Origin of the sequence: Pseudomonas sp. PB103 (genome assembly GCF_009764635.1) — a bacterium.
GTDB lineage: Bacteria > Pseudomonadota > Gammaproteobacteria > Pseudomonadales > Pseudomonadaceae > Aquipseudomonas.
In genome coordinates, this window is sequence record NZ_RWIL01000074.1 from 1 (window position 1) to 57,671 (window position 57,671).

At 55.3% G+C, this 57,671-nt stretch carries 48 protein-coding genes and 1 pseudogene (1 of these 49 running past the window's edge); 25 read left to right on the top strand and 24 right to left on the bottom strand.

Features of this window, described 5'->3' with window-relative positions:
* Positions 1-149 precede the first annotated feature (149 nt).
* A complete protein-coding gene (locus EJA70_RS13680; RefSeq protein ID WP_158831337.1) occupies positions 150-542 on the top strand; it encodes a hypothetical protein in 393 nt (130 codons plus the stop codon).
* Positions 543-874: 332 nt separating this feature from the next.
* Here EJA70_RS13680 and EJA70_RS13685 read toward each other — a convergent pair whose 3' ends face one another.
* The 4 genes from EJA70_RS13685 to EJA70_RS13700 all read right to left on the bottom strand — a co-directional run bounded on the left by EJA70_RS13685 (position 875) and on the right by EJA70_RS13700 (position 2,624).
* Positions 875-1,066: a hypothetical protein gene (locus EJA70_RS13685; RefSeq protein WP_158831339.1), complete on the bottom strand. Its 192-nt coding sequence runs from the start codon at positions 1,064-1,066 to the stop codon at positions 875-877.
* 220 nt (positions 1,067-1,286) lie between these two features.
* Positions 1,287-1,886 (bottom strand): hypothetical protein, encoded by a 600-nt coding sequence (locus tag EJA70_RS13690; protein ID WP_158831341.1) that lies wholly within the window; start codon positions 1,884-1,886, stop codon positions 1,287-1,289.
* The gene (locus tag EJA70_RS13695) at positions 1,883-2,203 is read right to left on the bottom strand and encodes a hypothetical protein (protein WP_158831343.1); all 321 of its coding nucleotides are present in this window, start codon (positions 2,201-2,203) and stop codon (positions 1,883-1,885) included. The genes EJA70_RS13690 and EJA70_RS13695 overlap by 4 nt, the downstream gene beginning before the upstream one ends.
* 148 nt (positions 2,204-2,351) lie before the next feature.
* A complete protein-coding gene (locus EJA70_RS13700) occupies positions 2,352-2,624 on the bottom strand; it encodes a hypothetical protein (protein WP_158831345.1) in 273 nt (90 codons plus the stop codon).
* Between the two features lie 168 nt (positions 2,625-2,792).
* Here EJA70_RS13700 and EJA70_RS13705 point away from each other — a divergent pair, with 168 nt between their 5' ends.
* Positions 2,793-3,401, top strand: coding sequence for a hypothetical protein (locus tag EJA70_RS13705; RefSeq protein WP_158831347.1), 609 nt, complete (start codon positions 2,793-2,795; stop codon positions 3,399-3,401).
* Between the two features lie 333 nt (positions 3,402-3,734).
* Here the strand turns inward: EJA70_RS13705 and EJA70_RS13710 are convergent, their stop codons facing one another.
* The 5 genes from EJA70_RS13710 to EJA70_RS13730 all read right to left on the bottom strand — a co-directional run bounded on the left by EJA70_RS13710 (position 3,735) and on the right by EJA70_RS13730 (position 11,061).
* Positions 3,735-4,586, bottom strand: a complete 852-nt coding sequence (locus tag EJA70_RS13710; protein ID WP_158831349.1) for a hypothetical protein — start codon at positions 4,584-4,586, stop codon at positions 3,735-3,737.
* A complete protein-coding gene (locus EJA70_RS13715; protein ID WP_158831351.1) occupies positions 4,574-5,812 on the bottom strand; it encodes a hypothetical protein in 1,239 nt (412 codons plus the stop codon). The genes EJA70_RS13710 and EJA70_RS13715 overlap by 13 nt, the downstream gene beginning before the upstream one ends.
* A complete protein-coding gene (locus EJA70_RS13720) occupies positions 5,809-6,450 on the bottom strand; it encodes a hypothetical protein (protein ID WP_158831353.1) in 642 nt (213 codons plus the stop codon). Before EJA70_RS13720 ends, EJA70_RS13715 begins: the two co-directional genes overlap by 4 nt.
* Positions 6,450-10,220: an ATP-binding protein gene (locus EJA70_RS13725; RefSeq protein WP_158831355.1), complete on the bottom strand. Its 3,771-nt coding sequence runs from the start codon at positions 10,218-10,220 to the stop codon at positions 6,450-6,452. Before EJA70_RS13725 ends, EJA70_RS13720 begins: the two co-directional genes overlap by 1 nt.
* 658 nt (positions 10,221-10,878) lie before the next feature.
* Positions 10,879-11,061 (bottom strand): hypothetical protein, encoded by a 183-nt coding sequence (locus EJA70_RS13730; protein ID WP_158831357.1) that lies wholly within the window; start codon positions 11,059-11,061, stop codon positions 10,879-10,881.
* Between the two features lie 193 nt (positions 11,062-11,254).
* Between EJA70_RS13730 and EJA70_RS13735 the strand changes: the two genes are divergently transcribed.
* From EJA70_RS13735 to EJA70_RS13750, 4 genes are all read left to right on the top strand, one after another.
* A complete protein-coding gene (locus EJA70_RS13735; RefSeq protein ID WP_158831359.1) occupies positions 11,255-13,318 on the top strand; it encodes an ATP-dependent endonuclease in 2,064 nt (687 codons plus the stop codon).
* Positions 13,315-15,303, top strand: coding sequence for a UvrD-helicase domain-containing protein (locus EJA70_RS13740; RefSeq protein ID WP_158831361.1), 1,989 nt, complete (start codon positions 13,315-13,317; stop codon positions 15,301-15,303). Before EJA70_RS13735 ends, EJA70_RS13740 begins: the two co-directional genes overlap by 4 nt.
* A 118-nt stretch (positions 15,304-15,421) precedes the next feature.
* Positions 15,422-16,531 (top strand): hypothetical protein, encoded by a 1,110-nt coding sequence (locus EJA70_RS13745; RefSeq protein ID WP_158831363.1) that lies wholly within the window; start codon positions 15,422-15,424, stop codon positions 16,529-16,531.
* 482 nt (positions 16,532-17,013) lie between these two features.
* Positions 17,014-18,006 carry a hypothetical protein gene (locus EJA70_RS13750; protein WP_158831365.1) on the top strand — a complete coding sequence of 331 codons (993 nt, stop codon included), beginning with the start codon at positions 17,014-17,016 and terminating at the stop codon, positions 18,004-18,006.
* Between the two features lie 145 nt (positions 18,007-18,151).
* On the opposite strand, the gene EJA70_RS13755 is transcribed toward EJA70_RS13750, so the two are convergent.
* Positions 18,152-19,105 (bottom strand): site-specific integrase, encoded by a 954-nt coding sequence (locus tag EJA70_RS13755; RefSeq protein WP_158831367.1) that lies wholly within the window; start codon positions 19,103-19,105, stop codon positions 18,152-18,154.
* A gap of 196 nt (positions 19,106-19,301) precedes the next feature.
* On the opposite strand from EJA70_RS13755, the gene EJA70_RS13760 reads away from it, so the two are divergent.
* Positions 19,302-20,369, top strand: a complete 1,068-nt coding sequence (locus EJA70_RS13760; protein ID WP_158831369.1) for a DNA-binding protein — start codon at positions 19,302-19,304, stop codon at positions 20,367-20,369.
* Positions 20,370-20,665: 296 nt separating this feature from the next.
* The gene (locus tag EJA70_RS13765; RefSeq protein ID WP_158831371.1) at positions 20,666-21,358 is read left to right on the top strand and encodes an ImmA/IrrE family metallo-endopeptidase; all 693 of its coding nucleotides are present in this window, start codon (positions 20,666-20,668) and stop codon (positions 21,356-21,358) included.
* A 121-nt stretch (positions 21,359-21,479) separates the two neighbouring features.
* Here EJA70_RS13765 and EJA70_RS13770 read toward each other — a convergent pair whose 3' ends face one another.
* Positions 21,480-22,775, bottom strand: a complete 1,296-nt coding sequence (locus EJA70_RS13770) for an ImmA/IrrE family metallo-endopeptidase (RefSeq protein ID WP_158831373.1) — start codon at positions 22,773-22,775, stop codon at positions 21,480-21,482.
* Between the two features lie 350 nt (positions 22,776-23,125).
* Here EJA70_RS13770 and EJA70_RS13775 point away from each other — a divergent pair, with 350 nt between their 5' ends.
* Entirely contained in the window at positions 23,126-27,712 is a 4,587-nt protein-coding gene (locus EJA70_RS13775) for an AAA domain-containing protein (protein WP_158831374.1), read from the top strand.
* 120 nt (positions 27,713-27,832) lie between these two features.
* Positions 27,833-28,849 carry a hypothetical protein gene (locus EJA70_RS13780; RefSeq protein WP_158831375.1) on the top strand — a complete coding sequence of 339 codons (1,017 nt, stop codon included), beginning with the start codon at positions 27,833-27,835 and terminating at the stop codon, positions 28,847-28,849.
* An 87-nt stretch (positions 28,850-28,936) separates the two neighbouring features.
* Here the strand turns inward: EJA70_RS13780 and EJA70_RS13785 are convergent, their stop codons facing one another.
* Both EJA70_RS13785 and EJA70_RS13790 read right to left on the bottom strand, forming a co-directional pair.
* Positions 28,937-29,674 (bottom strand): hypothetical protein, encoded by a 738-nt coding sequence (locus EJA70_RS13785; protein WP_158831376.1) that lies wholly within the window; start codon positions 29,672-29,674, stop codon positions 28,937-28,939.
* Between the two features lie 37 nt (positions 29,675-29,711).
* Positions 29,712-30,536, bottom strand: a complete 825-nt coding sequence (locus EJA70_RS13790) for an HNH endonuclease (RefSeq protein ID WP_158831377.1) — start codon at positions 30,534-30,536, stop codon at positions 29,712-29,714.
* 153 nt (positions 30,537-30,689) lie between these two features.
* Here EJA70_RS13790 and EJA70_RS13795 point away from each other — a divergent pair, with 153 nt between their 5' ends.
* The gene (locus EJA70_RS13795) at positions 30,690-31,181 is read left to right on the top strand and encodes an AAA family ATPase (RefSeq protein ID WP_256677673.1); all 492 of its coding nucleotides are present in this window, start codon (positions 30,690-30,692) and stop codon (positions 31,179-31,181) included.
* A 343-nt stretch (positions 31,182-31,524) separates the two neighbouring features.
* On the top strand, positions 31,525-32,673 hold the full coding sequence (locus EJA70_RS13800) for a hypothetical protein (protein WP_158831378.1): 1,149 nt from the start codon (positions 31,525-31,527) through the stop codon (positions 32,671-32,673).
* 73 nt (positions 32,674-32,746) lie between these two features.
* On the opposite strand, the gene EJA70_RS13805 is transcribed toward EJA70_RS13800, so the two are convergent.
* The 5 genes from EJA70_RS13805 to EJA70_RS13825 all read right to left on the bottom strand — a co-directional run bounded on the left by EJA70_RS13805 (position 32,747) and on the right by EJA70_RS13825 (position 37,981).
* Entirely contained in the window at positions 32,747-33,832 is a 1,086-nt protein-coding gene (locus tag EJA70_RS13805) for a hypothetical protein (protein ID WP_158831379.1), read from the bottom strand.
* A gap of 401 nt (positions 33,833-34,233) precedes the next feature.
* Positions 34,234-34,749, bottom strand: a complete 516-nt coding sequence (locus EJA70_RS13810) for a cupin domain-containing protein (RefSeq protein ID WP_158831380.1) — start codon at positions 34,747-34,749, stop codon at positions 34,234-34,236.
* Between the two features lie 105 nt (positions 34,750-34,854).
* Positions 34,855-36,324: an MFS transporter gene (locus tag EJA70_RS13815; RefSeq protein WP_158831382.1), complete on the bottom strand. Its 1,470-nt coding sequence runs from the start codon at positions 36,322-36,324 to the stop codon at positions 34,855-34,857.
* 56 nt (positions 36,325-36,380) lie between these two features.
* Positions 36,381-37,196 (bottom strand): shikimate dehydrogenase, encoded by an 816-nt coding sequence (gene aroE, locus EJA70_RS13820; protein ID WP_158831384.1) that lies wholly within the window; start codon positions 37,194-37,196, stop codon positions 36,381-36,383.
* Positions 37,197-37,216: 20 nt separating this feature from the next.
* Positions 37,217-37,981 (bottom strand): SDR family oxidoreductase, encoded by a 765-nt coding sequence (locus tag EJA70_RS13825; RefSeq protein WP_158831386.1) that lies wholly within the window; start codon positions 37,979-37,981, stop codon positions 37,217-37,219.
* 141 nt (positions 37,982-38,122) lie between these two features.
* Here EJA70_RS13825 and EJA70_RS13830 point away from each other — a divergent pair, with 141 nt between their 5' ends.
* The 3 genes from EJA70_RS13830 (at position 38,123) to EJA70_RS13840 (ending at position 40,617) form a co-directional block, all read left to right on the top strand.
* Complete coding sequence (locus EJA70_RS13830; protein WP_158831388.1) at positions 38,123-39,004, top strand: LysR substrate-binding domain-containing protein; 882 nt, start codon at positions 38,123-38,125, stop codon at positions 39,002-39,004.
* Between the two features lie 270 nt (positions 39,005-39,274).
* Positions 39,275-39,967 (top strand): 3-oxoacid CoA-transferase subunit A, encoded by a 693-nt coding sequence (locus EJA70_RS13835; RefSeq protein ID WP_158831390.1) that lies wholly within the window; start codon positions 39,275-39,277, stop codon positions 39,965-39,967.
* An 8-nt stretch (positions 39,968-39,975) separates the two neighbouring features.
* Positions 39,976-40,617 (top strand): 3-oxoacid CoA-transferase subunit B, encoded by a 642-nt coding sequence (locus tag EJA70_RS13840; protein WP_158831392.1) that lies wholly within the window; start codon positions 39,976-39,978, stop codon positions 40,615-40,617.
* A gap of 124 nt (positions 40,618-40,741) precedes the next feature.
* Here the strand turns inward: EJA70_RS13840 and EJA70_RS13845 are convergent, their stop codons facing one another.
* Both EJA70_RS13845 and EJA70_RS13850 read right to left on the bottom strand, forming a co-directional pair.
* Positions 40,742-41,920: a M20 aminoacylase family protein gene (locus tag EJA70_RS13845; RefSeq protein WP_158831394.1), complete on the bottom strand. Its 1,179-nt coding sequence runs from the start codon at positions 41,918-41,920 to the stop codon at positions 40,742-40,744.
* Positions 41,921-41,923: 3 nt separating this feature from the next.
* Complete coding sequence (locus tag EJA70_RS13850; protein WP_158831396.1) at positions 41,924-43,243, bottom strand: MFS transporter; 1,320 nt, start codon at positions 43,241-43,243, stop codon at positions 41,924-41,926.
* 388 nt (positions 43,244-43,631) lie between these two features.
* On the opposite strand from EJA70_RS13850, the gene EJA70_RS13855 reads away from it, so the two are divergent.
* On the top strand, positions 43,632-44,771 hold the full coding sequence (locus EJA70_RS13855; RefSeq protein ID WP_158831398.1) for a porin: 1,140 nt from the start codon (positions 43,632-43,634) through the stop codon (positions 44,769-44,771).
* Here EJA70_RS13855 and EJA70_RS13860 read toward each other — a convergent pair.
* The gene (locus EJA70_RS13860) at positions 44,768-45,691 is read right to left on the bottom strand and encodes a LysR family transcriptional regulator (RefSeq protein ID WP_158831400.1); all 924 of its coding nucleotides are present in this window, start codon (positions 45,689-45,691) and stop codon (positions 44,768-44,770) included. The genes EJA70_RS13855 and EJA70_RS13860 overlap by 4 nt on opposite strands.
* 160 nt (positions 45,692-45,851) lie before the next feature.
* Here EJA70_RS13860 and EJA70_RS13865 point away from each other — a divergent pair, with 160 nt between their 5' ends.
* The 5 genes and pseudogenes from EJA70_RS13865 to EJA70_RS13885 all read left to right on the top strand — a co-directional run.
* Positions 45,852-46,913: an SDR family oxidoreductase gene (locus EJA70_RS13865; RefSeq protein WP_158831402.1), complete on the top strand. Its 1,062-nt coding sequence runs from the start codon at positions 45,852-45,854 to the stop codon at positions 46,911-46,913.
* 204 nt (positions 46,914-47,117) lie between these two features.
* Positions 47,118-47,438 (top strand): hypothetical protein, encoded by a 321-nt coding sequence (locus tag EJA70_RS13870; RefSeq protein ID WP_158831404.1) that lies wholly within the window; start codon positions 47,118-47,120, stop codon positions 47,436-47,438.
* Between the two features lie 156 nt (positions 47,439-47,594).
* On the top strand, positions 47,595-47,777 hold the full coding sequence (locus EJA70_RS13875) for a hypothetical protein (RefSeq protein ID WP_007917639.1): 183 nt from the start codon (positions 47,595-47,597) through the stop codon (positions 47,775-47,777).
* A gap of 86 nt (positions 47,778-47,863) precedes the next feature.
* Positions 47,864-48,538 carry an HAD family hydrolase gene (locus EJA70_RS13880; protein ID WP_158831406.1) on the top strand — a complete coding sequence of 225 codons (675 nt, stop codon included), beginning with the start codon at positions 47,864-47,866 and terminating at the stop codon, positions 48,536-48,538.
* 6 nt (positions 48,539-48,544) lie between these two features.
* Positions 48,545-48,796: pseudogene (locus EJA70_RS13885) on the top strand (heme-binding protein); the annotation flags it as partial.
* Here EJA70_RS13885 and EJA70_RS13890 read toward each other — a convergent pair.
* Both EJA70_RS13890 and EJA70_RS13895 read right to left on the bottom strand, forming a co-directional pair.
* On the bottom strand, positions 48,781-49,716 hold the full coding sequence (locus tag EJA70_RS13890) for a LysR family transcriptional regulator (protein WP_158831408.1): 936 nt from the start codon (positions 49,714-49,716) through the stop codon (positions 48,781-48,783). The pseudogene EJA70_RS13885 and the gene EJA70_RS13890 overlap by 16 nt on opposite strands.
* Positions 49,717-49,891: 175 nt before the next feature.
* Complete coding sequence (locus EJA70_RS13895) at positions 49,892-51,397, bottom strand: sensor domain-containing diguanylate cyclase (protein WP_158831410.1); 1,506 nt, start codon at positions 51,395-51,397, stop codon at positions 49,892-49,894.
* A 257-nt stretch (positions 51,398-51,654) separates the two neighbouring features.
* Between EJA70_RS13895 and EJA70_RS13900 the strand changes: the two genes are divergently transcribed.
* Positions 51,655-52,776, top strand: coding sequence for an SMP-30/gluconolactonase/LRE family protein (locus EJA70_RS13900; RefSeq protein ID WP_158831412.1), 1,122 nt, complete (start codon positions 51,655-51,657; stop codon positions 52,774-52,776).
* Positions 52,777-52,976: 200 nt separating this feature from the next.
* On the opposite strand, the gene EJA70_RS13905 is transcribed toward EJA70_RS13900, so the two are convergent.
* Positions 52,977-54,143, bottom strand: coding sequence for an MFS transporter (locus tag EJA70_RS13905; RefSeq protein WP_158831414.1), 1,167 nt, complete (start codon positions 54,141-54,143; stop codon positions 52,977-52,979).
* 94 nt (positions 54,144-54,237) lie between these two features.
* On the opposite strand from EJA70_RS13905, the gene EJA70_RS13910 reads away from it, so the two are divergent.
* From EJA70_RS13910 to EJA70_RS13920, 3 genes are all read left to right on the top strand, one after another.
* Positions 54,238-55,167, top strand: coding sequence for a LysR family transcriptional regulator (locus EJA70_RS13910; protein ID WP_008077370.1), 930 nt, complete (start codon positions 54,238-54,240; stop codon positions 55,165-55,167).
* 288 nt (positions 55,168-55,455) lie between these two features.
* Entirely contained in the window at positions 55,456-56,127 is a 672-nt protein-coding gene (locus EJA70_RS13915; protein ID WP_158831416.1) for a lipopolysaccharide kinase InaA family protein, read from the top strand.
* 316 nt (positions 56,128-56,443) lie between these two features.
* Positions 56,444-57,671, top strand: partial view of an MFS transporter gene (locus EJA70_RS13920; RefSeq protein ID WP_371924577.1) — the 5' portion only. The gene runs 116 nt beyond the window's last position; 1,228 of the gene's 1,344 nt are visible here — the first part of the coding sequence; the start codon lies at positions 56,444-56,446; its stop codon lies beyond the right edge, outside the window.

Consider the following 57,671-nt stretch of genomic DNA (forward strand, 5'->3'; position numbering starts at 1 on the left):
TTTGAGCATTACAACGAGCAGCATCCGCACAGCGCTTTGAACTATCGCTCACCGAGGGAGTTCAGGCGCTTGGCAGCTGCATCAATTTAACGGGGAGTTGGTGTCCGGTTTTGTAGGGGCAAGTCCAAGTACTACCGTCGGCGCGGATCATGATCGAGCTAGACATCGTGAGGCTCAGTGTCACTCCTGACGTCGCCCAAGAGATTTCATCATGCCTGAGAGAAGCACTGGCTATTGGTGGTGATGAGGAAGGTGATCAAGCCGTAGGCGAAAATCGTCAGACTGGATTGTTCAAGGTTCGCAGATTGATTGGAATACGCGGCCTTCAATACTCGGCTTCTGGCGAGATTGCGTTTGAAGATGCGAGCGGAGACGTCTGTGAGGAGTCACCTTCAGGCACCACGTCAATCGTGGTCTGCACAATTGAGGGTGGGGGTTATGAGTTGGTATTTCCTTATATGTGTTACTCGTTCACTGAAGATGATGCGTTCTGGCTGAGCGAGGGCTTGCTTAGGGCCTGCCAAAAAATCGCGAAGCCTTAAATCGAGAGATTTTCCGCACAAAATGACTGCAATGACAGCGTCACGTGGTTGAACAGCTAGGAGCCAACTTCATCCATGCTACCCGTACGCAATCAAGGCAGGTCGTATGCGTTCGGCGCAGCAATGAGGAAAACGCCCGCAGCTGTTATGGAGCCTCTTTACAGAAGTCTGCGTGGGCCACAAAGAGGTGCTCGACTACCACTCACGCTAGAGCGTCAGCTCGTGAAATAAGCAAGAGCCTCGCTGGTGTTTGTCCTGTGGCGCAGGCGAGGATGACAAGCAGGTCAGCCTACGCTCGGTGAGGCTCCAAACTGGCTGGCCACCCGGTATCCCTATTTCTTAACCAGATCTTTGTACCGTTCTCGAGAGGCCAGAATCTGGTCTCTGAGCTCTTCAGGATCAATTTTCATGCCGCCCCGAGAGGTGGTCTGCAGCGTCTTCAGGCTGTTCACAGCTTCGATGAACTGTCGTTCTTCAGCCTGTATCCATTCAGGACGTTTGTCTTTCCAAAATGACCACGCCATTCGCTGAGCCTCGTTCCTTAGTGGATGAGGCTAGTATGTGGCAGCTGAAAGAAATGTCCAAGCTAGGTGGTGACCTTGGTCATTATGTAAGCGGAGCGCGCAGACCAGGAAGGTCGAAGGCATGAGGATGGAAGCCCGCAGGGCCAAGACCCGTCGATAGACGAGGCTTGGTTTACGACATCCATCCCCAGAGGGGCATGCCCGAAAAATAAAATCTAGGTTATCGAACCGCACGCTGTTCGTTCGTACGAGGAGCTACACCCATGGCGTAAAGATCATAAGTCTTTCGCAACAACAATTCGTCATCAGACGATACATGTGCGTGCGTAAAGACTGTCGACAAGAACCGCCTCCGTTCGCCATTGCCAATCTCAGACCAAACCCTTGGTTGCCCTTGAGCATCTGGGACTGCCAAGCGATCAAGAAGGTACTCCTCAAGGCTATGCAACCGCTGCAAGCCATCGATCAAAATATCGCTGCTCTCAGCCATTGCTCGCCCCGAACCCGAATCACACCAGTCATTAGTGAGATAGCTTCCGAGATCCCCTCCAGACCACACAGAAACGATGAACCGAGCCTTTTGACCTAGATTCCATACTACTGGGCGATGCCAAGACGGAACAGGAATGCCCATTACAAAATCCGCAGCCCAAGGGTACTTCTCGTGAGCAACAGATGGCTCGACCAAGTGTTTTTCCCAGCGAGAAACCAAGATATCAATCGGATACTGGTTGGTGCTGGTTGCCAAAATTTGACGAGGCATTCGGAGGTTTGGATCTGAAATTTCGTCATCCGCGTAGCGCTGAAACTTGGAAGTCATGAATGTCCTTGGAGGAGGGGAGTGCTAAAGGTGGACGAACCAATGGTGCGGATGAAATTACGCCGCCACTCATCAACGATTGAGATGATCAGTAAGTCACGCTCTGTTGAGATTTCGATCTGCTCACCATCAACGAGCGCTTGCGCATAGCCCTCAGCGAAGGCTGCAGCTCTGTCAAAGTCGGAAGGGGAGTCAGAGGACGCGATGTAGCTGACCAAGCGCTCCCACGCCCTGCGTTGACGATGACCCTGGATGGTCTCGGCAAACGGCACGGTGCCTTTCAGGGAGCGTGAAAATGCGATCGTTGGTAGGTTCAAAACCGGTTTCTCTAGATGTCATAGATATGAAAAACGGTTCGTTTTGAGAAACCTTGAGCCCGATCGGAATATTTTTTCGAAAGCTTCCCCATCCATGATGTAGAGGTTCTGTTTCACATCGCCGCTTCTCCAAAGGGAAGGCGGAAAGTCATCCTTCAGCTCTCGATAATTCAGTGAGTGCTGAGGCTAGCGCCGTCGCCTGCTGAGGCGTGAACCTAAAGCGCGACTCATCGATTTTGATAGAAATTACGCCATTGGATTCTGTATCCAGGAGAACTGCGTAGCTGTTGTCATCGTCTATGACTTCACCCTCGGCAGTGCCGGGCCGAGTGAAGATGGCGAGCCTCATTTCGTCCAAGTCACCCTCCGGCGAACCATCCTTGAACGTGAAGAATCTGTTCGGGGGCAGCTTTGTACTCATGGTTTCGATATTCCTCAGAAAATAAGTCGCATGACTATTTAAACGGAGGCGAAATTCGAAACTTGAGTGGAGTGTGAAAAAAGGACTCTGTCTGCAGAAAACTTTTACGCAGCACTAAAGTTTCGTTCGAAAAAATCCGTTTAAGTTTGTATTTCACGGAAAAGGGCTGTGTGGGAAATGATGAAAGAGCATGATTCTGCAGAAACTATTAGATTCAGGGCCGAGCGCGAATTTTTATCTCATGAAGACGAAGATGAAGACGAAGGTGAAGGTGAAGGTGAAGGTGAAGGTGAGGAAGCTAGGTGGTTCGAAGCATCTGTTGAACTCGCAAATAGCCACATAAAGCTCGTCCTAGACGGGTCTGAATATGACTTCACTGCTCAGCAATGCGGGGAGCTAGCTGATGGGCTGTCGACCTTGGTCAAAACGCTCTATCAACGGAGCGCAATCCTCACTGGTATCCCTAATCCGCTGATATTGGATTTTGGTAAGCTATTTCACCAACTGATTTTGTCTCGTACTCAGTCCACACAGCAGGATTGGTTGTGCAATCACGGGTACGACTTGGACGGAATGTTCTTTGGAGCATCTGGATCGTTTCGCTATCCAGATTCGCAAAGCTATTTTCAGCTTTTCATAGGGGTGAACGACGAGCTATTCGTACCGATCTTGGGGATCGAAGATAGGGTATTCAAGTTCAGCGTTGAGGACGCTTCGTGGTTGATTGAGCAGCTGTGCGTCGGAGGATACTTGCTAGCTCGCATTGAGAAGCCCTAGGAAGAGCACGCCTCTTCACGGTTAACTGTGGATGGCCAGTTGCTTTTGGGAAGCCACTTAACCCTGAATGGAGCAGTGCATAAACGCGTGCAGGGAGGATCAGCCTCCCACTCAATGCCATAGGCCATGGGGCAACAGGAGTGCGTGGGCGTAAAGGGTGGACGCCCGCAGGGCCAAGACGCCGGCGAAGCCAAAGCCTGGTGTTCGCTGGGCGCGCTCCAATTCCTGCTCACAACCGTGCATCACTTGCCCCTAGATTCGCTGAGATGATGAGCCTTGGTTTGGGTACACGTGCCGTCTTCTGTTTTCCGGCCCAAGCTGGAAGCCAATGGCTTAGGCTTGCCAGTTTGACAGTCCGATCATCCTTTCCTGTGGCAACGCTTTACCCGCGGTTTTGATAATCTCAAATACGCGCTTCAGCTCGGGATCATCGAGCGCTTCAAGCATCGAGCGCTTCTGAACGATCTGTTCCCGATACCTGCGCTGAGTGCTCAACTGGCTGAAGAGCTTTTCTAGGCATCGAGTCCCAGGAGCAAGATAATGACTGAAAAAGGGCAGGGTGGCTGCGATTGCCAGGCCCTCAGGATCATAGTCAGTGAACGCAATGACCGGCAGGCCCAAGTCTTTCAGGAGGCGATTCGCACTGTCTGTTTTGTAGCCGCCAGGTGCGCCACGGAAAACCACAAGGGGATTACCAAGCACCGACCCAAGGATTGGCGTCTGCTCGGTCAGCTCGAAATTTTCCCAGTTTTCAATCAAGAGTACCGACTCATGCCGGCAGTGCTCAGCGACCCACTGGCGATCAACATCCAGATTGGTGCCTGGCGGCAGCGCGTAGTGCATGCCCCCGAGCAACAAAGGTCGCCCGGGTAGAGACTTGATAGCGACCCGTAGTCCCCGGAGCCGTTTCTTGGAGTATTTTTCGTTCCCGCCATGCTGCACCGCCTCATGGCGTGATAGCCCATCCCACGCATCAGGGGGCGTTTCGGGATCAACCCCCCAAGTGTTCCGGATGACCACACCTATTCGTGCCTTATCGGCTTGAGTGAACTGCCACATTGCCCCAACCATCTGACCGATTCCGTATTCATCGCAGAGACCGTTTAGTTGTCGAGAGCGCTTGAAAAGATTCTTTTCCGATTGGTAGATATTGAGTAGTTTTTTCAGGCTAGCTAGCGCTTGCATACCATGACATCCGCGATGATGACGTTTCCACTGAGATGATCCTCGTCGTTGACGGCGACGGGATCGATGCGCAGGCGCCGCACTATCTGTGCGCTTGCCTTCATCTGCTTATCGAGTAAGGCCAGGAAACACATCATGCATGACTCCTGATCCAGCATTTGCGTTTCTGGGGCATACGCGAAATACCGAGCGGCCGACATTGGGTCTGTCGTGTGGGCTGCCTCGTTTAGCAATCGCTGGCTAACGACCACGAGCGGAGAACCCTTGATCAGCGCTGCTTTCGGAGGAGGCTCTGTGACAAGTGATCCAGGGCGGCGCTCTTTGGACGGTACCGCTACGGAGCGCTCAATGTTTCTGGCCAAGTCGGCGAGGCTGTCTCGAATCTCTTGCCTGCCAAAATCAATGTCCAATCGCAGCTTCATCGGCTCGTGCTGGTAGGCCCAGTCCGGTATTTCTGCATACTCATCCGCATCCCTTACCGCATATTCCGGGTGACGAAGCAGATGCATTTGCAACGCTCGCAATCGCCTGGCGCGCGGCTCGACCACACGCAGCTTGTGCAGATAGAGTTTCAATACCCGGGTGATGTCTGCAGTGGTGGATCGCCAGCTGGACAACCGATCGAGGATGTAGCTTTGGTATAGAGCTTCCAGTGCTTCGCGCTCACTGGAAGCTAGGCTTTCGAGCAAGGCGGCGTCCTCGAACTGGGAAAGCGCCTCGACGATGCGTTCCAATTGCTCCAGATAATGCAGGTTCTGTTTTTCTTTCTCGCGATAGGTACGCAGGTTGCCGAAGTTGTTTTCGGCAGCCGTGCGGACGTGAAGCAAGAAATCCTTCATCTCCTCTGAGATTTCGAAGAGGGTCAGATCAATTTCGTCCTGGAGCAGCATGACGTCTTCGCCGCGACCGTCAAAATACGCTTCGGAGAAATCCTCCAGAAGTTTATCGAGCCGACTAAGCTGCTTTCCGAAATCAGCTGACACCCCATAGTTACGGGATCGGTAGCTCGCCTCATTGAGCAGCCGGCTAACGGTCGGGGAGAGCCTGTAGGAGTCCTTAAGCGTTTCATTCAGTCGGATCGCACGGATCTGCTGCAACTGGCTCAGCGCTTTAGCATTATGCTCATCGCGCACGACGTGCCCACTCGCATACATGTGGGCGATGAGCTTACGCTGTGAATGCAACAGTTCCAGGTGGCCAATAACCCCCTCTTCAAGGGTACTCATGACACCACTCTCTTATCGAAATCCTTGTCGTCATCGGAAATCTGGTCGTGGAGCATCAGGTATTCGATGGCTTCCATCAGCCATTCAATGCGGCCGGTGAACACGTAAATTTCGGACTCCGGGTTAACCAACTGCAGATAACCTTCGTCCCGAAATCGCTTCACAATCTTGTTCAGACGCTCCCTGTCCGAACCGTCACGTGTCGAAATGTTGGTGTCCGATGCAATCTGTCTCAGCTGCTCACCAATTCCAGGATTGGCCGCGATCTTGGCCATCGTGCGGTTGAGGTCGAGCTTTTGGCCCGGAGACACCGCATCATCGTCGCCCTCAAGTCGCATCACCATTTCCAAGAAGGAAACCATGGGTCGAAGGATGTTCTTGAGCTCACTGAAGCGTTTCCTGGCAATCTTTTTGCCTTCCAGGTCGATATCCGCAGCGGCAGCAAAGTAAGCGCTGCCAGTGCGGGTCTGAGTCAATCTGAGATCGATGCGGCGGAGATAGTCGTCCACGTCGTCACGGTTCGTACGGGCGCTCGCTATCTGTGGGCTGCTGAGGAATTGGTAGCCCTCATAGTCCGTCACCTGGCAGATGAATTTGCCGGCTAGGAGATCGGTCACGATGCGTGCAAACGGACTCATCACATCTCCTCCAGTTCGACTTCAAGCGTTTCATCGGCCCGCAGGTCGTCTTCAACGACGAGCTCGCAATGCACGAGACGGCGTTCAGAGTCGAGCTTGTACTTGTTGGCAAACAATATGAGGGTTTCCGCGTCTGGGTCTGGAAACGCCGTGCACAAGGTGATGTGATTTTGCCCAAGGTAATTGCACAGGGAAATGATGTTCTCACCATCAATGGCCTTCAGCTCGTCCACGCACCAAGTCAACTGCACGGGCGCGGTTCCACGCACCTTTGAGATGAACCCGAGGAACAGGATGATCATCACCAGATAGGTCAGGCCATTGGAAGAGATGTTCTCCAGTTCGGCGCGATTGCGAAATTGCCTCAGGTTTCCGTTCTCTCTGACCGCACCACGGATGCTGACCAGTGATTTGAAATTTGCGTTGATACCGTTCTTGATGTCCCAAAGATTCAGGAGATCACGCAGGTGATCCACAGCATACTGCTCAGGCAAGTCACCATCCTTGAGCCATTGGTCACGGTCTTCGGTGATTTTCTTGATGATCGACCAGTAGTTCAAGTCTTCAACTGAGGAGACGATAGAGATCTGAAGATCGGTAAGACTGTCGAACACCTTCGAGCTGTGAGACAGATGACTCTGCATCGCGGTGTTGAATCGAGCCAGCTGATCGCTGAATTTCTTGAGTTCTCGATGCAGGCTCTGAATTTCACCAAAGATGGTACGCGCATCGGCAATGAGAAGCCGACGGCTCTGTTGGTGCTGATTGGTGAACCAATCCTCCACGATGCCCAGAACGTCACTGGGGGTAGGTTCACGCGGTAGCTCGTCCCTGAGATTCTTCAAGCGGTCGCTGAAGTAGCTGTCGGGCGGAGACAGCGGGATGGCACAGAACGCCCCTCGCATGCTTTTTATTTTGGCTCGCAGGGATGTCTCCGCGTCATGTTGCTCCTGGAAGCAGGCGCCTAACGCTGTGCGCAATGCATTGACCTGCCAAGCCACATCGAAGGATTCATAACGTTCGGTCGCCGTAAAATCTTTAAGCTGTTCCTGCAATGTGGCCTGAACCGCTAGGTGATCCTTTTGGAAATTGAAAGCTGCCGTCCGACAATCGCTGATTTGACGCTCGATCTCTCGCCTCGCGTACGTCCACTTTTCCTCAACCGCAGAATGCTGGAAGGTAAGCTGCTCATGAAGAGCTTGTTGCTGGGCGAGCAGATCCTGAATTGCCGGAATATCGGGTTCTACAACTGCTTGCCAGTGCTGCCACTGATTAAGCAGTTCTGTCCAGTTACTGATCCTCTGTAGCTCGTCTCTGAGTTGTTGGCTCTGACTTCTGAGGGCATTTACCACTCCGACATCTGCGCCTCGTTCGGACAACGCAGCGTCTTGCTGCATCCTCAATGCACTTATTGCATTCTGCGTGGCAGCTTTATGCTCGGCGATAGCTGTCTTGATTTGCTCGGTGGAGAGCGCAAAACGAGTGTCGATTGCCTTGCGCTTAGCTGCACCCAGCTCAGACAGTTCCAAGTGATGCTGTAGTCGACGGCCATTGAACTCAGTCTGCGCCCCCAGGGCCATCGACAGCTGAGCTCGCGTTGTACTAAGTGTGTTCTCTGCTTCCGATACCGCTGCATCACGCTTGCGTTTGATTTCCTTGCGGATGTCGCGGATCTCCGTCTCCAAGGCACTGTGATCGTTGTGGGCTCTGCCTTGGGCAGAGCGCGCCAACGTCAGGTCGGTACTGGCCGCTTTAATCGTATCGCGCATTTCCCGCTGCTGAGCAATTGCTGTATCAAGCTGATCCTGCAGCATGTCGCGCTCAGAGATCGCATCGGTGAGCATCTCTTGTAGCAAGGTGTCATCCGCTTCATCGGCTGGCGCCACGAAGTCCAACTCAAGTGCCACCCCATATAGGCTTTGGCTCAGATCCACCGCCTGCGGATGCAGGTCAGTGCGATGGAGCAATTCGGGGTTGATCACTTTAGCGATGTGAACGCCCCAGTCCGTGCGGGTGGATCTGAGGAAATGTAGCAAGCTGTCTGGATCGGGCGCATGAGAACGCTGTATACCCTGAATCTTGTCCTGCTGGGCAGCAAGAGCGCTGGTAGTGACTTGAATGCGCTGGTCGAGCGTGGCGGACTCTCTTTGAAGTTTTTCAACAGCGCGCTCTTTGATATTGGCGTTTTTTTCGGCGCTGCTAAGTGTGGTGGCTACCTGCTGGACAGCGTCCTGTTTGATTTCAATGGCATTATCGAGCAGCGGGTCACCCGGAGGGTTGCTGACACGTTCCTGATCCCGACCGACCTTTTGTCTCAGGTCATCGATTTGCGCCTGAAGGCGATCCTGCTCGGCTTCACATGACGAATCGTAAAAGCGCTTCTCCTCGTCAGCTTGTTTGGCCACTTCGTCGAGCGCTCCCCGGTGCTCAACGTGCTGTTCTGAAATCTTGCTGAGTGCGGCTGAGTGGTACATTTGGTGCAGGCGTTCCTCCTCATTGACCGCGGCGTCGTACTGGGTCTGGATATCCGAAGCAGCACCCAGCGCAAGCCTGTATTGCTCATCGATACGGCGCAACTCATCGACAAGCACTTCCCGCTTGGCTGCTCGGCTACGTTTGTCCTCGACGTCTGCGGCAGCAAATGCCTGTCGCTGATCCTCTATGCGTTGAAGATCTTTCTCGCACTGTCCCACCTGATGATGAGCGTCTGAAATCTTGCGGATAAATTCTCCCGCCGTGACCTCGTGCTCCTCTTTACGATGGCCGAGGAATTTTTCAAGGTTTTCCCGCTCACTGTCTTTGGCAGCCTGGCTGAACTCAAGGTGCTCACGCAGGATCAGAAATTTTTCTTTGAATTCTCCAATGCGCTCGACGGTGGCGTTCAGATCCTCCCGGACTTTCACCGCGCCAGCTACTTCATTCTCGATAGTCATGATCTGCTGGTACGCATTGTAATCTCGGGGCCAGTTCTCAACCCGCGCACGGTCTGTTTGAATACCAGTAGAGGGTTTACCAAAAACCCAGTCGGCCACGACCTGCTGAAGATCATCGAAATTCGCCTCTCGAGAGAACATACCTTTCGTGAGCTTTTCCAGGTGACGCAGGGGGCGGTTGTACGAGGTAAACCCATACTCTGCTGATAAGCCCGCAAGATATCTGCGCTGAGTGCTATCAACGTGGTGAGGCTGCCAACCCTGAATGATGCAGCGGTATTCGAGGTAGGTCTCGATCTGCTTGTCAGCACAGGAAATCCTGAGTTCGGTAAGCCGCCGTCTGAAATCCCTGTTCAGGATGAACTGGTTATCATCGGACACAAACAACTCTCGGCGAAATTCGCTTTTGACGAACCGGAATCGCACACGGTCTGCGGTTGTGTTGCTATAGGCCACTACCAGCCGGCGGCTTCCGTCGGGGACTTGATACTCATAGACGATGTATGAAGTCTGATTGGGAAGGTAGTAATCAATGAAGGAATCTTTCCCCTTGGAAACTACATCGGTCGGCTCGACACCTGAGAACATCAGTGCCAGCGCAAGAAGCGATGTCTTTCCTTGCCCGTTACGCCCCGTCAGTGCTACACCACCGTCGACAGCCATCTTCTGAACACGACCCTTCGATAACGAGTCCACAAGATGAATGCTCAACAACCTATACAAGGCCTCTGGTAGCTGGTCGCTTACCTCGCTCGGCGTCGCTGCTTCCAGTTCGTCGATCGAGGTCAATTCGTCCTGAGAGGAGAACAGACTTGGAGTGTGTTGATCAGCTGGCATGTAATGTCCTTATAGCCTTCAAAAGCTGTCCTAGCGTCGGCTTACCTACTTTCCAATATTGGAAAAAGGGCCCCTAAACCGAAGGCTGGAATGCTCTTACCTTCGTCACGTTTTTTTGCAGGAACCAGCTTGATATTGGTAGTGGTCGTATGGAGCGATGCGGCCGATGCCCCGCGGGACTTGAAGACTGACTGCGACAACTCTGTATATGCTTACTCCTATCGACGCTGCGACGGAAGGGGGCATAGGAGAAGGGGGGCAGTCAAAGGCAGCGCACCCGAGAGCACGTGGGCGTTTGTACAGAGTCCCACTTGGTAGCTAACTTTCAGAGATGCTAATCCCTGCAAACTCTCCCGAGGGCCCATCGATTGTGCGTAGAAGATCAGTCTTGGCTATTTTGGGCAGGGAGGTGGCAAATAGCAATTACCCTGTCGTCATCCTATGTCACGCTTGTCTCACGTCTAGAAACGACATTCGCAACTTAGGATCCAGTTCGGGCTGTGTCGGCACGAATCGCCAAACTTTCGAATGACCTGCCTGCGTCAACGTACCGAAGCGTCGACTTCATATCCTTCCAACCTACGTGGTTAATAAGCCTTTTAATGTCCCATCCATTGGCGGCGCCGAGGTCGCGAAGCCTCGCATCATCGAGTGGCTGCTACAGCTCAGCTGGCAATCCCTCTTCTTTGAGAATGCGGCGCATTACGGGTATCAAGCTATGCGGCTGCATGGCTTTGCCCGAAAGATTCACCCAGCGATCAATCCGCTGGAACACCGGGCCTTTCGCGATCCCGGCAACGTTTAACCAGTTGATATGGGCCTCCAGTCCAGTTGCTGCCATCAGTCCTTTGAGAGCCGGATAAGGAACCGTTTGGTATGTCGCTGCGTCACGACTCCCGACAAGCGATCCGCCTGATCGAGTAGCCTTCTGCGGGGTTTCGTGGCATATAGCTAGCACACTCAGGGAGGGTGCCGGCCATGATGGCGCTGTAAAAACTCGCTCCCTGCCACTGAACCAGGATGGGGACAGCGCTGTGTACCTTTCGGCATTGAAAATCGAAAACTTCCGCCAGTTCGGCCATGGCGATCATGCGTTGAACATCCAGTTCAACGAAGGCGTGACTGCACTCGTCGGCGAAAACGACGCAGGCAAAACCGCGGTCATCGATGCGATCCGTTACGTGTTGCAAACACGGGATGCCGAGTACCTTCGGTTGCAGATTGAAGACTTCCACATCGCCAGCGTTGGCACTCAAGCGGAGACCATCACGCTCAGGTGCACCTTGGAAGGACTCAGCCCTTCGGAACTAGGTGCTTTCGCTGAGTACGTGACCTACACCAATGGCATGGGTCGCCTGTATGTGCATTGGTCAGCTCGCCGCGTTGTTGCCTCGGCCTCGACCCGCAAATGGGTGGATATCTCGGTTCGCTCTGGGGAAAAAGGCGAAGGCCCGTCTCTGGACATGGGCGTAAGACAACTGCTCGCCACTGCGTACCTCAAACCGCTGCGCGACGCAGAGCGGGAGATGTCCCCAGGCCGGAATTCCAGGCTTTCCCAGGTATTGAGCAGTTTCCCTAATATTGATGCAGGCAACACGTTTGATCCCGCAACCCTCCCCACCGACCTCACGGATGCAGAAGCACTCAGCATTGCCGGCATGGGTGATTTCCTCCGCCACCTAGTGAACTCTCACGGCGCTATTGTCTCCGCTCAGAAGGAGATCAACGACACATACCTTCGCCCGCTGTCACTGGCTGGACAGCCCCTTACGAGTCGCATCGGCTTCGGGGAAGCCGGAACTGATCCCGCCAAGCTCAAGCAAATCCTGGAGCGATTGGAGCTCGGGCTGTTGGATCATGCCACTGGAGAGGCGCGAGGCATCTACGGGCTGGGCTCCAACAACGTGTTGTTCATGGCCTGCGAACTACTGCTCCTCGGCAAAGAACCTGACGGACTGCCGCTGCTTCTCATTGAAGAACCGGAAGCGCATCTGCACCCGCAACGTCAGCTCCAGTTGATGGAGTTTCTCGAAGCCGCGGCGAAGCCCTCTGCGGGGTTGAGGCCGGTTCAGGTCATCCTGAGCACCCATAGCCCCAACCTGAGCTCAAAGATACCGCTGCAGAACATAGTGTTAATGCAACGGCAACGGGCCTTCTCGCTCGCCGAGAGTCAGACCTGCTTGGCGCCTAATGATTATCGCTTCCTTAGCAGGTTCTTGGACGTTTCCAAGGCGGGGCTGTTCTTTGCGAAGGGCTTGCTTGTTGTCGAAGGTGATGCGGAAGCCATACTGCTGCCTTCACTGGCACGTCGTTTGGGTAAGGATCTCACCAAGCACGGCGTATCAATCATCAATGTGGGCGGTGTAGGGCTTCGGCGTTATTCAAAAGTCCTGCAGCGTAAGGATACTTCCAAGGGCGAGATCACCGTGCCCACTGCGTGCGTTACTGACATGGATGTAATGCCGGACTGCGCGCCTGAGATTCGGGGGCTGAAGGGCGTGAAGGGGATGGACTGGCCAGACATCGCCAAGCGGCGCTGGCGCGCCATAAAAGACTTTGGTTCCACTCCGGAGGACATCAAAAAAGGCCTGAAGGAACATCGCGAGAAACGCGCCGAGAGCGATGGGCAATGTGTCCGTACATTCGTTGCCGACCACTGGACGCTCGAATACGACCTGGCGTTTAAAGGGCTCTCGAAGGAAGTTCATCATGCCGCGTTCTTCGCCATCTATGAGGAAAAGATCGACGACTGCACGGAAACTAAAGCTAGCCTGCTGAAGAAGGCGCAGACAGCCTTGGATAAGATCCAGACGGCCCATGCCACCGAGGAAGCCCGTTGCTCCGCGATTTATAAACTGTTCAATAGGGCGTCAAAAGCAATCGCCGCCCAGCACCTGATCGACTTTATCGATCTGCGATTCGAAAACGGCTCCCTGGATGCCACGACACTACGGGGGCTGTTGCCAACTTATATTGTTCACGCGATTGAGTACGCAACCGGCGGGGCAGCACTGACCACAACCAGTCTCACTCATTCCGTGATGATGCCTGCAGCACCGGCAGGATCCGCTGATCCTCTTGAAGAGGTCGCCGAATGACGCTAAACCAACTGGTTGCTCCCATCACTGACGCCGATGTGGACTGGGTCATTGAGCTGATGGGGCTGGAAACGCTGGACGAGCCCCGTCGGAATTTCTTGAAATCTATGGACACGGTAGATGTGGCGGCTTGTCCTGGGAGCGGGAAGACGACCCTGGTCGTCGCAAAGCTTGCGATTCTGGCTCGCCATTGGAAGAGCCGTATGCAGGGTATATGCGTGCTTTCGCACACCAACGCGGCTCGGGAGGAGATCGAGAAACGCCTTGGTGGCACCGAGGTGGGTCAACGGCTACTGCGTTTTCCTCACTACATCGACACCATCCATGGCTTCACCGGCCGATTCCTTGCATCTCCATGGTTACGCTCGAAAGGGATTGAACTGCAGGCCATCGACGATGAGGCCACGCACAAGGCTCGGCGAAGGGAACTGACGAACAAGGAGCACTTTAGCGCACTGGCTGCCTTCGAGAAAAAATTCAAAAGCCTTCTAAGCCTGAGAGTCCGATCTGCCGATTTCGACCGTCCACTTGGCGATGAAGATATTGGGTTTGCACCACACACGGCTACTTACAAGAGTGTGGTGAAATCGCTGAGCGGCGCGGCCAAATCCGGTTACTTCTGCTTCGATGAAGTGTTCGTACTAGGCCACGCATTGCTCGATCAGGAGCCGACCGTAGGCCGCGCATTGCGCCTGCGTTTCCCATGCGTGTTGATCGATGAGATGCAGGACACGCAGCCTGATCAGGCGGGAGTGCTTCAACGGGTCTTTCCCAACGACGATCCAGATGTACGCGTCATTCGCGTCGGCGATCCGAACCAAGAGATCTTTGAGAAGAAGACGCCATTGCAGGATCCCTTCCCAGACCCGGGGCGTCAGTTGGAAATCGCCAGCAGTTTCCGGTTTGATCAGGCCATTGCATCGATCGCCAACCCGTTCGCGTATGTCCCCATCACGAACGGACTGATTGGGCTTCGGGCTTCGCGTAACTCAGACACTATCCCTAACACGATCATCGTCTTCCCTGATGACGATGCAACTGGTGTTTTGGATGAGTTCGGAAAGCTAGTGCTGAAGCATCTGCCGGCGGAAAGCTGTAAGGCTGGTGTGTTCGCCGTCGGTGCTGTGCACCGGCTTGAGAACTACAAGGCTAACCAGTACCCAAAAGCCTTGGAGCATTACTGGCCATCCTATCGGTCTGATACTACCAAGACGTCGTTCAAGCCCCGTACCTTCGCTGAAGGTGCACACATTGCCCGGCGTTACGCGATGCGAGAGCCCACAGCTGCTTCCGCGGTTGAGTTGCTGGCTTCGTGTCTGGTGAACCTCGGTACGCTGGCCTTTCCTGGAAACATGGTGAAGCTGAAGGGCAGACATCAAGCCGATGTGGGCGAGAAGCTCAACGCCAAGCCACAAGCACTTGCCCAGTATCGAGAGTGCCTCCAACTGATCCTGTTCGTGCCGACTGAAATGACTCAGCAAGACTGGATCAAAGTCATCGCTCCCAAACTCTTGCTGCTGGCAGCTGCGCTTCATGATTCCGAGGGCGTGGCTGTAGACCTGCCGGCTCACCAGTATCTTGCTTGGGACACTGCGCCCGCAGCCACTGAAGCCGGGGAAAGCGGCGGTTCACTGATCAACACCTACCGATTCCAGGATGGCCCCGATGGCGTCGATATCCGGATGTCATCCATCCATTCGGAAAAGGGCAAAACCCACGCCGCAACGTTGATCCTAGAGACTTTTAGGAAGACCCACTTCATTCAGAAGCTCATGCCGTGGCTTGAGGGCAAGACGACAGCGGCCAAGAGGCCCCAAGAAACAGCGAAGAAAGACATGATGTTGATGTACGTGGGGATGACCCGACCGTCGCATATGCTGTGCTTGGCCGTACGTAAGAGTTCATTGGGGGAGGGCGCCGCTGGCGAAAAGCGAAGGACTGCACTGAAAGCGGCTGGGTGGTCGATGTTGGAGCTCGCGACCTAGATAGGGCTCATCGGAATAGACCACGACTTTAGGCCACAAGGCCGCTCCTAATCGCTTTGTAGCATTACGAACATCCCAAACACCTATAGACCTGACTGTGCATTAGAAGGAAAGACCAATGCTGATCACATCCGCAACTCCGCAGGAACTCATTGACTGGTTCCATGCCAAGCAAGAAAAACAGCGAATCATGTGCGTCATGCTGGCGCCGGAATTGGAAGACCAGCAAAAGTTGAAGGACTTGATCCTGGGCTTTTCAGCTGCAGACGCGGTGCTCGGTGGCGAGGTAGCCTTCATTCTGCTCGATTCCACTGGAGGTTCAGCGGTAGGGCTTGACCGGGGTCTTGGTGAGGTAGGGGCGTTTTCAGGAGTGGCTTTCCCCTTACGGGATACCACGAGCTTTCGAGATCTCACTGATGAGTGGGAACACCATCGTGATCATGTAGCAAAGACATCAGCAAGAGGTATGGCCCGGTTCGTTCCGGACTTCATGCAGATTTTCAACGTGGAACCCGCCGACCTCCCATGCCTCTGCTTGGTCGTGCATGGAGTGGATGAGTCCATTGTCCTTTCTTTAGACAAGGAGTGGACAACAGAGCATCTCAAAGAGCTCCTGCAGAAAATCCGCAAGATTGTGGATGGCACGCCTAATTTCAAAAAAGAAATTTCGAGTATGGCAGGCCTGCTGCCTAAGTCCTTGGAGCGAATCCAAGATCACGTCAACAGCATCGGTGCAAAGACGAGCCAGATCTCTAAAATCTTGGATCAGATGCTTCGACGGCATGATGGTAGTGATGAAGATCGTCGGATGGTGGTGTCTTACGTGGCTCAAGGCTGCCAGGGCCGAAAGATACTCGAAGATGTCCTAGCGCGATTCTCCTTCAAAGAATCTGAGAAATTTCTCAGAGACGAGCAAATCTCGCGCCTGTTGAGGCTGTCGGATGAGCTGGACAGCCGTCGAGCACCACTGATTGAGCTACAACGTGGTGGGCTCTTTATCCCATCGGTGACCGAACAGGCTCAGCATTGGATTGAAAGCCGCGACAAACTGTTCGGAGAACTTGAAAGCCTTTTGCCGGGTAAACAAATAGCGACTACCCGGATCAACCGAAATCAGCTGACCCTCATCAAATCGGCCCTAGAACTGGTGAACACCTCGGGTGAGGTAGTGGGCAAGGCGGTCGGGGCGTATGAGTGGATCATTAAGCTGATGGGGAAGGGTGGCTAGCATCGACTACACGACTGGTTCGCAAGTAATGCTTACCAGCATTTCCTGAGCGTTCGAGGCCTGGCTTACTAACCACCGCAGCCCCGACTTGGCAACCGCCGTACGGATAGAAGTTCTCAGGGGGCGCTCGCTATTTGTCGTATTTGGGAGGCAGAGGGTAGTCGTAGTTCACGTTGATCATGTCGAGGTTTTTCAGATCGAAATTTGCATAGTTATGTCCATCCCGTGGGCTGGCCATAAAGCCACCATATACCTGAACGACTAGGGCGGGCTCACCAGTATGCTGCGTACGTTGATCGTATCTTTTCCTCGCGTCGCTATGCTGGCCTGTATGCGTTGATGGGCGGACTTGCAACGACCACGATGACCGCCACAGCAACCAAGATGGGGCGGGCTTCGGCCGCTGTGAGAGAATTGCTGGCTACGGGTACCGCTACCGTCGCCGACAGCAGTGTTTAATAACTTCCTCTAGAATCGAGATTATGAAACGTAAGTTCCTTACAGAATACGCAATTTGCTATATGAATAGTCTAACCGGAATAATCACTGCGGATCAGCTGATGAGTGGCGGAACTCTTCCTCCGGAGGAAGAGCAGCGTCTGTCGAACTGTCACATTTATGCGATTGCAGCGCGCCCATCTGTGAAATTCAAGCCGGAGTCCTTAAAACACCAAAACGAAAAATTCTCGGGCACCTTAACTTACAGAGTTGAAGGCAAAGAATGTGAGTTTGAGTTTGGCAATTATAGCTGGGAATTGGAGGCTGGCGCAGTCAAACTAGATTGCCCGTATCCGCACCTGGTAGTTAATGCGTTGACTCCGGAGGGCAAGGTTACGACTCATATGCCGGCTAACATAATGGCTATGTTAAGAGCGCGAAGCGATACACAGCGTCATGATCTTAATGCTTTTCAAGTTCTCTATATAGGGCAGGCCATTGGGGATGGCAGCCGCAATGCGGTCGATCGGCTGAGCAGCCATTCAACCCTCCAGCGGATATTGGCCCGCGCCCCCTATGATCACCCCGACCAAGAGATTGTGCTTTTCATGTATGAGTTCGGCCACACTAAAATAATGTCCTCAATGGATGGGCGGGCGGTAGGCGCAATAGCTGATGACGAAAATGACGCTCGGTTTGCTAACGCCGTTAAAAATCCCCCTAAGAAAAAACAGTCAGTCGGGATGATTGAGGCTGCCTTAATTCGATATTTTCAGCCTGAATACAATGATAAATTCAAGATCAAATTCCCATCCACCAAACTTAAGACGCTAAAATCATGCTATGACTTGGATATCTCCGCATTGACGGTCGAGCTCGACTCGAGTGAAGTTGGCGTATTTATGTGGTCGTCAAGCGTATCGATCTCAAATCATCACACAATGAGTTTCGATCTCGTCGCACCGTTAAAGAGGGCCTCGTTTTTTAATGCCACTGGAATCAAAGAAATGCCAGGAATAATCAAAGCAACTTTATAAAAGGCCACGGCAGTGATGCTCAATACCTAGTCAGCCGTCCGAAGGCATTTTCGGAAACCAATAATTCCTGAATGCTTATGGCGCCTGGGCTGGATGCCAATCCGCTCGCGTCAGGGTGGCGATTGCTTGGTTAGTTTTGTATGCGTCAGAGTTCAATCGTCTTCAATCGCGAGGGGTTAGTGCTTGCGGCTAACCCTCCAAACGACATGCCCGCGTCAACATACCGAAGCGCCGACTTCATATCCTTCCAGCCCACATAGCTCATCAATCCCTTGATGTCCCATCCATTGGCGGACGCCCAGGTCGCGAAGCCGCGCCGCATTGAGTGGCTGCTATACAGCTCCGATGGCAATCCTGCCTCTTTGAAAATTCGGCGCAGCACAGGAATCAGGCTATGAGGTTGCATGGCTTTACCTGACAGATTGCCCCAGCGATCAATCCGCTGGAATACCGGGCCTTTCGCGATACCGGCAACTGTTATCCAGTTGAAGTAGGCCTCTACGGGGCAGAGCATGGTGAGGGCCGGCGTCTGGAACGTGGTTCCTTCATGCTGGCGATCACCCTTGGTGTAGGGTAGAAAAAAGGTAATTCCTTCACCACTTATGGCTTGGGTATCCTCGACCGTTAGCCTTGCCAACTCATCGCCACGAAAGCCACGCCAAAACCCAATCAAGATAATCGCCACCGAGCGACGATGACGCACTAGCGATTTGTAATCACCCCGTTCACTCGCGGCTGCAGCTTCCCCTTCTAGCCATGTGACTGCTTGCTCTAGATGCTTCAGCAGCAGTGGGGCGGCCTGCTTCACCTTTGCAGGGTGCACGACCCTGATGCCCTTGATCATCTGGCGAACATCAGGCGTCTTGGTTGGATCAGGAAAACCTTGGGTGATGTGCCATTGGGCAAGGGCCGCCAAGCGCTGCTTCAGAGTGTTGATGGAGAGTTTGTCGGCGTACTCCGCCAAGTAGCGAACGACGCCCGCTCCGGTCGTGGGTAGGTACCCGCCCCAAGTCACTTCGAAGTGCTCGATCGCCGCCCGGTAACTCTTTCGCGTGTTCTCCCGGGTACCGGCCCTGAGGTACCGATCTGCCTTTTCCATCGTGCTTTGCCTTCAAAATCGGAGCGTTATGCTTTCCCAATGCCACTAGGAGGTTTTCTGGGCGCAAGAAAGTATCAAGAAGCCATAAAGCACTATTATAGCTTTTTAATTATTGGACTTTACATCCAAAAAATTGGTGATAGCGTGTCACGTAATTACATGACACGTAACACAGCACGAAATCGTAGGAGTTCACATGGCTCGTGGCGGCATTAACAAGGCGGTGGTGCAAAAAGCAAGGCAGTCTCTGCTCGCTAGGGGCACATACCCAAGCATCGATGCCGTGCGTGTGGAACTGGGGAATACCGGGTCGAAGACAACCATTGCCCGGTACCTGAAGGAGATCGAATCCTACGATCCACGCCCACTATCGTCCCGCGAACGCATGGGTGAAGAACTTTCGGCAATGGTGGAAAGCCTTCTGGATCGACTCATAGAGGAGGGTAACGAGTCGATCGAACAGTCCCGATCAGCCTTTGATATTGAGCGTGTAGAGCTCCAGGGGCAGATCGACAGCCTGCAAACTGAACTGACCGCAGCGCGTAGGCAGCTCGACACTCAGCAAGCAGCGATTGAGGCTCAAACTGCTGACTTAAAAACCACGCAGTCCTCACTCCAGGCAGAGCTGACACGCAATGCCGGACTTAATCAACGCTGTACTGACCTAGAAGCCTTGGTCAGTGACCGGGATAAACAGATCCACTCCCTAGAGGAAAAGCATGTTCACGCGCGCGGGGCATTGGAGCACTACCGGGAGTCTGTGAAAGAGCAGCGTGAACAAGATCAACGACGGCATGAATCCCAACTCCACGAGGCCCAAGTGGAGAAGCGCAAGCTGCAGGAAACGTTGGTGCTGAAACAGGATGACCTAACTCGTTTAAATCGTGACAACGAGCGGTTGCTTGGAGAGTCCAGGCAGCAGGTGAAACTGCTACACGGCCATGAGGCGCACATACAGACACTGACTGGCGAGATCCAAGGTCTGAAACTGGCGGAGGCGAGATCCGCCGGAGTTGCTGAGCAGCTCCAGGAACAGATCGCCACGCTTCGACAAGACGCCGCGGCACTGAATGAAGCAGCAGCCAAGAGCGGCGAGCGCGAGCTGGAGGCAAGACTGCTGCTTGTTGCTGCCCAATCGGAGAATGAGCGACTCCGGCGATTGCAGGCTACCGAGGCTGAGACAGATGGAAGCGATTCGAACACCACATTTGCGCCTGCATCCGAGAAGCCAAAGACAGCACCCACAAAACCTTCGAGGAAGTGACCATGAACAAAGCCCCGCTCAAACCGATAGGCCCTAATGAAGAATGCTCCGCGCTTCAGTGGGCTCATCAGCGACTCACTTTTATGCTGGCGAACAGCACATTACCGCCAGCCTTCATACAGCTCGACACCCGCACTCGATTGGAAACCCGAGCTAAGTCAGGTATCGAAGCGGCTGACTCGAGTAAAGCAAATTAGCAGCAGTGTGCCGAGCACCGCCAGCGCATGTTTGAAAGACTTGAAAACCCTACATATTGCGTTATTATCAGGTCATGAACACTACATGCGGTGATTTGCATGCTCATGCCAAGTATCGAACAAGAAGCATCCGAGCTGCTGCGCATGCTCTGGCGCGACCGATATCACCTGTGGGGCGATCAAGATATCACCCCGCTTCAGGCGCGTGATCCGAGAAAGGCGGCGTTAGCGTACGGCTTTGAATATCGGGAGCTTCCGAATCTCGGTGACCCCAAATTCATCCAAGGCGGCTCCGGCCCTAAGATTGCAGGTCTGATCGATCGCCAAGCGAACCGCATCGCCATCTCCCAAGAATTCTCACCCACAGTAAAACTGTTCACGGGTGCTCATGAGATCGGCCACCTTGCTCTACATAAAGGTGAGGTTATGCATAGGGATCGGGCGTTAGATGACCGTCCAGTCGGCGGGCCGCGAAACCCTGAAGAACGGGAGGCTGATTTCTTTGCAGCGTGTTTTTTGATGCCTGCGAAGCTTGTCGCCGACCGCTTCAGGCGTCTATTCCTTTGTGGAGACCAGCTTCACTTTAACGACACGGTTGCATATCACCTCGATGCACATAACATCGAAGGTCTGCTGTATGCCTCGGCAGACTCCTTGGAGCGAGAGCTGGCGCTGGCGCGGTGCCAACGCTTCAATAATCTCAACGTCGTATCGCTTGCTACGCAGTTTGGAGTATCCGATTCGGCAATGGCGTTAAGACTCAAGGAGCTTGGTTTAGTACGCTGGCCGTAGCTTGGGGGCTTGAAGTAGGCGCTAGGTATCAATCGAAGTGCATTAGAATGGTGGGGCGATAAAGGACTGTACGCTCTAGAACCGCCCGACGATGCGTCCTAAACTCCCCGTGAGATGCAGCTCAATCTTGGCGACCAACCTCGACCAGCAGTTCCAGCGCCCTCATGCGCAATCGGATCGCTGTCTTCGATACGTTAAAATATTCGCTCAGAGAATTGCACACAGCATGAAACTGAATGACGTTGTCCCTCTGACTGTCCAGGTACAGATGGCCGTGACCACGGTTTCGGATGCCAAGATGCTGTAGTAACAACCCAAACGCAGCCTGAAAGTCCTCTTTAGGCATCAAGAGACATGAAGCAAACGTATTTGCTTGCCACTCCAACCGCTCGACTTCCCCTTTAGGGATGGTGATCAGCTGGCTCTGGTCAATGTCCTGCGCTCGGATGGCTTCTCGTGTCATGTAGCGTTTATGACCTAGAAAGTGATGCCCCAACTCATGGGCGAGTGTGAATCGGGCCAAGTGGGATTGGCTATCTGCCGCGAAGATTTTGATCTCAAGCGGGTTGAACGTGATACTGCCGAGGGCTGAGCCGGAGTCCTCAATGAAGCTCACGGACAGTCCACTGACATCAGCTTCCCTGGACACTAGCTTGGTTAGATCGACCTCTCCACGGATGTATGAAATGGATTTCAAAGCCTGCTGCGCCAAGCGATCTATTCTGTGCCGCGAAATGAAAGCGACCCTAGGTGTTGCGATAATCGTGGGCTGACGAATCAGACTCAGATCGCCCTCTTCAAAAGCGCTCTCAAGGTCGAGGCCTTTCCAGATGCCTTCCCAGCCATCCGTAAAGCCGGCAGGAGTTACGGCATAGGCGCTATAAACGGTAGGCCGAAAATCCGTCTGGGTTAGGGCGTATTCAATCTCTGCACGCTTACGGGCTCTAGCGCTACGCGCCCCGGTTAGCAGGGCGCGAGGAAGCTCCCATCTAAACTCAGATTGATCGAAGTAACGCAAAACACCGAAGCCTCGGTTCCGAGCAATGTTGAACGTGCCGGACTGAAACGCACTAGCGGACGCAAAAATACCCTTTGCATTGAAGCCGGCCACTTGACTGATCTTTGATCCAAACTCTTCGATGTCCCCCACAGGCACTTTGCCGCTGTAATTCTTGCATTCGATGAGCACAAGCAATGATGGAGTCTCGAAGCCAGGCAGGAACGCTTCGACCGAAATATCAAAAACGATGAAGTCTTCTCGGTCACGCGAGTAGTAGCCTTTCTTCCTGAAAATTTTGCAGCACTCAGGTCGGAAGACATAGAAGCGACCCTCATTGATCTCACGAGACAGGAACTCAAAGACCTGCTCTTCAAATCGGTCACCCTTGGCATAGGTGCTGAGCGCTTCAATTTCCATATGTAGGGCGGACTCCTTGGTAACGGATCAGAATGTCAGTCGTGCGTGAATAGATAGCCCTCGAGAAAAGGATTACCACCGGGCATGCTGGCTCTCAGCTCGGTACCATGATGGTCTTTTTTCCTACTTTCATGTCAATGACCAGAAGGTTAACGCCCAGACACCCGCTGACGACATTGTTAGTTTGGCCCGCCGACGTCATCTGCGTATCGCTGGATTTCGCTCCGCCTGATTCTCAAGGACACTCGTCAGGAAGCGATTATTTCAAAACCACACCTAGAGGCAATATGGCATCCTTGACTCTATATTGACTTTTGAAGTCGCACCCCCTGAATTATCGGAGTATTAACATGCAACGGACGCCTAACGAGCTCCTCAGCCGACTATTCGAGTACGCAGAGGAAAGCCTCAAGGAGCTTGATCCGTCGCGCTATCAACTATCGAGCTCTGTTAATGACGTGTATCCACCGACAGGCCTTCTAGGTCTTCCTGGGCTGCACTTTGATCTCCAGTTCCCAGGCGACAATGTCTGGCTGCAAATCGAACGGCTCGAAGAGTCACGTGCTCCAGCACCAGTTGATGGAAGCTATAGCTCTGTCATCAAAGCCAGTGACAATCCCTCCAAGCCACCATTGCTCTCTGAGCAGGTGCTCCTCCAGTTAATCCGCGAACAGCAAGACAAAGATCCGGGTGGGGATATCGCCGCAGTGGAGGCCGAAGTACGCGCGCAAGCTTCGGCTGCTCTTACGGCGTATCTTGTCCTGTGGCACGAATGGGCTGAGCTTGAGAAACCACGTCGCAAGACCATTAGCCTCTATGGCGACATGTTTGCATTGATGCAGCAGATGGAGACGGGAAAATCTGCTCGCGAGCTGGTATGGGGCGTGGGCGTTAGCGCTTGGACGTTAACGATCAACGATGCGCAGCACGGATTCAATTATCCATTGTTGACCCAAGCCCTCGACATCTCTTTGAACGAGGAGAGCATGGCGGTCGAAGTTCGCCCGCGTGCCACAGATCCGATGATCGAGTTCGATGCGCTGATCAACGCCAATATCCCTGGCGCCAGCGAGTGCGAAAGTGCTATTCGCGATCATCTAGGCAGACATGTCGACTCCCCTTTGAACCCATTCTTGCCATCAACCTTTGCTGATGTACTCAAGCTCTCGGCCAGAAGCCTAGACAGCAAAGGCAAATATCTGGAGGTGATGGGAGACGGTGCCCAGGGCTTCCCGGAACCAGGTGACACGCTGCAGGTAAGCGATACATGGGTCGTGTTTGCGCGCCCCAAACCCAGCAACTGGTTGATCAACGACCTTCGAAAGATCCGAGAGAAACTTAAGGACTGTCTAGAGCTGCCTGCCGGCCCGCTTGCGTTGGTCACCCCGGCATCGACGATTGCAATCGATTACCAGCACGTCAACTTCCGCGGGCTGTCCAGCCGAAGTATGGATGGATCGACGGCTGAGCCCAAGGAACTGTATTTTCCCCTCCCATACAACGACGAGCAGGTCACTATCGTTCAACGTCTGGAGCACGCACCAGGCGTGGCGGTTCAGGGCCCTCCCGGTACCGGCAAAACCCATACGATCGCCAACATCATCTGCCACTACCTGGCGACTGGCAAACGTGTGCTTGTCACCTCACGTGGCGAGCAGGCCCTGAAGGTACTCCAGTCGAAAATACCGGCTGAGGTTCGGCCACTGACGGTTGCGCTGCTGACCAGTGACCGCGAGGGGATCCGGCAATTCCAAGGCTCGATTGAGGCTATCCAACACCAAGTTTCGCAAATCAATCCATCACTTGCTCGGGGAGAGATTGATCGCCTGCACCAGTCCATTGATCTTGCTCATACCGAGCTGGTGAGGCTTGATCGCCGCGTCAATGAGATTGCCCTGAATCAGCTTTCCGATATCCAGGTAGGCGATGCCAAGTATCGTGCGGAAGAGCTTGCTGAGCTTCTGATGAAGGGCGGCGACCAGTACGCCTGGTTTGACGACGAACTTTCGTTGTCTCCCGAACACTCGCTGCCTTTTGACGATGAGTTCGGTAGGGGCTTAAGACAGGCCCGTCGCGACCTCGGGCGTGACCTTGTCTACATCAATTCCAGTCTGCCTGAAGTTGAGCAATTACTGGCAGCTGCGGAGATCGGCAAGCTCCACGGCTCACTCTGCCAGCTAAAGTCGCTCGAATATGCTCTAGGTCAGGGGGATCTCATACCCCTGAAATCCGACAGTGAAGCCGTTGTCGCTGCCGCCAAGAATCTAGATTTGGAGCTGGGTCATTGCGAAGAAAAGCTTGTGGCGCTGCACGACGACGGGGACTGCGAAATTCTTTGGTCGCAGGAGCTGCGACTCAAGGCGGCAGGTGGACGGTACGACAGTGAAATCTCAGTCCTAGTAGGCATGCTTCCAGCCGCCCAGGCCTTGATGCAACGGCGCAAGGTCATGCTGGAAAACTTTGTTGAATTCCCAGAGGAAGCCTTGGATTGCGAGAAAACATCTGAGGCCGTGGATAGAGCTACCGAAACAGGAAAGCCTTTTGGTCTGATGAGCTTCGGAGCATCCCAAGCCAAGACACACGTCAGCAATGTCCGGATCAATGGCTCAGCGCCAAAGTCTGCCGAGCAGTGGAAGATCGTCCAGGACTACCTGAAGCTTTACGCGGACGTGAGATCCTTCACTGCGCGTTGGAACCCTCTGGCCGAGACACTGGGGATTCCGCGACTTCAAGCGGGAACGGCACATCTGCGGCAACTGGAGATCACCGTTAGTACAGTTCAGGCTGCGCTCGAGCTCACCTCACTGTACGCCGAAAAAGTACAGCCACTCTGCGAGGCGGTCTTCGCAGATGCGCCCGATAACATGCATAGGCTGACAATCGTCGAGATTCGTCGCCTGCGGGATCACCTCACTCAAAACCTTGCTCGATTAGATCTCAGCATGGCGTGCGCCTCACTCGCAATTCTGCAGGCCAAAGTCGCGGGCGATAGCCCAATCTCCTGCCGGCTTCGTACATTCGTTCTGGAGTGCCTAGGCAGCCCGGATCAAGATACGCATCGGGTCGTGTCCCAGTATGTCGACCTGCTGACAGAACTACAGCGGATCAGAGAACTCGGTGGCCTCCTGAATTATGTCAGGGAGGGCGCGCATCGGGTGATGGCAGCTGGAGCGGAAAATCTTTCCGGTCGGTTGCTGACCGTTCCTGTTGAAAACGGAGCTGAAGACCTGGCTTTCCCAAGTAGTTGGAAGGAGGCGTGGCAGCATGCGCAAATACGCTCTCACCTGCAGAGCATCGAAGCGCGTCATGAGCTCGTCGAGCTAAATGGCAAGCGAGTAAAACTCGAAGCTGGCCTGGCACGTATGTATCGGGAAGTGGTGAGCCGAGCGGCTTGGCTGTCCACTAAAGCCAATGCCAGCCCGATGGTACTGCAAGCACTAGCCGGCTACTCGACAGCGATACGCAAGATAGGGCAGGGGACAGGGCCGAACGCGGAGCGTTATCGCCGCGATGCTCAGCAGTGCATGCAGGATGCTGCCGGTGCCGTGCCATGCTGGATCATGAGTCACGCCAAGATTTCTGAGTCCATGCCGGCGGAAATAGGCGCCTTCGACCTGGTGATTGTGGATGAGGCGAGCCAGTCAGACTTATGGGCTTTGCCGGCTATCGTCAGGGCCAAAAAGGTACTGGTAGTAGGGGATGACAAGCAAGTTTCTCCCGATGGTGGCTTCAAATCCGGCAAGAGGATCGGCGAGCTTCGTAACCGGTTCCTGAACGACCAGCCCTATGGCGCCGACATGACGCCGGATAAATCTCTTTACGATTTGGCATCGCGAGTCTTCGCTGGCCATATGGTTATGTTGCGTGAGCACTTCCGCTGCGTTCCTCCCATCATTTCCTATTCCAACCAGTTCTACGGCGGTGCGATCCAGCCCCTTCGAATCCCTCGACCATCCGAGCGCCTCGATCCACCTCTAGTGGACATTTATGTCAAAGACGGAGTGAGGAACAAGAAGGGCTGCAACAGGCTTGAGGCAGAAGCCATCGTTGAAGAAATCCAGGCACTTATCAAGGATGACAAGTATGCGGGTCGCACGATTGGTGTGGTAACGCTGTTAGGGGGCATGGAACAAGCCAAATTCATCGATTCGCTAGTACGTGAACGATGCCCGGCCGTTGAGCTCCACGCTCGTGAATTTGCGTGTGGTGACGCCAGCACCTTCCAGGGAAGCGAGCGCGACATCATCTTCATTTCCATGGTCGCAGATCCAGAGAACTGCCATCCGCTTTCAGGCATTGCTGCTGAACAGCGGTTCAACGTAGCCGCAAGCCGTGCACGCGATAGGATGTACCTGATTCGATCGGTGACCCTAGATCACCTTTCCCTGAAAGATGTTCGTCGTACACTCCTGGAGTACTTCAGCAAACCACTCACAGAGCAGGAGGTCGATCAGGATGGCCTCTTCAAGCTTTGCGAGTCTGGATTTGAGCAGCAGGTCTTCAGCAGACTGGTTGAGCGGGGCTACCGCGTCATCCCGCAGGTGAAGAGTGGGGCATTTAGGCTCGACATGGTCGTCGAGGGAGCCAACGATAATCGTCTGGCAATCGAGTGTGATGGAGATGCCTTCCATGGCCCCGATCGCTGGGAGGCAGACATGAATCGCCAACGTATCCTCGAACGTGCAGGCTGGACGTTTTGGCGGTGCTTCGCTTCGTCATGGAGCATGCATAAGGAGGAAATCTTCGGAGAACTTCTGCAGCGCCTGGCTGAGCTCGGGATCGAACCGACTAATGCTCTGGAAAAACTCCCGGCTGTTGTAGAGCTACGGGAGTGGGCATCCGCGGTTAGCACTTCCATGGAGGAAGATGACGAGGGCATCGGCGAGTTGACAGTACCACCGGCTATCGGCGAGGAGCAGCAAGTCCTAGCGATCTGAAGAGTTGGAAAGACTGCGCGCGAGATGACTTGCGCGCGTCAGTCCCAAAACAAAATTTCCAACTGGAGTTCAACGGGCACTCACGCCCGCGACTGCGGCCGAATACCCTAGGATGCAGATATGTCATTCGCAAACGCGCATCAGGCAGTCATGAAGCGGCAAAGCAAGAAGGGGCGCTGCCTACATTTCACTGATGGAATTCAATGCAATGAGATTATCTCGGCCCACTCCATACAGAAGCGGGGGCAACTGGGACTGATTGCTGAAGCCGGTCATGTTTACCGACTCAATGCCGACCTGTCGACCCTGAAGGAAACGGGAGGCAAACCAGTACCAAAAAAAATTGGGGTGAATCGCGCGTCGACGTTCCCAGGGATGTGCAAACAGCATGACAACAAGCTTTTCTCACCCATCGATGATCGGCCCCTTTCGGTCGATCCACACCAGGTGGCTTTGTACGCATACCGCAGTATCTGCCGAGAATATTTTGTCAAAGAGAACGCATCGAAGACTCTCACTGAGATGCTCGAGCACACAGGACTGACACGTGACCAGCGCCGTTTTCTGATCGGAGCGGCCTATGGACAGTCCCTTGGTTTTGAGCGGCTTAAGCGCCACAAGCTCATATACGATGACTGCCTAGCTGCCAACGATTTTCCCGAGCTAAAATTCGTCATCTTTGGCTCGACGTCTCGATGGTCGATACAAGCCTCGGGGCTGATATTTCCTGATTTTGATTTTCAAGGGCAACAACTACAGAACTTGGGGCCCGAAACCAGTGATCTGGATCTTTTGGTCTTCTTTACAGCTCCGACAGCATACGGTTGGGCGTTTGTTCTGGCATGGCATGAATCAAGCAATCTGAGCTGCCAGCGACTCGTTCACTCCTTAGCGAAATCAGGACGCAGTGGAGCAAAAATTGAGGACATGCTGCTCAGATTCTCACTCGCGTGTTGCGAGAACCACGCGATCCGGATCTCCTGGTGGAATTCGCTACCTGCAGTAGCGAAAAATCAGGCCTTAGATTTCATGGCGTTCATGGCGGATCCTACATCGGGGATACGCGCTGACTACCTAATGACGGGTTGCGAGGGGCTGGCGGATTGGTCGTTTGACAACGTTCGAGATGTAAGTTGAACCGTACAAATTGTCAGAAAATACATCAGTTATGGGCCGACGTTTCGCTTCTAACCCGATCAGAGCTCGCAGAGGAAGGGGCGACCCTCACGGATAGCCGAGCATTAATGAAAGGCTGCCAAGGAGAAACATCAAGATGATGCCTACGACGGTGACCAAAAAGCTCAGCCCTTTATGCCCTCCGTAAAGCGCGCGCAACCCTTCATTACTATTCCGAGTTGCCAAGTGCAGCAGTCCACCCAAAGCACAAAGAACGGTTAAGTGTAACAACGGCTCGGTCAAGTTACTGGCGTCCGGCGCATATGTAGGTTTTCCTGCACTGACCCACCATTTGATCGCTTGAAACAGCCCATATATGTATATGGCAAGCCACAGCCCCCATCCCGACGTATTGACGACAAAGAAAAGGCAGTGCGGCATGCTGATAGTGGGAAACCATCTCCTCAGCAACTGGATCGCAGCGCAGTGGAATCCCCAACGTAGAGCGCTGATGCTATATAGCAGGATTGCAGTCGAAGCGGTCACCAACACCCAGGCCATATTCTTGAGGCGACCGACGATTTTCAATGCCTCGGCAACCGACACTCCAGGCCCCACAGAACTTCCATAAGCCCACTCCAGGCTGAAGCCGGCTATCGCCGCCCACACCCCAGCAACAACTACTGGCAATCCCCAGAGCCCCTTCAGCCGCAAATGGATCGGCCTTCTGGTAGGGGTGAAATCCAACGGTTTTACAACGACAGGAGCTATCAGGAGTAGGGCGTACTTACTAACCTGATGGTCGCGAATTTTAGACCAGGCGAACCTTAAAACGGACAACGACATCATTACCTCGGGCGGAACCAGTGGAGGAGTTACATTCCTAAAATCCCTGTGCAGGGGTAGGGCTAGGCGGCGTATTACTGGGTGCTAAAAGCTCAGGCATTCCCCCATTTGCCGCGGCTAAGCATTCTTTGAGCTTATCTATACTCAAGACTTCGGCGCCACGATGTACGACTGCATGGCAGTTCGGGCACAGCGGTATCAAATCGGTTATTGGATCGAGCTTGTATTCCGCGCCGATCGTGCTCAGGGGTACGATGTGATGAACATGGATAAGCCCTTTGGCGATCTCGCCGTAGACCGAGCCGAAGTCGAATTTACAAGCTGCACACACAGCCTTGTGATGCCGAATGCATGCTTCCCGGGCCTGAGCATTGCGCTCGTATGCGTTGACCTTCACCTCTCTCAGTGCCCCCTCCAGGTAGAGCTCAGGATGACTGACTTCTTCGGGAATTACTGGGATAGGTACTTCTTCACACGCGTACCATCTACCTTCTTGCTGAAGCAGCCATTTGCGAGTGATAAATCGTTCAGAACCTTTGATCTTTGCAGGGCCCACGCCGTCCTCGTCCTGGAGTTCGTCCGAGTGCGTAATCTTGAATGTGTAAAGCTCGTATCCCTGCTCGGCGACTAACCTGAGATGCTCAACGCTCTGCGCGTAGCCATTGTTGCGACGTCCCTTCTTTATCTCCCACCCCTCGCAAAGTATGAGTGTGCGGTCGCCGTCCACATGAATGTCCCAAGCACCGAATATGACTTTGCGCTCTAGGTGATTCACAAACGACCAACTCCAAGTCCAGTTTTTACACGTGGCTCCCAAGGATTCGATAAATGCTTTACGGTTTGGGTAGTAAGGGATGGTCATGCGAAATCCTGTGCATTCGGTTGTCTGGCGGGCTGCGAAGGAAGGGGGACAGCAGAAAATAACGGAGTCGACAACGTTCCGCTTCGCTTATAGCATCAGGCGACCCTGCCATTAAAGCGCCATATAGTAGCAACTGGCCTAGGAACGTCGAACGTGATCACCAAAATCCGCATCCGTGGGTACCGCATCTACAAAGATTTCCTACTGAAGCCTAACCCGGGCGTGAACATCCTGGTCGGAGACATTGACGCCGGCAAATCCACCTTAATGGAGGCCATCTCGCTGGCGCTCAACGGGCGGATCGGTGGCAGAGGAATTCTGGAGGAGCTGAATCCCCATTGGTTTAACACCGATGTGGTGACTGAGTTTCTGACCCTCAGAAGAGCTGGAATGAAGCCTGCACTCCCGCAAATTCTCATCGAACTCTATCTGCAAAACACAGATGAACTGCAGGGGTTGCTGGGCGCAGTAAACTACCGATCGAGTATTACACCTACGAATGGCGCTCCTTCGCCGATAGCGAACTCACACGGCGACCGCGGGCGCTCTGTGTGGCTACCATCGATTCTCGCACGGTCAAACGCTGCTTTCGTCGAGAGCTCTATGGTTATGAACAGCACAGCACAGCGGAGCGCGCGGGCGTGAGAGGGGAGGCCTTCAAGGTCAAGACCGACATCTTGCAGGCAACTTGATTCGCGACCGACAAGCTCGGAGAACAACGCCTAGGAAACACAGTTAGGGCGAGTATTAGAAAAGTTAGCTGCCGCCTAATTTTTAGTTAGGCATAGGCTAATTTAATTAAACGATTTTACCGCTCATCACCGTTATTGGAAAAGCCAGGCGTAACCGACTAAAGTTTTGATTGGCTGCCTCACCTAAGCTCTGGTCGACTTAAATGAGGTGCGTCAGTCGTCTATCCGACATCTTCTAATTTCCTTATTTGCTGAGGATAAAGCGACCAGCATCAGCAGAATCGGAGATTCGAAAGATGGCAAGCATTCTTAGCCCTTTATCGCTGTATGCTCAAACCGCATTGAGCACAAACGGTATTGAGATTAAACACTCCACTTTGCTTCAAATCCTCGCAGCACTCCTTGGCTACGAAACTTACGCTGCACTTAAGCATGAGGAGGACGATCAAAACCTTGACCTTCATCTTATGGATGCCGATTTTTTCATTCTGAACATGTCCCTGGGTGAAACCCGTGCTTCCCGGCTTTGCGATTACCCAAAGGAAGTAGTAGTTGTATGCATCGAAGCACTGGAGCGTATGTTGCCGGCTCCCGTTTTCACCAGCATTGAATCTTTCTACTCGAAACACGGCAATGATGCTGTTGCTGCAGCATTAGATGATCGAGAGCTTCTTGCAAAAAAAGTCGGTTCAACGTGGAGCCCTAAGGGAAAACTGGTAATCACAGGAAACTTCACCTGTGATGAAACGGTGTGGAGCGCGAGGGAAAGTTGGACACTTAAAGGCGAAGCTTTCTGGGAGTCTGATGGCAAACTTTCCGCTAATGGAAAGACACCGATTGGGATCGTAGTTTACAGGAAGGCCGGACGGGGAGGATTGATCACAAACAAGAGTGATCACCGCTTGGCGGCAGCTAAGGACATTGAGCTAGCTTTCGATTTGTATCGCCCTGATGTACTGGTGCTTTCGCCCGACGGTTCAACAACCCGCCCTTGGCTAGCATTCCTGGTGCATAAACCGAGTAGGATGGTACTCGGAAAGGCAATAGCTATCGATGGCAACATTCAACAATTATTAGACAGTCTGGTTATTGAAGCTATCGACGAAACGCCCGGATATCGGATTACGAGCATTGAAATCGATTCCAGCATCGAGAGTGTCAAGCTCAGTGAACTGCTTCGCAGTAAAAATATCATTTCTCGCCGCTTGAATTGGCAGAGCCAAGGATCCATGGAGCGGTTGATTTATCAGATCACGCACATTTTAAGCCTGCCTGGTGGAGAAGGGGATGGACTATTACATGAACTTACTGTCGATGAATTCAAAAAGCATCTACAAATTAGCATTGCGCAATATAACGATACAGTGAGCCCGTCAGGCAGGAGCCCGCGGGATTTTTTTACTAACTATTCAGAAAACCATTTCGAGAAAGCTCAAAAAAATTAAATTCGTCGGATTGTGATGACTCAATCGTGCTGCTAGCTCGTGGCACGATCGAGTAAAATTTGGTATCGAGCAGTCAGCTACGACGGCTATTACGCCGCCGAAATATAGAGTCATACTCAGATGACCGTCGAATGGATGCAAAGCTGATGCGCTTTAGACTCATTTCTAGCAACCTAATTTGAGGGTCGTCGTCTTTGCTGGCTTTTGCCGCCAACATACCTGCCACATCATTCATATGTCGCCGAATAGCATCTAGAGAATAGCCAAACAGCCCGTCATTCGTGGGAAACAGGGGGACTGCCGGGATATTGCCGTTCAGGCTGATGCCGTAATAAATGAAATAACGTTCAAGATAATCTGAGAATTCCGGAGAAAGCTCTATCGTGGCAGCTGCTAAATGGCCACTATGGAACATCCAGTTGCCATTTAATCCTTTGAAAAATTGATTTAAATATCGCGCCTGCCCAACATGAATAACTGTAAATCGCGCAATTGCCATATAGAGCAAAACTTGTTCTGACCTACGAATCTGCGTGGGATTCTTCATAACCTGGGTGAACGCCCAGTTCAATTCAGATGGCTTATGGACTTTTGAAGGTCGATTAAGAGGCGCCTCATTAATAAAATCAGCCGACACAAGGGCCGCGCAGTTTGCTTTTGCGATTCCTGTTTTAGAAATGTAAAAGGCAAAAAATTCACGGGCAATTTGCGCTGATCGCTGCATATCCCTCCGGCCTTGGATGCCGACCTGAGCATTGTCAATAAACCGATAAAACGGTCGCCATTTATCATTCAGCTCCCAATCCCGGTATGAGGTAATAGGTGTCGACATATATCTAGTATGGGGTGATTCAGAACACCAAGCATTAGGAGGTTGCTTTAAAAAAATCATGCCGTTCAGGAAAGACCAATTAAGCATTTTTTCACAAACTCTGCTCGTAAGACCATATCGAGATTCGGCCTGACCGGACGGCCAACTGTGAGCCGCCGTTTCCAAGAAGCTTGTGCAATACCAAACGCTCGTAAATGGAAGGCAATCGACTCCAAGGGCTTCCAGCCTACGGCGAACGCTATGATTCTCTGGAAACTCTTCTGAGGCGTTAGGGTGCCAACGATCGTAAGGCGGGAAGATAGGAAATGGGCGAAACGGCACAGCCATGAATTTTCCCCCGCGGGCTATAATCCGCAACGGTCTGATGTTCAGTCACGACATTCATGTAGTTATAGCCCATGCTCAGATCAGATGGTGGCTATAGGAGGAATCTTCCGGGAGGAGTCAGTGATCGTAGTTTTGTGAAACTCAATCTCGGCCAGCTGATTAAGAAGTGGAGTCAACCCTATGATTTCGAACGTTTCGGGGTTTTGTGAAATTTCGTTCGTGGGTAACTGGAAACAGACAGCTCATGAACATATCTGACATAGCACATGATTTAACATAATATACATTACACGTAACAAGATATTGCAGATCTAGCCCAGTCACACACTGGAATTGAATCTCCAGCATCACCTCCAAGCACCTTTAACCTCGCCGATTCCCATCCTTGAAATCTCCACCCCTCAATCATTCACACGCGTCAGCATTTCTATCAGCACTCGATGCTGTGGAAACCGCGCCGACAGTTTCCGCCGATCACCCATCTCCATGTCCGCAAAATCAAATCCAGGTGAAACCGCTTCACTGATCAATCCAAATCCGTTCGAACCGCTCAGCAAGCGTGAAGCTTTCCAGATCCCGCCTGGTACGTGTAATTGCAATTGCTGACCGCTCAAAACTTCGCTCCCCATCACCAGCGTTTGCAGTGAACCGTCGGCATGAATGAGGCTGTACTCAATGGCGTCGCCCAAATGGAAATAATGCAGAATGTCGGATTGGTTGAAATGGAACTGGCCCACCGGCGAATCTTCGGTCAGCAGATAGTAAATCGAGGTCATCAGGTATCGAGGGCCACCCGTGGTATCGAGCATTTCTCTATGATCAGCCTGATAGGTTCTGCGAAAATAGCCGCCTTCGACGTGAGGCTCCAGATCCAGCGCTTTGATGACGTCCTGTGCATGGTTTGGGCGTGAAATCATGACCTTCTCCGTAAGAATTGGCGGCGTTTTACTTTAGCTCTACTAAATGACCGTTTAGTAGAGCTAAGTATTGACTCTAGCCGACGCCCTCTTCCAAAAGCACCTTCAGCGCGCCCTGATGCTATGCCGGACGGTAATCGCCGAACTCACGTGAACGCCTGAAATGTCCCCCCCCATCACTTTTCCTGCACGGGCCATTTCCCAGGCATCGCGGGCCTCGTCCAAATCACGATTAAGTGTTTCCGGAGTCTTGAACGTGGTGTACAGAGTGATCAACGTGAGCAGGCTCAGATAGCAAGCGATCGGCAGCCATGCATTGATCCCCGCGCTGGCATCGCCGTCATGGCTCGCCACCACCAGAGCGATGATGCCAGCCCCGATCATCGGCGCAATACCACCGGCGATGACCGCAGACACTTCCCGAGCGATCGATACCCCCATGTAGCGGTGACGCGAGCCAAAGAGTTCAGGCATCAACGCAGCCTGGGTGCCGAACATGCCCCAGGTCCCGATGCCCAGCGCGATGGAGATCGCAATGATGCTCGCCACGACATGGCCAAGACTCAGCACCCACCACACCGGAAATGCCAGTGCCAGTTGTAGCACTGCGAAAGCCCGGTAGACCACGACACGACCAAACCGGTCGCTGAGCTTTCCGGCAATCGGCACGGTCATCGCGCCGAGGCAGGCTGCACAGATCAGGGTCAAGACGCCCACCGGCCCTTGCAAACCCACGACGCCGACGATGTAGCTCACCGCCAAAGCCTGGTAAATCGATGACCCACCGTTCTCTCCAAGGCGCAGCCCGATACCGAGCAACAACGTCGGTCTGGAGTGTTCCATCGCACTTTTCAATGGGTTGTCGCAGACACGCTTGAGCGCCTTGAGACGCACGAACGTCGGTGATTCCTGAAGCGACATGCGCATGTACAAGGCCAATGCCACGATGACCACGCTGCTGAAAAACGGCACGCGCCAAAGCCCGCTCGCGATGACATTGTCATTGCCGCTGACCACCAGGAAATACACCAGCGCCGCGAGGATGGTGCCCAACTGAATACCGAGGAATGGCAACGCCGCGTAGAAACCGCGCCGCCCCTCGGGAGCGTATTCGGTCATCATCACTGCCGCACCGGCCTGCTCCGCCCCGGCACCCAGCCCCTGCAAGAGGCGCAGGACGACTAACAATACCGGTGCCAGATAACCGATCTGATGGAAGGTAGGCAGTGCGCCAATCAGGGTGCTGGAAATACCCATCAACAGCACCGTCGACGTCAGCACGAACTTGCGCCCTACCCGATCACCCAGCATGCCGAACAGTACGCCGCCCAAGGGGCGTACCGCAAAGCCCAGAAAGTAGGTGCCGAAACTGGCGATCAGGCTCATGGCACGGGTCTGCTCGGGGAAGAACAGCGGCCCGAAGATCAGCGCCGAGGCCAAGGTATAAAGTGCGAAGTCGTAGTATTCAAGAGCGCTGCCCAAAGAGCAGGCCCAGGCTGCGCGATGCAGGTCTTTCTTTTGTTCGCGCGCGTCGGGGATCAAAGCAACGTCGGATGGTGAGTGATCATGAGCCATCGTGTTACCTCCAAGTGCCTTTCTGGCATCTTGTTATTGACGGGTAGTGGGATTGCTTACAATTTCAGGCGCTGTATTTCCTCGAGCATGGCCTGCTCCATGATGTCGATGGGCGCGTCTTTGCCGGTGTACAGCTCGATCTGCCGACAAGCCTGATGCACCAACATGCGAGTGCCGGCGACGGTGCGGCAACCCAGTGTTTTGGCTTGCAACAGCAGCGCGGTCTGCACCGGCATGAAAGCCACATCCATCACAATCAGGTGGCTGGCCAGAACGCCGTCCAGTGGATTGCTCTCAGGCTGTTTGAAACCTACGGAGGTGGCGTTTATGACGATGTCGAACGACGTCGCCGCAAATGCTCCGACGTTGCCGCCCCACCGGGCGCCAAGATCCTCGGCCAGGGCGGCACCACGTTCGATGCTGCGGTTGAATACCGTGACCTCCGCCGCTGCTTGCAGGCAACCGTAAACCACCGCGCGAGCTGCTCCGCCGGCACCGATCACAGCGATACGCTTACCACTCAGCTCGGTGACTTCTTGCAGGGCGCGCACGGCTCCCAGGTAGTCGGTGTTGTAACCGGTCAACACGCCCTCGACGTTGTTGATGGTGTTGACCGCACCAATCACTTGGGCCGATTCGTCGATCTTGTCCAGACAAGGCATGACTGCAGTTTTGTACGGCATCGAAACGTTCATGCCGCGCACGCCCAGCGCGCGAATGGCCGCCACGGCCGCAACCGGATCTTCGACGCCGAAACAGACAAAGGTGTAGTCCAGGCCCAATGCGGCGTAAGCGGCGTTGTGGATTTTTGCCGAAAGCGAAAACGGCGACCCCATGATGGATCCACACAAGGTTGGCAGGGATTGAGGCATGTTGGTGTCCTTTACGAGAGTTAGACGACGCTGGTCAAGCCACCATCGACAAAAAGGGTCTGGCCGTTGATGAAGTCGGAGGCTGACGAAGCGAGAAACACCGCCGCACCGCACAGTTCCTCGACATTGCCCCAGCGTCCGGCAGGCGTTCGTTGCACCAGCCAGTCGGAAAAAGCCGAGTCATCGACCAGCGCCTGGTTGAGTTCGGTTCGGAAATAGCCTGGGGCCAGGGCATTGATCTGCAGGCCATGCCTGGCCCAGTCGGCGCACATGCCACGAGTAAGCATGCGCACGGCCCCTTTGCTGGCGGCATACGGCGCGATAGAGGCGCGAGCCAGTTCGCTTTGTACCGAGCCGATGTTGATGATCTTGCCGCGCCGGCGAGCAATCATGTGTCGGGCCACGGCCTTGGACACGTTGAAGACGCCATCGAGATTGGTGCTCATGAGTCGATGCCAGTCTTGCGCACTCACGTCTTCAAGCGCCTGACGATGCTGCAAACCGGCGTTGTTGATCAGAATGTCGATCGGGCCTGAGCGGTGTTCCAGCGCATCGATCGCGGTTGCAACGGCCTGGTGGTCGGTCACGTCGAACAATGAATATTCCGCATCCAGCCCCTCATCCCGTAACAACGCGCAGGCACTTTGTGCGCGTTGGGCATCGCGACCATTGATCACCACCTGAGCGCCCGCCTGTGCCAATCCGCGCGCCAAGGCCAGTCCAATACCTCGCACCGAGCCGGTAATCAGCGCCCGACGCTGATTCAGGCGAAAGTTATCGATCATCTGTGCCTCCCCTTCTTGGTTTTATGCATAGGGCAACGACCCCACTTTCGACCGCTTCCGCCCCGGCGTGCCAATCGTTTATGGTGATGCCGTAATCACCGATCGTGATCACCAGAAACACCGTACGGATCAGGAGGATCAATGGAACTCAAGCATTTGCGGGCTTTTGCAGCCTTGGCTGAGGAACTGCACTTTGGTCGTGCGGCAGCGCGTCTGCACATTGTCCAGCCGGCGTTGAGTGCGCAGATACGCGCACTGGAAGACGATGTTGGCGCGCTGCTGTTCGAACGTGATCGTCACGGCGTCGAGTTGACCGAAGAAGGTGCGCTGTTTCTCCCCGAAGCCTTGGCAACCCTGCGTCAGGCCGCTCGGGCCCGTGAAGTGTTGCAACAGGCTGCAGCCGGAGAAGCCGGGGTGCTGCGTCTGGCATTTGTGTCGTCGACGCTGGCGCACTTGTTGCCAACGCTTGTGCGCACGCTGGAGCAGCGCTATCCGCGCATCGAGCTGGAACTCAAGGATATGCCCTCGCTGCCGCAGACCCGGGCGTTGCTGGACAACGCCCTGGATTTCGGTCTGGTGCGCTTACCCTTGAATGTGCCTGGCGTGCACACCCGTTTGCTCTTCGAGGAGTCGCTGGTGGTGGCGCTGCCGCAAGACCACGCACTTTGCAGCCAGGCTCGTATAAAACCTCAGGATCTGGCCGGGTCTGCGGTATTGGTGCTCGCGCGCAAATTCGCGCCCGGTTTATACGACCAAATGCTGGCGGGTTTTCATCGCCGTAAAGTGACGTTGACCATCGCCCGGGAAATGGGCGAGTTCACTACACAATTGGCGTTGGTCGCTGCCGGGCTGGGCGTCGGTATTTTGCCAGGTGGCGCCGCTTCAGCGCTGCCAGTCGGCGTGGTGACCCGGCCACTGGCGCTGCCCATGAGCGGCGCGGGCATCGGTGTGGCCTGGCTCGGACTGGAAAACCCACGGAAGCGAGCATTGATGACAGTGCTGGACGAACTCTATCCAGTGTAAGAAATACATCCAATGTTCCGGCAACTGATGATTGATCCCTTCAGTGAGTGAGTTTCAGACGCTAAGGGCAGCAGCATCAGCGTCAACTCGTCACCGCACGGAACGGGAATGACTCAAGGTAGCGTTCGCTGATCGCACGACATCAAGTGCCGGCCCTCCTTCACTGGCCAATTGTTTGGCAGGCTATGCACACCGGTGCAGTCACCGTGATTCAAGCGGTTTTTGCAGCCAGATTTCGCTGTCTAGTCAACATGAAACATGGGGTACGCCTTGATCGATAAAACGTTTGAATCCATCGCTGCCGCACTTGATGGGATAGCCGATGGCTCGACCATCATGGTCGGTGGTTTTGGTACCGCCGGCATGCCATCCGAACTTGTGGATGGTGTGATCGCCTCGGGCGCCCGCGAGCTGACCATCATCAGCAATAATGCCGGCAATGGTGAAATCGGTCTCGCCGCCTTGCTCAAGGCTGGGCGGGTTGCCAAGGTCATCTGTTCGTTTCCGCGCCAATCCGATTCCTATGTATTCGACGAACTTTACCTTGCAGGAAAGGTACAGCTTGAAGTCGTTCCGCAGGGCAACCTGGCTGAACGCATTCGCGCCGCCGGTTCAGGCATCGGTGCGTTTTATTCGCCAACAGGCTATGGAACGCTACTGGCTGAAGGCAAGGAGACGCGGGTGATCGACGGCCGCAACTACGTGCTGGAAATGCCGCTGCACGCCGATGTGGCACTGATCAAGGCCGAAAAAGGTGATCGCTGGGGCAACCTCACCTATCGCAAGGCTGCACGTAATTTTGGGCCGATCATGGCCATGGCGGCGACAACGGCTATCGCTCAGGTCAACCAGATCGTCAAGTTGGGCGAGCTGGATCCCGAGCACATTGTCACACCGGGGATCTTCGTTCAGCGCGTAGTTGCCGTGCCACTCGCCCGTCTTCCGAAAGCCAACGCCAACTGAGGTCCGCCATGACTGTTTTGAACAAACTTTCGCGTAGCGAAATGGCCCAGCGTGTGGCCGACGATATTCTTGAAGGCTCCTACGTGAACCTCGGCATTGGCGTGCCGACGCTGGTGGCCAATTATCTGGGTGACAAGGAAGTGTTCCTGCACAGCGAAAACGGTGTGTTGGGCATGGGCCCGAGTCCGGCGCCGGGCGAGGAAGACGATGATCTGATCAATGCCGGCAAGCAACACGTAACACTGCTGGCCGGTGGTGCGTACTTTCATCACGCCGACTCTTTTTCGATGATGCGTGGTGGACACATCGATATCGCCGTTCTCGGTGCTTTTCAGGTCTCGGTCAATGGTGACCTGGCCAACTGGCACACCGGTGCTGAAGGTTCCATTCCGGCCGTGGGCGGCGCCATGGACCTCGCGACTGGCGCACGCCAAGTGTTCGTCATGATGGATCACCTGACCAAGACAGGCGAAAGCAAGTTGGTGCCGCAATGCACCTACCCGCTGACAGGCATTGGCTGTGTGACGCGGATTTATACTGACTTGGCAATTCTCGACGTGACGGCTGAGGGCTTGAAGGTCAGGGAAATTCTGGCTGATATCAGCTTTGAAGATCTGCAATCGCTCAGTGGTGTGCCGCTGATCCAGTGACGGGGTTCGTCGGTTCGCTCCCCCCCCTGCGCCGGACGACATTGCGTACGTCCGGCGATGGATTCTGACGCTTGAGTTTCAAAGCCGCAGGGCCAGCGCTGGCGGTCGAGGCTGATCAGAGTGCTCAGGCGAGAAAATCTTCCACCAGTTTCACCCAGCAATCGGCACCCAACCGGATCAGCTCATCATTGAAGTCGTAGTGCGGGTTGTGCACGGAGCAGCCGTGAAACTCGCCCTCACCATTGCCCAGCAAGAAATAGCACCCCGGCACTTCTGCGAGCATCCAGGCGAAGTCTTCGGTACCCATGACCTTCGGTCCTCGGCTTTGCAGGTGGCCAGGTTCAAACAGTGGTTCAAGGCTTTCGCGCACTCTTTGTGTTTCGGTGGCGTCGTTGATCAGTGCCGGGGCCAGCGGAGTGAATTCCAGGTCAATGCTCACGCCGAATGATTGCTCGTGACCGCGGACGATCTGCTCGAGTCGCTGATTGATCTTTTGCTGAGTCTGCGGAGTATCGGTACGCACACTGATCAGCATGCGCGCCTCGTCAGGAATGATGTTGTAGACACTCCCGGCCTGGAGCATGCCAATACTGATGACCGCGTACTCTTCTGGGCCGAGATTGCGCGACTTGATGGTCTGGATCGCATTGATCAGGCTGGCCACCACGGGTAGTGGATCAACCGACTTCTCTGGCATGGCGCCGTGTCCACCTTGGCCGGTGATAAGCAGTGACACACGTTCCGAGGACGCCATGGTCGGCCCCGCCTGAACCACAGCGGTGCCCAAGGGGTAACCGGGCATGTTATGCAGCGCGAAAATAGCATCGCAGGGAAACCGTTGGAACAGGCCGTCATCGATCATCGCCTTGGCGCCACACAAGCCCTCCTCGTCCGGTTGGAAAATCAGATTCAGGGTGCCGTTGAATTCGCCGTGGGTTGCCAGGCGATAAGCCGCCGCGAGCAGGATTGCGGTGTGCCCGTCATGCCCGCAGGCGTGCATGCGATCGGCAATTTGGCTGGCATGCGCAAAGGTGTTTTTCTCTTGCATGGGCAGCGCGTCCATGTCGGCGCGCAGACCGATACGGCGTGTGCCCTCGCCTCTTTTCAGGACACCGACCAGACCATGTCCGCCGATACCGCGATGCACCTGATAGCCCCATTGCGTCAGTTTGGCGGCGACCAGTTCAGCGGTGTTCGGGGTTTCGCCGCCCAACTCAGGCGCCGCATGAATTTGTCGGCGCAAGGCGATGAAGCTTTGCAGTTCGGTTTCGCTTAACGCTGATTTATTTTGTTGGTTGCGCATGGGTCAGTCTCGTCCAATGTTTTCCGGGAACAGTTTCAGGCAGCACAGGCTGATTACGCCGCCGACAAGCAGGTAGAACGCCGGGGCCGTGGGTGTGTTGAGTGCCGAGGTCAGCCAAGTGGCGATCAACGGCGAGAAGCCGCCGAACAAGGTGACGCCGAAGCTGTAACTCACCGAGGTGCCGAGCGCTCGGTGTGGCTTGGCGAAGGCTTCCATGATCATCGCGAAAAACGCCCCGGAGCCCACGCAACCTGGCAGGACCAGCAGTGCAACGATCAGCATCGCGATGTACAAGTCAGTGGTATGCGACAACAGCCAAAGTGCGGGCCATGCTGCGATAACCGGTAAGGTCATCGTCCAGACCAACAGTTTTTTGCGCAGACCGTGGCGGTCGGCGTAACGTCCTGCAATTGGGGTGATGATCGCCAGGCACGCGGCTGCAACGCAGGCAATCGCCAAGGCGCTGCGCTGCGGATAGTGCAGCGCGCTCACCAGATACGCCGGCATATAGAAAATGAACAAATACATGCCGATGGTGGCGCTCGCCATCAGGCCGGTGGCGAGTGCGGTGTTGCGCAGATCAATGACCTCGCGCCAGCCGGGTTTGCGCACGGTTGAAGGGGTGGCGCTGATCGTGGTCTGTTCAAGGGTTTCCGGCAGGCAGCGGCGGATGTACCAGCCGACAGGGCCAATCAGCAAACCGATGACAAAAGGAATACGCCAACCCCATGCTTCCAGGTCGGGCGCGGTCATGACACTGCTCAGAAGAAGTCCGATGCCAGCCCCGACCAGCGCCGCGTAACCCTGACTCGCAGCCTGCCAACTGACGTTGCTGCAACGATTGCCGGTCGCCGACGACTCCATCATCAACACCGAGGCGGTGCCGATTTCGCCGCCAGCGGAAAAACCTTGAGTCAGCCGGCCGATGACCAACAGGACGGTGCCCAGTACCCCGGCTTGCTGATAAGTGGGGGCGAATGCGATCAGCGCCGTACCTAGCGTCATCAGTGCAATAGTCAGCGTTAGCGCGGCCTTGCGCCCTTTTCTATCGGCGAAACGGCCAATCACCATTGCTCCGACCGGACGCATCAGAAAGCCCACTCCGAACGCCGTCAACGACATCAGCAATGAGGCGATCGGCGACTGGGCGGGGAAAAAGTTCTTGGCGATGATCACGGCAAAAAAGCTGTAGATCGTGAAGTCGTACATCTCCAGGGCATTGCCCAGGGCGCACGCTACCGTGGCTTTTCTTGAGTTGGATGTGGCCGGATTGGAACGCATCGTTCCGTCGGCCAGGGAAGTGTCCGAATGCAGGGTCGTCATGGCACGCTCCGATTTCTTATTGGCGTTATGCGAGACCAACTATCGGGGAACTCCGAAGACGAATCACTTGCGCTTTTTGCAGGCAATTAACCACTGGTTAACTTGCTTGCGTAACGTCCTTTGAATGCGCCCTACAACGGTGCCGCGCGAGGGCTTGAAGGCGGGTATCGCACCAATGGCTTCCATTCTCCAGACTCATGCAGTCGCCGAATCGAGGTAATCGGGCTTGTTTTTGTGATCTTTGCGCACGCTTGTCGCCCTCAATGCACCGGTCATTTACCAGCAAATTAACCATTAGGCATAGCCATGCAAATTTGACCATTTCCGCCGGTTTTTATTTTCGTGGAGGCTGCGATCCATCAGCCATCACGTCTACGGAGCGTCTGAAATGGTTATGTCCGCCGCGCGCAATTGTTCATTGACCGCTTTGCTGTTGGGGCTCGGGGCGCCGACATGCAGCCAGGCTGAGGGGTTTCCTGCGATCGCCCGAGTAGCGCCGGGATTTGGCTATTACAACGTCGATAAGGGTTACACCGACAAGCTCAATGTCTACGGCACGCTCGATGCCTTTGTGAATTACCAGGACTCGGGCCATCACTCCGGAAGCAAACTTGCGGGCGGTGGCGCCTGGACCAATAAGCTCGGGCTTTACATGCGCAAGGCCCTCAACCCGGACACGGTGCTGGAGTTCGACGTCGAGGAAGGTTTCAACCTCAATGGCCAAGCGCTCGACGAGCATTGGAAGCAGGTCGGCACGCTACGCCTGGCAGTGGCGGCGCTGCGTTCGCGGGACTACGGCAAGTTGGAGTTCGGTAAAACCTATGGCATGGGTACGCCGACGTTTGCTGATCCGTTCCTCGCCACCTACGGTTCGCCCTATACCTACCTGACCAGCCCGCCGGCCGGGCGCGGTGCCTATTATCTGGATATGCGCCCCAAGCACACCCTCGCCTACACCACGCCAAAATTCGCCGGTTTCAGCGTGGCCACCGCCGTGAGCCTGGGACTGAACGATACCGCCAGCTCCGGCAAAACCGTGCGCGGCAAAGGCATGAGTGTTCAGTACAGCAATGCGCGGTGGATTTTGCTGGGCTCAATCAATGATTACTTGAGCGATCCATGGGACGACGGCGACCGCCAGCGGCAGACCCACAACTATTTCAAAAGCGCTTCAGCGTTTTATGACTTCGGGCCGCTGTCTGCCAATATCACCTGGCAACGCCAGGACGTCGACTACCACGCGACGCCAAGCATGAGCGCATGGACGTTGGGCCTTTCCGCGCCCGTCGGCAAAGCCGATGTGGCGCGCATGGCACTGGTCAAGCGCGACATCGAATTCGGCGACAAGGACGCCATCGGGATCATGCTCGGTTACGACCACTTCCTGAAGAAGAACTGGGCCATCTACGGTCGGGTCGCCCTGATCGATAACCGCCCGGAATCCGCGATCAGCTATGCGGGAATCCCCCTCGAGCAAACCGGCGACGACCCCAGCAACCTGGCCGTCGGCATGTACTACCACTTCTAGTAAGTCGGCTCTGCCGAAGACTCAGCGGCCAATTTGGATTTGAGACCGTTGAACAGATCTCTCGCCGGCGACGTCAGCGAATGGCGGTCAACGCACACCAGATAAATCGGGTATTCGGGGATGACCTCCTCGACTTCGACGAGGACCAGTTCCGGTACCCTTCCCGGCGGCAGTGCACTGCCCAGCGCCAGATTGCTCAGGGTCATGAACGCATCGGCATTCTCCACCAGGCGCAAGGCCAGAAACAACGAGGCGCACTCGATCACCTTCTGCGGCGGGTGAATATCGTTGACCTCGAACATTTGGTAGAACTGTGAGGATCGGTCGTCTACCTCGTCCAGGCTGATCCAGTTGGCGTACTGCAATTGCCGCAACGAGGGCGAATGCCGCATCGGGTTGTTCGGACTGCATACCACCGTGCCCTTGATCCGGTGCAGGGCTTCCCAATCGAGATTCAGACGTTGAGTGTTTTGTTGAGACGTCAGGGCAAAGTCCAGCGTCCCGTCGCGCAAACGCTGGACGATATGGCTGGGGCGCAGCTCGATCAGCTTGATCCGCACGCGAGGGTTCTTCGCCTGATAGTCACTGATGCATTTCTCAAAACCCGGCAGCATGGCGGTCAGTGAAGTGACGCCGACAGCCACCTCGCCCACAGCCATGTCGTGGATATTATCGGCCTCGATTTGCAGGCGCCGCATGCTCTCGACCGCCATGTGCGCATGCCGGATGATCCGCCGGCCTTCGTCAGTCAACGACATGCCTTTATAGGAACGCTGCAGCAGGGTCAGGCCCAGTTCGCGCTCCAGATCCTTGATGGAACGGCTCAACGCAGGCTGGGTGACATGCAACATCTGCGAGGCTTCATTGATGCTGCCGCACAGGTTGATCGCGACCAAGGCTCTGATTTGATGGAATTTCACGGTGTGCGACTCGCTTTTTATTTGGCGCCAACCATAAAGCAAGATGCCGGCCAGTTACCACTCTGTCGCTGAGCGCAGCTCGCCAGGCTAATGCGGATCCGGTTCAGGTTGAACCTCTGTTGCTGACGTGGACTCCCAGATCTAAATCCAGGAGAAACGTATGACCCAGACAGCTTTGGTCGTGGGCGCCAGCGGCATCGTCGGCAGCGCCATCACTCAGTTACTCATCGACAACCAGTGGCAGGTCGCCGCGCTCTCGAGGCGCCCGTCGCCAGTGCAAGGCGTGATACCTGTCGCGGCAGACCTTCAGGATCCTGCTTCGCTGGCACGGGCGCTGGCGGATTTGAAACCCAGTCACGTATTCATTACCACATGGTCACGGCAAGCCACGGAGGCCGAGAACATTCGTGTCAATGCCGCCATGGTTCGCAATGTCCTCGACGCCATTCGTCCAGCCAAGAGTGTCAAGCACGTAGCACTGGTGACGGGCCTGAAACACTACCTCGGCCCATTTGAAGCCTATGGCAAAGGCAGCCTTCCGCAGACACCGTTTCGCGAAGAGCAGGGTCGTCTGGATGTCGAGAATTTCTATTACGCCCAAGAAGACGAGCTCTTCGCTGCGGCTGCAAAGGACGGCTTCACCTGGAGCGTTCATCGCCCGCATACCGTCACCGGGGTTGCTGTAGGTAATGCAATGAACATGGCAACCACCCTCGCCGTCTATGCCTCGATTTGCAAACAGACCCATCGCCCTTTCGTGTTTCCAGGTTCAAAAGTGCAGTGGGACAGCCTTACCGATATGACGGACGCCCGGCAGTTGGCGAAACAACAACTGTGGGCGGCCACCACGCCGGCTGCGGCCAATCAGGCATTCAACGTCACTAATGGCGATGTATTCCGCTGGAAATGGATGTGGAGCCGAATTGCCGACTACTTCGACTTGCCTGCTGCCGATTATCCCGCTTCACTTTCGCCGCTCGAGAAGCAGATGGATAACGACCAGGCCGCATGGACGCAAATGGTTGCGGAACACGGTTTGAAAGAATCCGATATTGGTCGCCTGGTGTCCCCATGGCACACCGATGCAGATCTCGGCCGACCCATCGAAGTAGTCACGGATATGTCGAAAAGCCGTGCAATGGGCTTCACTGCGTATCAAGCAAGCGATCAGGCATTTTTCGACGTGTTCGACAAACTACGCGAGATGCGCCTGATACCCTAGGTTCAGCCAGCAACGCTGTCTGATTTTTCCACCGAACCCACCGTGCTACTCCCATCACGATAATTCCACATTGGCGGGTGTACGGTTGTGACAGCTCCTTAGTTTCCCGACCCGTGCCCCCATCCTCTATCGCAACACCAGCGAATCTGAGGACTTCATCGTGAAGTATCTGGAAAAGCGGCCTTTGAAGATCGGAGGTGAGGAATGCATCCAGTGACACCTGACGGTCGTTACTTCGTTGTCAAAGGGCAGCTGTGGCGCTGTTCAAATCCATCATTGCAAGAGGACGTGCGCCAGCGTCTCGTCGATGCACTCATGGCAGCTCGACGGGAGGTGAAGAAGGCAAAGGATTCGGAAGACGAATCGCAGATGAAGCGCGCTCGGGAAAAAGTACAACTGGCCAAAGTAGCGCTTGGTGAGCGGGGCCCTGTTTGGTGGGTTGATGGCAGTCCTGATTTCAATCGATTCCGGGTCACTAACTCGCCTTATGCTGAATGGTTCAGGTTGCTTCATGCGTCTGATTAACCATTGGCCCATGGCTGAAGTAAGGCGATGGAAACCGCAGTGGCATTCATGCGCTGCGCTTTCTCCGCTTTGATATCTGCGCAAGACGGAACGACTCAGAGCATATGTTTTCGAAAAATTGAGCGCCTCGAATTTCAAGGGGCGAGGAGAAATCTTATGACTGAAAAAAGCTCCGTTTCATCAAAAAAAAGCAAAGCACTGAAAGATTCTGCTCTCGTCTCGGACGTGTCAGAAACAGGCTTAACAGATGACGAACGAGTGGTCAGGGAAGATGAGTTCCTTGGCGACGAACCACGTGTGGAACCCGGCCCAGCCGACTTGGAAAGACTCAAGGACTAACGTCAGCACCCTTGGTATTCGGTGCGACCGATATTTCGAGTACGCGATATCTACTACCCGAAATTTGCTTAATGGAGGTGTCACGTATGCGCCAGCAAACCTCATTCTTATTTGATCTGGATGGCACGTTGACTGATAGCGTCTACCAGAATGTTTTCGCGTGGAAAACCGCGCTCGACTCAGAAGACATACCGTTGGCCATGTGGCGAATTCACAGAAAGATAGGTATGAGCGGTGGACTGATGCTCAAGATGTTAGCCCGTGAGACCGGTTTGGAGATCAAACCAGACCAGGCTAAAAGGCTCAGCGATAAACATGCTGAAGCCTACAAGGATCTGCAAGGCCAAATAACCGCTCTGCCTGGCGCTGTCGAGCTTCTCGATACTCTGAACCGCGATCAGCTCAAATGGTGTATTGCGACCAGCGGTGGCATGGACACTGCGGCGATAAATCTGAAGGCATTGGGCTTGAATATCTCGGAGGTGAATCTCATCACCCGTGATGACGTCAAGTATGGCAAGCCCGATCCAGATCTTTTCCTCGCCGCTGCAAGCAAACTCAATGTGCCCATCGAAGATTGCCTGGTGATCGGCGACGCCATCTGGGACATGCTTGCCGCACGACGCTGCAAGGCCACCGGTATAGGGCTGCTTTCAGGTGGTTATGACACAGGAGAGCTTGAACGTGCAGGTGCACTCCGAGTCTACGAGGATCCTCTGGCACTGCTGCAGCACCTGGACGAGGTGGCTTCCCGTCCGTGAGCCTTCATGGGTTTTGGCGGGCGTGAACTGGCGCGACGCGCGCAGGCCATGCCGGCGTTTTTCGACGCTATAAACAGTTTGACTGGCGGCGAGGTGATTCCGGTGGCGGGCGGCGTGCTGATTCGAAATGCCGAGGGCGTGGTGCTCGGGGCCATCGGCATCAGTGGCGATACCTCGGACAACGACGAGCGCTGCGCATTGCTGGCCATCGCCAAGGCCGGATTGGTCGCCGACAGCGGCGATCAGCCAGAGGGTTGATCGAGCAATGCGGCCTGTTCCACGAGCAGGCCGCGAAACCACTGCATGACCGGGTCGTGTGCTTGATAGGGATGCCATTGCAAGACTTGAACGGCCTCGGGAAATGCTAGCGGCGCCGGGAGAATACGCAACGGATGACGCTGGGCGAAGCGTTGCGCCTGTCGTTGAAACACCGTGGCAATGCGCGCGGTGCCAACGATGAACTGCGGCATCAGCACAAAGCTTTCAACGGTCACCGCCACTTGCCGCTCAATCCCGAGTTCATGCAGGTGCATGGCGTCCATCGCCAGGTTGTGCCCGTCAGCGAACTCGCGCACCACATGCGCCGCGGCGCAATAGTCGGCCATGCTCAGTTGCTCGGCAAACTGTGGCTGTTGCGCGCAGACGATGCAACAGAGCTGGTCCGTCATGAGCGGCACATGGGGATAGGCCGGATTCAACCGGCGCTGCGGCACGATGACGCAATCACTGCGCCGATAATCGAGTGCTTCGCTGACGACATCGCCGTCGCGCGGCACGGGCATGTCACGCAGGCTCAAGCGAATGCCCGGAGCCATGCGTGCCAATACACGGCTGACCGCTGGCAGCAGCACGTCGGCGACGTAATCGGAGGCGACCAGGGTGATGTGCCGGGTGCAATGTGCCGGATCAAAATCCAGCGGCGCGTCGACGATTTCCCGGGTCAGTTCAAGCGCCGCACGCACTTTTGGCAGCAACGCCTGCCCCAACGCGGTGGGTTCCAGGCGTCGCCCCACTGGCACCAGTAGCGGGTCATTGAAATGTTCACGCAAACGGCCCAATGCCGAACTGGCAGCTGACTGTCCCAGGCATAGACGCTCGGCCGCCCGGCTGACACTGCACTCGCTCAGCAAAGCGTCCAGCGCAACCAACAGATTAAGGTCGAGGCGTCGGTATCGCATGTCGGTTCCGTCGAAGGCGGTGGCTCAAGTGTCGGCCCGCAATGACGGGCAGGATCCACTAGAAATCATGACCTTAACCAGCGGTTAACCGTTGCACCAATCGCGTGCTTCGCTGGCAGGTATCGTCAACGGCGATACCAGGCGCCAGTGCGGCTCCTGGAGTAAAGAACATCGGCTATTGGCCGTCACGCGCAAACTGGTTACGCCCCAGCGCCTTGGCCTTGTACAGCGCCTGATCAGCCGCTTCGATCAATCCCTGCAAGCCCTCCAGTTGCGCGCCGGTTGCCGTAGCGATGCCGATGCTCACGCTCAGGCGCCCGACCGGGCTGGCGCTGTGCGCGATGTTCTGTTGCTTGAGGCGGTCGAGGATGAGTTGCGCCACCACTGCGGCGCCTTCAGCGTCGGTGTCCGGCATGATGATGCCCATCTCTTCGCCGCCATAACGCGCCACCAGATCTGACGGTCGACGCACACATTCCTCGAGTATCTTGCCGGCGGTTTGCAGGCAGGCATCACCGGCGACATGTCCGAATGAGTCGTTGAACAGCTTGAAGTAATCGATATCTATCATCAGCAATGCCAGCGTCGTACCGTCACGTTTTGCGCGCCGTGCTTCGATGGCGAGACTCTCGTCAAAACAGCGTCGGTTGGCCAGCCCCGTCAGGGAGTCCTTCATCGCCAGCAACTCAAGTTGCCGATTGGATGAGAGCAACTGCTGCTGCGTCCCGCGCAATTGATCTTCGGCCTTCGTGCGCCGGCGGATATCCAGAATCAGGAACCAGCCGATCAAGCCTGTAAGCCCAAGTAGCCCAGCCACCACCACGGCCGACAACAACGCCTCCAGGCGCCACGCGGCCAATGCCTCGCGTTTGCCGAGGGCGACGGTGGTGATCAAGGGCAGCCGATCACTCTTGCGGAAGGCGTACAGCCGCTCAACGCCGTCCAGGCTGGAGGTGAACGACGCGGTGCCGACTGAGTGATCGACCAGATACTTCGCATAAATGGGCGACTTGGAAAAGTTGCGGCCCATGTCCTGCTCGCGAAATGGATAGCGAACCAGCAACGTGCCATCGGTATAGGACAAGCCGATGGCTCCGTCCTGCCCGACGTCGAGCTTGCCAAACAGGCGCAGGAAGTTTTCCACCCCCAACGTCACCGCCACCACGCCGGCAAACTCGCCGTGAGCATCGTTGAAACGGCGGCTGACGGTAATCACCCATTCCTGATTGGAGCGGCTCTGAATCGGTGGCCCGATGAAAGTCTCGCGCGAGGGATCATCGCGATGATGGATGAAATAGGCGCGATCACTGCTGTTCGCCCCGGCGGGAATCGGCCGGTTGGAAGACATCAGCCAGCGGCCCTGAGTATCGTAGATGGTGATGCCACTGAGCTGCGGCATCAACGGTTCCTGGCGCTTGACCAGGGCACTCAGCCGCTGAATCTGCGCGGGGCCACTGCCTTCGGTTTCCAGACGTTCGACGAGGCCGAGCAACAGCAATGAACTCTGGCGCACGATGCCTTCGGAGTACGTCGCCAACGCCTGGGTCAGGTTCAAGCCATGGACATTGACTTCTTCCAGTGCGCGCTCTCGAGAGGCCAACACTTTCCACACCGTCAAGGACGCGAGGGAACAACCGATCACACACAACAAAAGCACAACCAGATGAGTATCACGCTTCACATTGCTACCTTTTGGAAAGTCCGGTTTTCCGTTCCAGCGACTCATGAGCGACTCAATGGCTGCAGACTCCTGCGCTCGCCGCGAGCAAGGATACAAGCAGTGGTGAAACGTTGCAGCAACAGATTGTTCAGGGAATCACTGAGTGAAGTCTCGCGACACAGGCTCAGTAACAGAATCCATGAATGAGTTGTACGATGTCCTAACACAAGGTATTACTACCTCTCCCCCAAAAACAATAAAACCACGGAGATCGCTACATGGACTCATCCCTGTCCGCCAAACCTGAAAGCCTTGACCGAGCGGTAGGCAATACCCGCCGCAGCTTCCTGAAAAAGTCCCTCGCCGTTTCCGCCACGCTCGCTACCGTCGGCAGCACCGCACTGACCCGGATCGCCGAGGCCGCCGAGCCCTTGAGTCAGCGCTACCCTGATCCGCTGATTCACATCCTCGATGACAGCTTCCTTGAGCTGCGAATTTTCAACGCCAGCGTTGAGAAACTCGCCACCGGTATGCGCTGGGCCGAAGGGCCGGTGTGGGTCGGTGATGGCCGCTATCTGTTGGTCAGCGACATCCCCAACAATCGCATCATGCGCTGGGACGAAATCACTGACACTTTCTCCGTGTACCGCGAACACTCCAACTTTTCCAACGGCATGTGCCGGGATCGCCAAGGGCGTCTGATCGTCTGCGAAGGCTCCACCACCACCAGCGAAGGCCGGCGCATCACGCGCACCGAAGCCAATGGCACGATCACCGTGCTGGCCGACAGCTTTGACGGCAAACCCTTCAACTCGCCCAACGACATCGTCTGCAAAAGTGACGGATCGATCTGGTTCAGCGATCCGCCCTTCCAGACCGGCAACAACTACGAAGGCCACAAAATCACCCCGAGCCAACCCCACGCTGTCTACCGCATCGACGGCGAGAGCAAAAAAGTCACGCGGGTCATCGACGACCTCAACGGCCCCAATGGCCTGTGCTTTTCTCCGGATGAAAAAACCCTATACGTCGTCGAAGGACGCGCCAAGCCCAATCGCCTGATCTGGGCTATTACAGTTAAAGATGACGGCACCCTCGGCGAACGCCGCAAGCACATCGAAGGGCTTGAGTACGCCGCCATCGACGGCATCAAATGCGACGAAGCGGGCAACCTGTGGTGCGGCTGGGGCGGCAATGGCGATCCCAAGGCCGATCTGGAAAAACTCGACGGCGTGCGTGTTTTCAATCCGCAGGGCAAAGCCATCGGGCACATTTCGCTGCCAGAGCGCTGCCCGAACTTGTGCTTTGGCGGGCGAGAAGGGAATCGGCTGTTCATGGCCAGCAGTCACTCGATCTATTCGCTGTTTGTGAATACTCGTGGGACTACGTTTGCGTTGTAAAAAAGCTCGTCTCGCGACGGTTTTGCGAGTGTCGAAAATGGCCGCGCATCCGATGATGCGCGGCATTCAAGCGCGTTTACTGTTTTCGCCCTGCCGGATCTTGTAAAAACGGATGATGACAGGTGCTCCATCGAGCGGGCCTTTATCAAGGGCTTTTGTGGCTACCCCAACGTGGCTGTTTCAGGGTGACCTGGAGCTCGTCACACCACAGCGGCTTCAATCGTTCTGGAGCGCCAGGCAAACGCCAACACCATCAGCAGTCCCAGTCCCGCCATTGCCGCTCCCGCCAGGGAGATCGCCGGATAACCCAGACCCGCGTTGATCACCGCGCCGCCCAGCGCTGCGCCAATCGCATTGCCGAAGTTGAAGGCGCCGATGTTCACCGCCGAGGCCAGATTGGGCGCGTCCTTGGCCGCTTCCATGACGCGCATCTGTAGCGGCGGCACCAGAGCGAAGCTGGCGATACCCCAGATCAGAATGGCCACGGCGGCCGGCAGCGGCCAACGCATCAGTACAGTGAACGCCAACAAGACCAGAATCAGCACGCTCAGCGAGGCAATGAGGGTGCGGTCTATCGAGCGGTCTGCGGCTTTGCCGCCCCACATGTTGCCCAGCGTCAAACCGACACCGTAGAGCACCAGCATGGCGGTGATGAAGGCGGTAGATGCATGGGTCTCGTTGCTGAGGATCGGTGCGATGTAAGTGAACACGGTAAACATCGCGCTCGAGCCAACGACGGTCAGGGCCAACGCGCCCAGCACTGGGCCGCGCGCCAATACCCGAATTTCGGCCATGACCCCGACGCTTTGCGGCGCCCGCACATTGGGCAGCGCGAACCACAGCGCCGCCATCGTCACCACGCCCAATCCGGTAATGCCCCAGAAAGCCGTACGCCAACCGTACAACTCGCCGAACCAGGCCGCCAACGGCACACCGCCGATAGTCGCCAGGGTCAGCCCCATGAACATCGCCGCCACCGCTCCGGCACGTTTCTCCGGAGCGACCAGGCTGGCGGCGACAACCGAGCCGACGCCAAAAAATGCGCCATGGTTCAGTGAGGTCACCACCCTGGCGACCATAAGGCTGTAGTAATCGGTGGCCAAGGCTGACATCAGATTACCCAGAGTAAAAATCGCCATCAGCCCGATCAGCAGATAGCGCCGGGGAATCTTGCCAGTGGTCAGGGTCATCAGCGGTGCGCCGAGCAACACGCCCAGCGCATAAGCACTGACCAGCAAACCGGCAGCGGGAATGGAAACGCCCAAGTCTGCAGCGATACCCGGCAACATGCCCATGGGGGCGAATTCTGTTACGCCGATGCCAAAGGCACCGACGGCGAGTGCAACAAGTGGTGGATTGATACGCATGGAAAGCTCCTCATCTATGCCGCCAATGCTACGATCCCGGCTTTTCAGGCGGTAGACTGCATTTTTGGCAATCACCTTTGCGTAGGAGGCACAAGTGGATTTCAATGGCAGGTCAGGTGAAATGAGCGTGTTCACCACCGTGGCGCAGGAAGGCAGCCTGTCGGCCGCTGCGCGTGCGCTGGGCCTGACACCCTCGGCAGTCAGTCGGATCATCGCGCGCACCGAGCAACGTCTCGGCACCCGCCTGCTGTTGCGCACCACCCGCGCGATCACCTTCACGGCCGAGGGCGAAGCGTTCCTGCGCGGCGCCCGGCGTATCCTCGCCGACATGGACGAGGTCGAAGAAGCCATCGCCGATCAGGGCGTACCCAGAGGGCGATTGCGGGTCAGTGCCGCCCTTGGCCATGGGCGGCTGGCCATCGTCCCTTTGGTCGCAGCGTTCAGCGCCCGTTACCCGAACATCGTCGTCGACCTCACCCTCGGCGACGAAGTGGTCGATATTCTTGGCGGGCAAGCCGACGTCGCAGTCCGCTTTGGCCATCTGCCCGACAGCCCGCTGACCGCACGCAGAATCGGCAACACCGGCCAGGTCGTGGTGGCATCGCCCGAATATCTGCAGCGCCACGGCATCCCTCAGGAACCGCAAGACCTGCTACGGCACAACTGCCTGCGCTTCAACTTTCGCCGTGCCGAACCCAACTGGCCGTTCAGCCGCGATGGCAAAGAGTTTTCCCTGAAGGTCAGCGGCAACATCGAATGCAGCAGTGGTGAAGCGCTGGCACAGCTCGCGCGGGTCGGTGCCGGCATCGCACGTATCGGGGAGTTCAGCGTGAGCGAGGACCTGCAGCGCGGCGAGCTGATTGCGCTGTTGGAGGCATGGAACCCGGGGGATCAGGAACCGATTCATGCGGTGTTCGTCGGCGGCGCGGCGATGCCGGCGCGGGTGCGATTATTCGTGGACTTCTTGCTGGAACACCACCGGATGTCAGCGGACGTGCGAATTAAGTCTTCCGGGGACTCGTGATATTGAACGTATTGAATGGCCGTCGCGACAGCCTGCTTTCGGCCAAGAGCAGATAATCGCGGGCGGCGGCTTACACTCAGAAGCAAATTCCTCGAAGCAGCAAACACATTCTGCAGGTATTCCTCCAATTGCGTACTTTCGCCACGTAGTTGCGTAAAAGTCCAAAGCAGGCACTAACCTCTGCGATTAACGGGGAACTATTCTCGTCCACTAATAGACTGAGCTGCTATTGCGACCATAATGCAAACGTCGCACGCAAACAGTTTTCTACAATAAATGGAGCGCAGAATGGGCCGGGCACACGATGAGTTTGAGTACTGGTGGGGTACGTCCGGATCGTGGGTTGAACCACCGAATGTGCGCCGCAGCGGCACCAGCGGTGTCCAGTTGGTAGTGCAAGATAACAGGACGTTCTTCGTCAAGCGTCAGACCGGCCATCTGTTTCGTAGTCTCCGTTACCCCACTGGCCGCCCCACTGCTCTGCGTGAAGGTATTGCCCTTTCCAGACTTGAGGAACTGGGCGTGAATGCGCCAAAACCGGTGTTTTATGGTGCGAGAAAAGTCCGAGGCACATGGCAAGGTGTTTTGGTTACCGCAGACCTGGGCGGCTTCATCGATCTGGATACCTGGTATAGCCAGGGTTCTGCAAGCATGTTGACGACAGAGCAGCATCAGCAACTTTTCAAGCGTCTGGCGCAAATGCTGGCGCGGATGCACTCGGGCAAATGGCAGCACGGTTGCATGCGTTCCAAACACATCTTCATCAAGGCGTCGATTACTGACACTGACTTCGATTTCGAACTGGCGCTGCTTGACCTGGAAAAATCTCGCGGTCGCGCTACGGCAATGAGTGCGGCGCGTCACGACATTCCCCAACTAAGACGGCATTCTTTCTGGGATGAGTCGCAGTGGCAGCATTTCCTTTCCTGCTACGAGCAAGCCATTGGCAGAGCCATTTGAGATACAGGAAGGTCAGTGCGAAAGCATCAAGATCGATAAGAGGGAAGGCTTGCCAATCAAGCGCTGTACTTATGATGTAACGAGCATGCCAAAGCATTTCATAAGCCAATGGCGGGCTGCGTCCTAACGCCGCAGCTCACCGCTATTGGCAAATCCCGCACAAGCCTTAGAATCCCGCGCGCCTCGCAGTCGCCAGATCGGGTGATCGACGCGCACCTGAAGGCTGGCCACACCTCCTCGACGTGTGTCCGACATAACCGCCCTGCCCGATCGGCAGGCACTTGCCCAACAACACACACGTCGGCCTGGCAATCGCATGCGCAGAGGCGCACGTTCCGCTGTTCGATCTCTAGAGGTTTTTATGTCTCCGCGTTTGCTGGCCATGGCGCTGGCGCCCTTGCTCGGGCTGTTCATTGTTGCGCTGGGCAACGGTTTTCTGTCTTCTCTGACCACCCTTCGTCTCGACGCCGCCGGTGCCTCGACCACGATGATCGGCATCGTCTCATCGGCCTACTTTATTGGCCTGACGCTCGGTGCGGTGTTCAACGACCGCTTGATTCTGCGCATCGGGCACATCCGCGCCTACGGCAGCTTTGCCTCGCTGATCGCCGTGACCATCCTGTTGCAGGGATTGTTCTATGACACTTGGGGCTGGTTCGCCCTGCGCCTGATCAATGGCTGGGCCACGGTGGGTGTGTTTCTGGTGATCGAAAGCTGGCTACTGCTGGCGGGCGACGCAAAGATTCGCGGGCGCTTGCTCGCGCTGTACATGATCGTGTTGTACGGCGCCGGTGTGCTGGGCCAGGCCACGCTGGGGAAAATCACCGGGTTGAGCGACAGCGCACCGTTCATGGTCGCCGGTATGCTCGCGTCGTTGTCAGTGTTGCCGATCGTGATTCTGCCACGCGTTTCGCCGCTGCTCGATCAGGTAGAGCCGCTCAAGCCTCGGCAACTGTTGGGCGTGACGCCGACCGGGCTGGTTGGCTGTTTCGGCTCGGGTGTGACGATCGCGGCGATTTACACCTTGCTGCCGCTGTACCTGCAACGCAGCGGCCTGAATGTCGGCGAAGTCGGCAGCATGATGGCCTGGACGATCCTCGGCGCGATGCTTCTGCAATACCCGGTCGGACGCTGGTCCGATCGCAAGGATCGCTTGCAGGTGCTGACGGTTCTGACGGTGGCGTGCAGTGTTTTATCGCTAGTGATTGTCCTGCTGCCGTTGTCGTCGACGATGCTCGCCGCGATGCTGTTTTTGCTCGGTGGCGGTGTGTTCGCGCTGTATCCGGTTGCCGTCAGCCACGCCGCCGACCGCGCTCCGGCCGAAGCGTTGGTGCCGATGATTCAGGGCTTGCTGCTGATCAACTCGTTGGGTTCGGCGATCAGCCCGATGATGATCTCGCCGGTGATGAACTCGTTCGGCGCCAACGGTCTGTTCTGGGTCTTCGCGCTGGTCAATCTGTGCATGGTCACGTTCTTCCTCTGGCGCCGTGGCAAACGCCCGGTTCCGGCCAATCCTGCGCCTTTTGCCGCGGCGGCCACCTTCT

Coding starts and splice junctions, on each gene's coding strand:
- EJA70_RS13765 (WP_158831371.1), top strand. CDS start 20,666: ATGCTCATGCCAAGTATCGAACAAGAAGCATCCGAGCTGCTGCGCATG.
- EJA70_RS13680 (WP_158831337.1), top strand. CDS start 150: ATGATCGAGCTAGACATCGTGAGGCTCAGTGTCACTCCTGACGTCGCC.
- EJA70_RS13905 (WP_158831414.1), bottom strand. CDS start 54,143: ATGCGTATCAATCCACCACTTGTTGCACTCGCCGTCGGTGCCTTTGGC.
- EJA70_RS13870 (WP_158831404.1), top strand. CDS start 47,118: ATGCATCCAGTGACACCTGACGGTCGTTACTTCGTTGTCAAAGGGCAG.
- EJA70_RS13715 (WP_158831351.1), bottom strand. CDS start 5,812: ATGAGTACCCTTGAAGAGGGGGTTATTGGCCACCTGGAACTGTTGCAT.
- EJA70_RS13750 (WP_158831365.1), top strand. CDS start 17,014: ATGAAACGTAAGTTCCTTACAGAATACGCAATTTGCTATATGAATAGT.
- EJA70_RS13840 (WP_158831392.1), top strand. CDS start 39,976: ATGACTGTTTTGAACAAACTTTCGCGTAGCGAAATGGCCCAGCGTGTG.
- EJA70_RS13865 (WP_158831402.1), top strand. CDS start 45,852: ATGACCCAGACAGCTTTGGTCGTGGGCGCCAGCGGCATCGTCGGCAGC.
- EJA70_RS13850 (WP_158831396.1), bottom strand. CDS start 43,243: ATGACGACCCTGCATTCGGACACTTCCCTGGCCGACGGAACGATGCGT.
- EJA70_RS13785 (WP_158831376.1), bottom strand. CDS start 29,674: ATGTCGTTGTCCGTTTTAAGGTTCGCCTGGTCTAAAATTCGCGACCAT.
- aroE (WP_158831384.1), bottom strand. CDS start 37,196: ATGCCTCAATCCCTGCCAACCTTGTGTGGATCCATCATGGGGTCGCCG.
- EJA70_RS13770 (WP_158831373.1), bottom strand. CDS start 22,775: ATGGAAATTGAAGCGCTCAGCACCTATGCCAAGGGTGACCGATTTGAA.
- EJA70_RS13710 (WP_158831349.1), bottom strand. CDS start 4,586: ATGCAAGCGCTAGCTAGCCTGAAAAAACTACTCAATATCTACCAATCG.
- EJA70_RS13720 (WP_158831353.1), bottom strand. CDS start 6,450: ATGAGTCCGTTTGCACGCATCGTGACCGATCTCCTAGCCGGCAAATTC.
- EJA70_RS13900 (WP_158831412.1), top strand. CDS start 51,655: ATGGACTCATCCCTGTCCGCCAAACCTGAAAGCCTTGACCGAGCGGTA.
- EJA70_RS13685 (WP_158831339.1), bottom strand. CDS start 1,066: ATGGCGTGGTCATTTTGGAAAGACAAACGTCCTGAATGGATACAGGCT.
- EJA70_RS13800 (WP_158831378.1), top strand. CDS start 31,525: ATGGCAAGCATTCTTAGCCCTTTATCGCTGTATGCTCAAACCGCATTG.
- EJA70_RS13810 (WP_158831380.1), bottom strand. CDS start 34,749: ATGATTTCACGCCCAAACCATGCACAGGACGTCATCAAAGCGCTGGAT.
- EJA70_RS13755 (WP_158831367.1), bottom strand. CDS start 19,105: ATGGAAAAGGCAGATCGGTACCTCAGGGCCGGTACCCGGGAGAACACG.
- EJA70_RS13745 (WP_158831363.1), top strand. CDS start 15,422: ATGCTGATCACATCCGCAACTCCGCAGGAACTCATTGACTGGTTCCAT.
- EJA70_RS13890 (WP_158831408.1), bottom strand. CDS start 49,716: ATGCGATACCGACGCCTCGACCTTAATCTGTTGGTTGCGCTGGACGCT.
- EJA70_RS13825 (WP_158831386.1), bottom strand. CDS start 37,981: ATGATCGATAACTTTCGCCTGAATCAGCGTCGGGCGCTGATTACCGGC.
- EJA70_RS13780 (WP_158831375.1), top strand. CDS start 27,833: ATGTCATTCGCAAACGCGCATCAGGCAGTCATGAAGCGGCAAAGCAAG.
- EJA70_RS13725 (WP_158831355.1), bottom strand. CDS start 10,220: ATGCCAGCTGATCAACACACTCCAAGTCTGTTCTCCTCTCAGGACGAA.
- EJA70_RS13790 (WP_158831377.1), bottom strand. CDS start 30,536: ATGACCATCCCTTACTACCCAAACCGTAAAGCATTTATCGAATCCTTG.
- EJA70_RS13700 (WP_158831345.1), bottom strand. CDS start 2,624: ATGAGTACAAAGCTGCCCCCGAACAGATTCTTCACGTTCAAGGATGGT.
- EJA70_RS13855 (WP_158831398.1), top strand. CDS start 43,632: ATGGTTATGTCCGCCGCGCGCAATTGTTCATTGACCGCTTTGCTGTTG.
- EJA70_RS13875 (WP_007917639.1), top strand. CDS start 47,595: ATGACTGAAAAAAGCTCCGTTTCATCAAAAAAAAGCAAAGCACTGAAA.
- EJA70_RS13730 (WP_158831357.1), bottom strand. CDS start 11,061: ATGGCAGCAACTGGACTGGAGGCCCATATCAACTGGTTAAACGTTGCC.
- EJA70_RS13805 (WP_158831379.1), bottom strand. CDS start 33,832: ATGGCTGTGCCGTTTCGCCCATTTCCTATCTTCCCGCCTTACGATCGT.
- EJA70_RS13775 (WP_158831374.1), top strand. CDS start 23,126: ATGCAACGGACGCCTAACGAGCTCCTCAGCCGACTATTCGAGTACGCA.
- EJA70_RS13760 (WP_158831369.1), top strand. CDS start 19,302: ATGGCTCGTGGCGGCATTAACAAGGCGGTGGTGCAAAAAGCAAGGCAG.
- EJA70_RS13830 (WP_158831388.1), top strand. CDS start 38,123: ATGGAACTCAAGCATTTGCGGGCTTTTGCAGCCTTGGCTGAGGAACTG.
- EJA70_RS13815 (WP_158831382.1), bottom strand. CDS start 36,324: ATGGCTCATGATCACTCACCATCCGACGTTGCTTTGATCCCCGACGCG.
- EJA70_RS13915 (WP_158831416.1), top strand. CDS start 55,456: ATGGGCCGGGCACACGATGAGTTTGAGTACTGGTGGGGTACGTCCGGA.
- EJA70_RS13845 (WP_158831394.1), bottom strand. CDS start 41,920: ATGCGCAACCAACAAAATAAATCAGCGTTAAGCGAAACCGAACTGCAA.
- EJA70_RS13880 (WP_158831406.1), top strand. CDS start 47,864: ATGCGCCAGCAAACCTCATTCTTATTTGATCTGGATGGCACGTTGACT.
- EJA70_RS13690 (WP_158831341.1), bottom strand. CDS start 1,886: ATGACTTCCAAGTTTCAGCGCTACGCGGATGACGAAATTTCAGATCCA.
- EJA70_RS13740 (WP_158831361.1), top strand. CDS start 13,315: ATGACGCTAAACCAACTGGTTGCTCCCATCACTGACGCCGATGTGGAC.